The following is a 55,107-nucleotide window of genomic DNA, read 5'->3' as shown; positions in this document are numbered from 1 at the left end:
CCGCAGCATCCCTCGACCCATGGCGTGCTCCGGCTCCGGCTGGTTCTGGACGGCGAGGTCATCCAGCGGGCCGAGCCGGTCATCGGGTACATGCACCGCGGCGCCGAGAAGCTCTTCGAGGCACGCGACTACCGCCAGATCGTCATGCTCGCCAACCGTCACGACTGGCTCTCCGCCTTCTCCAACGAGCTCGGTGTCGTCATGGCCGTCGAGCGCATGCTCGGCATGGAGGTCCCCGAGCGCGCCGTCTGGACGCGGACGCTGCTCGCCGAGCTGAACCGGGTGCTCAACCACCTGATGTTCCTCGGGTCGTACCCCCTCGAACTGGGTGGTATCACCCCGGTCTTCTACGCCTTCCGGGAGCGCGAGGAGCTCCAGGCCGTGATGGAGGAGGTCTCCGGCGGCCGGATGCACTACATGTTCAACCGGGTCGGCGGGCTCAAGGAGGACCTTCCCGCCGGGTGGCTGGGCCGCGCGCGGGCAGCCGTCGCCGACGTGCGGTCCCGCATGGACGTGTACGACAAGCTGGTCGTAGGCAACGAGATCTTCCGGGGCCGTACGCGGGGCGTCGGCGTCCTGACGGCGGAGACGGCGCACGCGTACGGCGTCTCCGGGCCCATCGCCCGCGCCTCCGGTGTGGACTTCGACCTGCGCCGTGACGAGCCGTACCTGGCCTACGGGGAGCTCCAGGACACGCTCGAGGTCGTCACGCGCGAGGAGGGCGACTGCCTCGCCCGTTTCGAGTGCCTCCTCGACCAGACCCACAACTCCCTGGATCTCGCCGACGCCTGTCTCGACCGGCTCGGCGAGCTGCCGCCGGGGCCGATCAACCAGCGGCTGCCCAAGGTGCTCAAGGCCCCGGAGGGTCACACGTACGCCTGGACCGAGAACCCGCTCGGGATCAACGGCTACTACCTGGTCTCCAAGGGCGAGAAGACGCCGTACCGGCTCAAGCTGCGCTCGGCGTCGTTCAACAACATCCAGGCGCTGACCGAGCTGCTGCCGGGCACGCTCGTCGCCGACATGGTGGCGATCCTGGGCTCGCTCTTCTTCGTCGTCGGCGACATCGACAAGTAGTCAGCCGCCGGGCGGCCGGTCGTCCTCGCGCATGACCACGAACTGTCGTGGGTCCTTCTCCGGGAGCCGGCGCTCCACCACGCGCCAGCCCCAGGCCTCGTAGCGGTCGCGCAGCCCGGGCACGTCGAGCGTCATCAGCAGGCGGGGCCGCGGGGCCCGGGCGAGAACGGTGTCGTGCAGGGCGCGGCCGAGGCCCTGGCCCTGGTGGGCGGGGGCGACGACGAGTTCGGCGAGTTCGAACGCCTCCGGCCCGCCGGAGAGCGCGGTGTCGCGCCAGCCGGCGGCGAACCCGGTCAGGGCACCCTCCGGGTCGTACGCGGCGACGCAGCGGAAGCCGCGCTGTCCCGCGGACGCCCGGCCGAGGAGCCGGTCCACCGTCCGCAGCGCCCCGCGCGGGGGTTCGTGCCAGGGCGGGCCGAAGAAGGCCTGGGCGCACAGGGCGATCAACTCGTCCCGCAGCGCCGTCACTTCCTCCGCGGCGAGCGCCCTGATCGTCACGAGCCGACGGCGCCGCGCAGCTCCGCCACGTCGATCTGCTCGGTCTCGTCGTGCGCGGTCAGGTCGATGACGTTGCCGATCGCCCGCTGCTCGGGGGTGCGGCGTGCGACGGCCGCGAGGACCTCCTCGCCCACCACGTCCGCGAGGTCGGCGTCCTGGACGGCCTCGATGGCGGCCGCCTCCTTCTGCGTACCGAAGAAGTCGAAGCCTCCTTCGGGGCGCGTGGCGCGTCGGGCGGCGTAGGGGACGATGGCGCTCGCGGCCGGGACGGCGCGGACCGCGGGCAGCGCGGAGGGCGCGGGAACGACGGCGGTCGACGGTCGAGCGTGCTGCTCGCTCCCGGCGGCCGCCGCGTGCTTCCCCTGCGGCTCCTCCGTCTCACGGGCGCGTTCGGCGAGATCGCGGCTGCGGGCGGCCTCCGCCGTCCGGCGGGCCTCCTGCGCGGCAGCGTTGCGGGACAGGTGGCGCAAGGCGTCGGCGGCCTGGCGGTAGGCGGCCGGGGTCGGCGTGGAGCCGGCGGCCGGCAGCTCCTTGGCCGGCGTGGTGGCCTCGAGGGCGAGCTGCCTGCGGCCTTCGAGGGCGCTGGCCCGCTCGGTCTCGGCGTTGGCGTACCGGCGCAGCAGCGCCGCGTGCTCACCGCGCAGTCCGGCGAGTTCGACCCGCTTGGCGCGCAGCTTGGCGTCGAGCTTGGTCCGCAGCTCGCGGGACTCGTCCAGGTCGGCCTCGAGCTCGGCTATGCGCTCCTCGGTCTTCCACTGGTCCGCAGTACGGGCCCGGGTCAGCTCGGCGACCTGGCGTCCGGCGCTCCGGTCCCAACTGCGCATGATGACGCCACCGGTGACCGCGGCCGCCGCCGCGGCGGCCACGAGCAGCCGCAGGGCCACGGGATCGGCGAGCAGCCAGGCGCCCGCGGCACAGACGGCCGACGCTCCGGCCACCGCGGAGGGCGGCAGAAGCTTGTGCAGGGGAGGTGAATGGCGGTGGCGTCCACGTGGCATGGCCTGAAATTTACCGTGCGTAGGCGCCGTATGGGGTGTCGGCCCGGCAATCTCTTGGCCACTTCTCGTCGCCGTGACCGAGCCCCGGTATCGACCGGGCCGACTCCCCTTACCCGGTGCTTACTTGCTGACCAGGCCCTTCGACTCCAGATAGGCCTTCGCCACGTCCTCGGGCTTCGCCCGCTCGGCGTCCACCTTGCGGTTCAGTTCGGCGAGATCGGCCGTGGTGAGGACCTTTGTGATCTTGTCGAGGGCGGCCGCGATCTCGGGCGATCCGGCGTCCTTGGCATTGACCACCGGCAGCACATTGTCGGCGTTCTGCAGCTTCTTGTCGTCGTCGAGGAAGACCAGTCCGAAGCTCTCGATCGTCGCGTCCGTCGTGGTGGTCAGCACCAGCTGGTCCACGCCGTCCTTGACCGCCTGCTTGGACTGCGGGGTGCCGACGCCCTTGGGGTCGATCCCGGTCACGTCGATCCCGTAGGTCTTCTTCAGACCCGGAGCGCAGAACGGCCGTATCTCGCATTCGTCGCCGGCCGCGATCTTCACCTTCAGCTTGGCGGCGCCGAGATCCGAAAGCGTCTTCAGCTTGTTCTTCTCGGCGAATTCCTTCGACACCGCGAACGCGTTCTGGTCGACGGCCTCGCCGACCGCGAGGACCTTCAGTCCACGAGGCTCCGCGAGCTTCTTCAGCGCCTCCACCGTGGCGGCCGCGTCGCCCGAAGCGACCGGCTTCTCCTCGGGCGCCTTCGGGCCGTTCACCTTCGCGTTGAGGAATTCCGCGATCGTCGCCGCGTATTCCGGTACGACGTCGATCTCGCCCTTCTCCAGGGACGGTTCGTACAGCTCGCGGTTCTTCACCGTGGTGACCGTCGCGGAGTATCCGGCGTCGTTCAGCACCTGCGCGTAGAGCTCCGCGAGCACCTTGGACTCGGTGAAGGCGGCCGCGCCCACGACGAGCGAGCCCTTCGCCGAACCGGACGCGCCGCCGCTGCCGCCCGCCTTGCCCTCCTCCAGGCTGTCGCCGCCGCACGCGACGAGCGAGACGGTCAGCGCCGCCGTACCCAGTACCGCACCCGCGATACGCGAGGTCCTGCTCACGAGATCACTCCTAGTAGCTCTAGTCGTCGTTCCGTCGTCACAAGCGGCTGCGGCGGTTCTCAGGCGCGCCGTCCGAGCAGTCGATCCGCCCCCACGAGCACCAGCTCCACGGCGAGGGCGAGCAGGGCCACGAGCAGCGCGCCCGCGACGACCTGCGGGGTGTCGTACGTGTTGAACCCGGCGGTGATGATCCGGCCCAGGCCCCCCTGGCCGACCATCGCCGCGATGGTCGCCGTGGCGACCACCTGCACGGCGGCCGAGCGCAACCCCGTCATGATCAAGGGCCGGGCGAGCGGCAGTTCGACCCTCAGGAAGACCTGCCCGCCCGACATCCCCATCCCCCGCGCGGCCTCGACCACCGCCCGGTCGACCTCGCGCATCCCCACGTACGCGTTGGTGAGCAGCGGCGGCACCGCGAAGAGCACCAGCGCGATCACCGTGGGGACATAGCCGGCGTTGCGCAGCGGCGACACCATGAAGAGGGCCAGCACCGCGAAGACCGGTATCGCCCGGCCCACGTTGGAGATGTTGACCGCGAGCGCGCCGCCCCGGCCGACGTGACCGAGCCCGAGACCCAGCGGCAGCGCGACGGCACAGGCCAGCAGCAGCGCGACCCCGCTGACGTACGCGTGCTCACCGAGGCGGTGCCACACCCCGCCGTCGCCCGCCCAGTTGGCGCCGGTGGCCAGCCAGCTCCAGGCGTCCGAGATGATCCCCATGTCTCACTCGCCCCCCGGCGCCGTCCGTATGCGGGTCCACGGCGTGAACAGCCTCTGCACGCCGAGGAGCAGCAGATCCGCGACCACCGCGAGCAGGACGCACAGCACCGAGGCGGCGAGCACCTGCGCCTTGAAGAACGTCGGCAGCGCGTCCTCGATGAGGTTGCCCAGACCACCCCGACCGACGATCGAGCCGACCGTCGTGAGCGCGATCGTGGAGACCGTCGCCATCCGTATTCCGGCCATCAACGCGGGCAGCGCCAGCGGCAGCTCGACCTCCCACAGCATCCGCGCCGAGCCGTACCCCATGCCCCGCGCGGCCTCCCGCGCCTCGGCGGGGACCGCGTCCAGGCCGGCCACCATGTTCCGTACGAGAATCGTCAGCGAGTACAGCACGAGACCCGTCACGACCAGCGCCGCCGAGAGCCCGAAGAACGGCAGGAGCAGCGAGAACATCGCCAGCGACGGGATCGTGTAGAGCAGCGTCGTCAGGCCCAGCACCGGTCCGGCGAACCGGGGGCGCGCCCGCACGAGCAGCGCCAGCGGGAAGGCGACCGCGACACCGATGAGCACCGAGGCGGCCGTGATCCCCACATGCTGGAGCAGCGCGTCGGTCAACTCCTCGCTACGGGTGCGCAGATACTCCCCGCAGATCCAGTCGTTCGTCACCAGACAGTTCGCCGCGCTCATGTACCCTCCCCCCGATCACCGCGTTGCCGAACACGTGTCTGGTCGACCCTAACCCCCGGCACCGACAATCGCCGAGGACCGCCACAGTGCGGCAACACGCCCTTCACACGCACCCGTCCCGCACGCGTCAGAATGGTGAACATGATCCGGTTCGAGCATGTGACCAAGCGGTACGCGGACGGCACCACCGCCGTCGACGACCTCTCCTTCGAGGTCGCCGAAGGTGAACTGGTCACGCTCGTCGGCCCGTCCGGCTGCGGCAAGACCACCACGATGAAGATGGTGAACAGGCTCATCGAGCCGACCGAGGGCCGCGTCCTCCTCGACGGCCAGGACATATCCGCGGTCGACCCGGTCCAGCTGCGCCGCCGGATCGGCTACGTCATCCAGCAGGTCGGCCTCTTCCCGCACCGCACGGTCCTGGACAACACCGCGACCGTCCCCCATCTCCTCGGCGCCCCGCGCGCCCGGGCCCGCGCCCGCGCCGCCGAGCTCCTCGACCTGGTCGGCCTCGACCCGAAGGTCTACGGCGGCCGCTACCCCGAGCAGCTCTCCGGCGGACAGCGCCAGCGCGTCGGCGTCGCCCGCGCGCTCGCCGCGGACCCGCCGGTGCTGCTGATGGACGAGCCGTTCGGCGCCGTGGACCCGGTGGTGCGCGAGCACCTCCAGAACGAGTTCCTCCGCCTCCAGTCCCAGGTCCGCAAGACCGTCCTGCTCGTCACCCACGACCTGGAGGAGGCCGTCCGGCTCGGCGACCGTATCGCCGTCTACGGACAGGGCAGGATCGAGCAGTTCGACACCCCGGCCACCGTCCTCGGCGCCCCCGCGACGCCCTACGTCGCCGACTTCGTCGGCGCGGACCGCGGCCTGAAGCGCCTCTCGGTCACCGCGGTGGACACCGCCGCCCTGGAGGACGTCCCGGTCCTGCGCGCCGGCGAGACCGCGCCCGGCACCACGGGCGCCGGTACCGCCGCGTCCGGCTCCCCCGCGCCCGGCTCCCCCTGGTCCGTCGTCCTCGACGCCGACGGCCGCGTCACCGGCTGGGTGTCAGCCGACGATCCCGGCCGCACCCGCCCGGCCCCCGAGCCGGTCCCCCTCGGCGCCTCCCTCCGGGAGGCGCTGGCCGCGCTCCTGCAGAACGACACCGGCTGGCTCCCCGTCACCGACCCCGCCGAAGGCGGCCGGTACGCGGGCGTGCTCACCCCGTCCGCCGTCCACCGCGCCCTGCGCGCGGCCTCCCCGGCGGCCGGCGGGTCCCCGGAGTCGCCCGAGCCGCCGGAGTCCCCCGAGTCCCCCGGGTCCTCCAAGCAGCTCAGTTCGCGCTGAGCCGACCGCTCATCCACACCAGGCCCGGCGGGATCTCCCGGTTCCAGGTGTTGAAGTTGTGCCCGCCGCTCTCCAGCGTGATCGAGGAGACCCGCGCGGGGGCCTTCACCTTCTTGATGAAGTCGAGCGTCCCGCGCAGGTTCCCCTCGCCCTGCTTCGACGTCGTCACCAGGAACGACGACGACGTCCCCTGCGGCAGGTGGTCCAGGCTCCACAGCAGGTCCGCCCGCTTGCGCGCCTTGTCGTCACCGCGGAACAGATCGCCCGTCGTCATGTCCTCGGCCGCCCTGTAGTACGCCGAGAAGCCCGCGCCCGCCGCGAACCGGTCCGGGTGGTGCAGCGCGATCTTCAGCGCGCAGTAGCCGCCCGTCGAGTTCCCCATGAACCCCCAGTTCCGCGCCTTCGTCCCCACCCGGTACGTCTCCGAGACCGCCTTCGGCAGGTCCTCGGCGAAGAAGGTCTCGGTCTGCGGACCGCCCGGCACGTTCACGCACTCCGTGTCCCGCGGCGGCGCCACCGTCGGCCGCAGCATCACCAGGATCATCGGCCGCATCTTCTTCTCCTTGGCCTGCGTGAAGGCCGTCTTCGGGTACTTCAGCCCCTTGAGCAGGTTCTCCGCCGTACCCGGGTAGCCGGTCAGCACCACCGAGGCCGGGAACGTGCTCGACGCGTACTCCTTCTGGAAGTACTCCGGCGGCAGATACACGTACGCCGGCGAGTCGATGCCCGACTTCCGGCCCGTGATCACGACCTTCTGGATCTGGCCCCCGACCGAGGGCCGGGACGCGCCGGGGACGTCCAGCGCCTGCTTCCCGACGACCCTGACGTCCTCAGAGCCGGCCGAGTGGTCGACCACCACGCCCATGTCCTGCTCCTGACCCAGGAGGTCCGCCCACGACCCGTAGAAGAGGAAGGAGTTGTTCGCCGCGAGCCCCACCGAGGCGAACAGCGCCAGCTGCGTGGCGAGCAGCAGTCCGATCCGGCCGAGCACGGCCTTCACCCCGCCCCGGGCCAGCCGTGGCCACAGCCAGACCGTGGCCGCGAACAGCACCACCGCCAGCACGACGGCCAGCGCCAGAACCTTGTTGCTGGTGAGACCCATGAGACGCCCGAGCCCTCTTCCTGAGAATTTCCTGTGGCTGAATGAACCCGCTCCCCCGCACCGCCGTCCTAGAAAGCGCAAAACCTCCGGAACGGCCCGCCCCTGACCACCGCGCGGCCACCGGAGAACGAATCTTTCGCGGAGCCACGGGAAGCACGGGAAGCGATGTCTGTCACGCTAGATGGGGACAAATCAGGATTGGTTCCGGTTCGAGTACGCCGGATTCTGCGCGGACCACGCCCCGATAAGGTCCCCTCACTCGTCGGAACGGCCTGCACCCTCATCGGCCTGATCGACATCGCCGCGGGCGTCTTCCCGCGCTTCCGCGCCAGCCGGATGCACGCACTCGCCGAAGTCCTGCCCGGCACCCTCGGACCGCTCTCCGCGGCCCTCTCCCTCAGCGCCGGCGTCCTGCTCCTGCTCCTCGCACACGGCCTCAAGCGCCACAAGCGCCGCGCCTGGCGCGCCGCCGTCGTCCTGCTGCCGCTCGGCGCCGTCGCCCAGTTCGTCTGGCGCCACTCCGTCGTCGGCGTCCTGCTCTCCCTCGCGCTGCTCGCCCTGCTGCTGCGCCACCGGAACCAGTTCGCCGCCCTGCCCGACCCCCGCAGCCGCTGGAAGGCGCTCGCCAACTTCGTCCTCATGGGCGCCGGATCGATCCTCCTCGGCCTCGTCATCGTCAGCGCCCACCCGCGCCGCGTCATCGGCAGCCCCAGCCTCACCGACCGCCTCGAACACGTCCTGTACGGACTCTTCGGCTTCGAAGGCCCCGTCGGCTACACCGGTGGCGCCGACTGGACCGTCGGCTACTCCCTCGGCGCCCTCGGCATGCTCACCGCCCTCACCACCATCTATTTCGCCTTCCGCCCCGAACACCCCGCCGCCCGGCTCACCGAGGACGACGAGACCCGGCTCCGCGCCCTCCTCGACAAGCACGGCGGCCGCGACTCCCTGGGCCACTTCGCCCTCCGCCGCGACAAGGGCGTCGTCTTCTCCCCCAGCGGCAAGGCCGCCGTCTGCTACCGCGTCGTCTCCGGCGTCATGCTCGCCAGCGGCGACCCCATCGGCGACGTAGAAGCCTGGCCCGGCGCCATCGACCGCTTCATGGACGAGGCCCAGGCCCACTCCTGGACCCCCGCCGTCATGGGCTGCTCCGAGACCGGCGGCGAGGTCTGGACCCGCGAGACCGGACTCGACGCCCTCGAACTCGGCGACGAGGCGGTGGTGGATGTCGCGGATTTCTCCCTCTCCGGGCGCGCCATGCGCAACGTGCGCCAGATGGTGAAGCGCATCGAGCGCAACGGCTACACCACCAAGGTCCGCCGCGTCCGTGACCTCAGCGACGGCGAACTCGCCCGCGTCCGCCGCGCCGCCGCCGACTGGCGCGGCACCGACACCGAACGCGGCTTCTCCATGGCACTGGGCCGCATCGGCGACCCCGGCGACGGAGACGCCGTCATAGCGACCGCTCACAAGATCGACGAGGAGGACTCCCCCTCCGCCTACGGCGACCTGAAGGCGATCATCCACTTCGTCCCGTGGGGCCCCGACGGCATGTCCCTGGAACTGATGCGCCGCGACCGCTCCGCCGACCCCGGCATGAACGAGCTCCTCATCGTCGCCGCCCTCCAGGACTCCCCCCGCCTCGGCATCGAGCGCGTCTCCCTCAACTTCGCCATGTTCCGCGCCGCCCTCGCCCGCGGCGAGAAGATCGGCGCAGGACCCGTCCTCCGGCTCTGGCGCGGACTGCTCGTCTTCCTCTCCCGCTGGTTCCAGATCGAATCCCTGTACAAGTTCAACGCCAAGTTCCGGCCCCGCTGGGAACCCCGCTTCGTCGTCTACCGCAAGAGCCGCGACCTGCCCCGCATCGGCTTCGCCGCCATGCAGGCCGAGGGCTTCGTGAACCTCCAGCTCCCCCGCCCCTTCGCCCGCCGCAGGGCCGCCGCGGAACCCCGCCCCTGCGCCCACATCGTCGCCCCCCAGACCGACCGCGAGGTCAGCGCCGCGTGACCCCGCGCGGCCCCTCCCAGGGGTCCCCACCCGGCCATCCCGACAGGTCCGCGGGGCCCGACCGGCGCCCCGGGCCCTACGCTGGGCGTATGAGTACGTCGATCGGTCGGGGCACGCCCTTGGGCCTGCCGGAGTGGGACCGCTGTGCGGTCATGGGCGTCGTCAACGTGACGCCGGACTCCTTCTCCGACGGTGGCCGCTGGTTCGACACCACGGCCGCCGTCAAGCACGGGCTCCACCTCGTCGCCGAAGGCGCCGACCTCGTCGACGTCGGCGGCGAATCCACCCGCCCCGGCGCCAGCCGCGTCGACGAGGAGGAAGAACTCCGCCGGGTCGTCCCCGTCGTCCGCGGCCTCGCCTCCGAAGGCGTCACCGTCTCCGTCGACACCATGCGCGCCTCCGTCGCCCGAGCCGCCGTCGCGGCGGGCGCCACCCTCGTCAACGACGTCAGCGGCGGCCTCGCCGACCCCGACATGGTCCCCGCCGTCGCCGCCGCCGAGGTCCCCTTCGTCGTCATGCACTGGCGCGGCTTCAGCCAGGACATGAACAGCCTCGCCGTCTACGACGACGTCGTCGGCGAAGTCCTCACCGAACTGCGCCACCGCATGGAGGCCGTCGTCGAGGGCGGCATCGCACCCGAGCGCATCGTCATCGACCCCGGCCTCGGCTTCGCCAAGCTCGCCCCCCACGACCTCGCCCTCGTCGCCCACCTCCCCGAACTGCGCGCCCTCGGCCGCCCCCTGCTCGTCGCCGCCTCGCGCAAGCGCTTCCTCGGACACGTCCTCACCCGCGACGGCGCCACCCCACCCCCCGCCCGCGAACGCGACGCCGCCACCGCCGCCGTCTCCGCCATCGCCGCCCACGACGGCGCCTGGGCCGTCCGGGTCCACGAGGTCAGAGCCACCGCCGACGCCGTCCGAGTCGCCAGAGCCGTCGAAGGAGCCCGGTGACCCACCAGACCGACACCGCAGCGGTCGAGGCCGCCAACACCGCCTTCTACGAGGCCATGGAACGCGGCGACTTCGAGGAGATCTCCACCCTCTGGCTCGACGACGGCGCCACCCCCATCAGCTGCGTCCACCCCGGCTGGCCCGTCCTCTCCGGACGCGGCGAGGTCCTCCGCTCGTACGCGCTGATCATGGCGAACACCGAGTACATCCAGTTCTTCCTCACCGACGTCAAGGTCTCCCTCGCCGGCGACGTGGCCGTCGTCACCTGCACCGAGAACATCCTCAGCGGCGGCCCCGCCGAGGACGGCGCCGAACTCGGCCCCCTCGTCGGCCAGCTCGTCGTCGCCACCAATGTGTTCCGCCGCACATTCGAGGGCTGGAAGATCTGGTCCCACCACGGCTCCCCCGTCCTCACCGAAACGGACGAGGAAGAGGACGAGGAGCCCAGCCCCTGACGGGATCCAGGGACCGATCGGGTGACGCCGGGGATTGGAATCCGGCCCTCTGGGTAGGGGCCGCTCCCAGCACCTGTGGCCGCCGCCCCGAGCCCCCATGGGCAAGCGCTGTCGGTGCTCGCAGGTAGATTCGAATCGGACACCCGGCCGTCCGCACCCGGCTGCGTGGCCACAAGAACTACGACAGCAGGAGTGATTCGCGTGGATCGTGTCGCGCTGCGCGGCCTCAAGGCCCGAGGACACCACGGCGTCTTCCCCAAGGAACGCGAGGAAGGCCAGACCTTCATCGTCGACCTCGTCCTCGGCCTGGACACCCGCCCCGCGGCCGCCGACGACGACCTGACGAAGACCGTCCACTACGGCGTCGTCGCGGAAGAGGTCGTCGACGTCGTCCAGGGCGAGCCCGTGGACCTGATCGAGACCCTCGCCGAACGGATCGCCCAGCAGTGCCTCAAGCACCCCGGCGTCCAGGAGGTCGAGGTCGTCGTCCACAAGCCGGACGCACCGATCACGGTCCCCTTCGACGACGTGACCATCACCATCACCCGGAGCCGAGTATGAAAGCCACGCACAGCGACCCCACCGTGCAGCCCGTACCGGCCTCCGTCGTCGAGACGGTCGACGCCGCCGACGTGACCCTCTCCAACCCCAAGTGGGCCGTCATCGCCCTCGGCGCCAACCTCGGCAACCGCCTGGAGACCCTCCAGGGCGCCGTCGACGCCCTCGAGGACACCCCCGGCCTCCGGGTCAAGGCCGTCTCCCCCGTCTACGAGACGGAGCCCTGGGGCGTCGACCCCGGCAGCCAGCCCTCGTACCTCAACGCGGTCGCCCTCGTGAAGACCACCCTGCCGCCCAGCTCCCTCCTGGAGCGGGCACACGCCGTCGAGGAAGCCTTCCACCGGATCCGCGAGGAGCGCTGGGGCGCCCGCACCATCGACGTCGACATCGTCGCGTACGCCGACGTGGTCTCCGACGACCCCGTCCTCACCCTCCCCCACCCCCGCGCCCACCAGCGCGCCTTCGTCCTCGCCCCCTGGCACGACGTCGACCCCGACGCCCAGCTGCCCGGACACGGCACGGTCGCCGACCTGCTCACCATGGTCGGCCGCACCGGCGTCGTGCCACGCGCCGACCTGGAACTCCGTCTGCCCGAGTAGTCGTTAGGCTCGTGCAAGACCGACCGCGAGACGACACGAAGGACACCCGGTGAAACAACTGCGGCTCAAGGTTCTCGCCGGACTGTTCGTCGTCGCCGGAATCCTGTCCTGGGGCGCCGCGCGCCTCTGGGACGCGGTCGGCACCCTGCCGAGCGTGCCGCTCGCGGCACCCATCGTCCTCGCGTCGATCGCGGTCGTCCTGACCGCGACCGCCCTCTCCATCCGCTCCCGCCTGAAGGCCCAGCGCGAGCGCCGCCCGGGCGCCAAGGGCGTCGAACCGCTCATGGCGGCCCGCGCCGTGGTCTTCGGCCAGGCGAGCGCCCTGGTCGCCGCCCTGGTCGCCGGCATGTACGGCGGCGTGGGCGTCTTCCTCCTCGGCTCCCTGGACATCCCGGCCCGCCGAGACCAGGCGATCTACGCCGGCTTCTCGGTCCTGGCGGGCTTCGGAGTGATCGCGGCGGCCCTCTTCCTGGAACGAGTCTGCAAACTCCCGGAAGACGACAACCACAACGGCAAGGGCACGGCACCGGTGGCGTAGCGTGCCCGGCGGGCCCGTTCCCGGCCTCAGCGGGCACCGGCCCTCCGTGGGGGAGGTCCCCCCTCCGCCTCAGAAGGGCTCTCGGCCTCAGCGGGCCATGATGAGACTCATGGCCTCGTTACGGGTCGCGGGGTCGCGCAGCTGGCCGCGTACGGCCGAGGTGATGGTCTTCGCGCCCGGCTTGCGGATGCCGCGCATCGACATGCACATGTGCTCGCACTCGAAGACGACGATGACGCCGCGCGGCTCCAGGATCTCCATCAGCGAGTCGGCGACCTGCGTGGTGAGGCGCTCCTGGACCTGAGGGCGGCGGGCGTAGACGTCGACCAGGCGGGCCAGCTTCGACAGGCCGGTGATCTTGCCGGAGGTCGACGGGATGTAGCCGACGTGGGCCACGCCCCTGAACGGGACGAGATGGTGCTCACATGTCGAGTACACCTCAATGTCCTTGACCAGCACCATTTCGTCATGGCCGAGGTCGAACGTGGTCGTCAGGACGTCCTCGGGCTGCTGCCGCAGGCCGGCGAATATCTCCTGGTACGCCCGCGCCACACGCCCAGGCGTCTCCCGCAGTCCCTCGCGGTCCGGGTCCTCGCCGACCGCGATGAGGAGCTCTCGTACGGCGTTCTCGGCGCGCTTCTCGTCGAACTCGCCGATCGTGCCCTCGCCGTCCAGTGTCACCGGGTCGGTCATCTGTGCCTCGTTCCGTCTGACTGTCGTGCGCGAAAATGAGCCGCGCCCCCACAGGCTAAAACCTGTGGGGGCGCGGCTTCCATTCCGGGGGGCCGGGGTCAGGGCTCCGGGGTCTCCTCCGGGGCGACCTCGATGGCCTTGGTGGTCTCCACCGTCGCCGTCGTCGCCGACGAGCCGTTCGCCCCGTTCGTCAGTGCCAGCTCCTTGGGGGAGAGCACCGGCGGGCGGGTCGAGGGCGTGCGGCGGGACGAGCCGGTCCAGGCCGGGCGGGCCGGGCGCTTGACGATCGGGGCGAAGATCTCGGCGATCTCCTCCTTGCCCAGCGTCTCCTTCTCGAGGAGCTGCAGGACCAGGTTGTCGAGGACGTCCCGGTTCTCGACGAGGATCTCCCACGCCTCGTTGTGCGCGGTCTCGATGAGCTTCTTGACCTCTTCGTCGACCAGCGCGGCGACCTCTTCCGAGTAGTCGCGCTGGTGCGCCATCTCGCGACCGAGGAACGGTTCGGTGTTGTCGCCGCCGAACTTGATCGCTCCGAGCCGCTCGGTCATGCCGTACTGCGTGACCATCGCGCGAGCGGTGGTCGTGGCCTTCTCGATGTCGTTCGCCGCGCCCGTGGTGGGGTCGTGGAAGACGAGCTCCTCGGCCGCGCGCCCGCCCAGCATGTAGGCCAGCTGGTCGAGCATCTCGTTGCGGGTGGTCGAGTACTTGTCCTCGTCCGGGAGCACCATCGTGTAGCCGAGGGCCCGGCCGCGGGACAGGATCGTGATCTTGTGGACCGGGTCGGAGTTCGGCGAGGCCGCCGCGACCAGGGCGTGGCCGCCCTCGTGGTACGCGGTGATCTTCTTCTCCTTGTCCGACATGATCCGGGTCCGCTTCTGCGGGCCCGCGACCACGCGGTCGATCGCCTCGTCCAGGGAGTGGTTGTCGATCAGCTTCTTGTCCGAGCGGGCGGTGAGGAGCGCCGCCTCGTTGAGGACGTTGGAGAGATCGGCACCCGTGAAGCCCGGCGTGCGTCGGGCCACTGCGCCCAGGTCGACGTCCGGGGCGACCGGCTTGCCCTTCTGATGGACCTTGAGGATCTCCAGCCGGCCCTGCATGTCCGGGCGGTCGACGGCGATCTGCCGGTCGAAGCGGCCGGGGCGCAGGAGCGCCGGGTCGAGGATGTCGGGCCGGTTCGTGGCGGCGATCAGGATGACGCCGCCCTTCACGTCGAAGCCGTCCATCTCGACGAGGAGCTGGTTGAGGGTCTGCTCGCGCTCGTCGTGGCCACCGCCGAGGCCGGCGCCGCGGTGACGGCCGACGGCGTCGATCTCGTCGACGAAGACGATCGCCGGGGCGTTCGCCTTGGCCTGCTCGAAGAGGTCGCGGACCCGGGAGGCACCGACACCGACGAACATCTCGACGAAGTCGGAGCCGGAGATCGAGTAGAACGGCACACCGGCCTCGCCCGCGACGGCGCGTGCGAGGAGGGTCTTGCCGGTTCCGGGCGGGCCGTAGAGCAGCACGCCCTTGGGGATCTTGGCGCCGACCGCCTGGAACTTCGCCGGCTCCTGGAGGAATTCCTTGATCTCGTGGAGTTCCTCGACGGCCTCGTCGGAGCCCGCCACGTCGGCGAAGGTGGTCTTCGGGGTGTCCTTGGTGATCAGCTTGGCCTTGGACTTCCCGAAGTTCATGACTCGGGAGCCGCCGCCCTGCATCTGGTTCATCAGGAACAGGAAGACGACCACGATGAGGACGAAGGGGAGCAGCGAGAGCAGCACCGACAGGAACGGGCTCTGTCGCTCGGGAGAGACGGTGTAGCCCTTGTCGAGGTCGCCGGAGGCGGACTGCTCCTGGAGCGTGGTGGTCAGGTTGGCGCCCTGGTCACCGATGTAGCTGGCCTGGATCTTGGTGCTGCCGCCGTACTTGTCCTTGTCGGCGCCCTTCTTGAGCTCGACCTTGATGACCTGCTCGTCGCCGGTCGTCAGCTTGACCTGGTCGGCCTGCTTGTCATTGATCGCCTGGACGACCCTGCTGGTGTCCACCGTCTTGTAGCCCTCGGACGAGCCGACGACCTGCATCAGCACGACCACGGCGAGGACGGCCAGCACGATCCACATGACCGGCCCACGGAAGTATCGCTTCACGTCCATCCATACGGAGCGAGAACGCTCCGTCCCTCCTGCCCGTAGGTAAATGCTGCTGTGAGAGCTGCTATGAGAAAAAGCTGTTCTTCGGACGGTACCTCAGGCTGGTGGCCCGTGACCGCCTTCCCTTGCTCCAACGGCGGGAGGGCGGTACGGGTTCCCGTGCCTCAGCCGCCGTAGACGTGCGGTGCGAGTGTGCCGACGAAGGGGAGGTTGCGGTACTTCTCGGCGTAGTCGAGGCCGTATCCGACGACGAACTCGTTGGGGATGTCGAAGCCGATCCACTTCACGTCGATCGCGACCTTGGCGGCGTCCGGCTTGCGGAGCAGCGTGCAGACCTCGAGGGAGGCGGGCTCGCGCGAGCCGAGGTTGGACAGCAGCCAGGACAGCGTCAGGCCGGAGTCGATGATGTCCTCGACGATCAGGACGTGCTTGCCCTTGATGTCGGTGTCGAGGTCCTTGAGGATGCGGACGACGCCCGAGGACTGGGTGCCGGCGCCGTACGAGGAGACGGCCATCCAGTCCATGGTGACGGGGGTGGACAGCGCGCGCGCCAGGTCCGCCATCACCATCACGGCGCCCTTGAGGACTCCGACGATGAGCAGGTCCTTGCCCGCGTACTCCGCATCGATCTTCGCGGCCAGCTCGGCCAGCTTCGCGTCGATCTCTTCCTTGGTGATGAGCACCGACTTGAGGTCGGTGCCCATGTCCTTCTCGTTCACCCGGGTCACTTTCGTTGCAGCTTGCGTCAGCCTTGCCGAATGACCAGTCTGCCACCCTGCCGCCGTGCCTCGACGCGGCCGGGCAGATTGATGGCGCCCTGGCCGCGCCATCCGGTGATGAGCCGGTCGACTTCTTCGATGTGGCGGGCGAAGAGGGAGCCGGCGGGTGCGCCTTCGGCGATCATGGCGCGCCGCAGGATGCGGCGGCGTACGGCGGGCGGAAGGCCGAAGAGTTTGGCGCATTCGAGTCGGCCGGCTTCGTCGCGTACGGCGGTTTCGGCGTCGGCGGCCCAGGAGTCGAGGGCGTCGGCGTCGTCGCGGGAGAGCTGGGCCGTTCGGGCGAGGGCTTCGACGACGCCTTTGCCGAGGGCCTTTTCGAGGGCGGGGAGGCCTTCGTGGCGGAGGCGTGAGCGGGTGTAGGCGGGGTCCGCGTTGTGGGGGTCGTCCCAGACGGCGAGTTCTTGGGCGACGCACGCCTTGCGGACGGTCTGCCGGTCGAGCTCGAGGAAGGGGCGGCGGTAGCGGCCGGCGGCGCCGGAGACGGCGGCCATGCCGGACAGGGAGCGGATGCCGGAGCCGCGGGCGAGTCCGAGGAGGACGGTTTCGGCCTGGTCGTCACGGGTGTGGCCGAGGAGGACGGCGGTGGCGCCGTGGCGTTCGGCGGCGGCGTCGAGGGCGGCGTAGCGGGCGTCGCGGGCGGCGGCTTCGGGGCCGCCTTCGCGGCCGACGGTGACGGTGACGGCTTCGACGGGGTCGAGGCCGAGTGCGGACATGCGTCCGGCGACCTCGGCGGCTCGTTGTGTGGAGCCGTCCTGGAGGCCGTGGTCGACCGTGATGCCGCCGGCGCGGACGGCGAGCTTGCGGGCCTCGAAGGCGAGTGCGGAGGCGAGCGCCATGGAGTCGGCGCCGCCGGAGCAGGCCACGAGGACGAGGGGTTGCTCGTCGGGTGCGGTCGGCGCGGCGGGGTCGGTGCCGTGTGCGGGGCCGGGGCCGTGTGCGGGGCCGGGGCCGTGGGCGGCGTCGATCCCGTGTGTGGGCTCGGTGCTGTGTTCGGTGAGGACGTCGTGGAGTACGCGGCGGACCGCCAGGCGTATCGCCGCGACCGCAGGATGGGGACCCATGTCCGGTGCCCTTCGTGAAGGAGTGGGGTGCCTCGGTCGGAGTCTTAACGGTCGGAAGAGGGGGTTCGGTCACTCAGAGTGCGTCGATGGTGACAGAACCTGGCCGTTACCCGAGCATTGCACGCCCCACCCCTGGTCTACGGTCCCTCGGATGGGTGATTGGCGGTGTGTTCTTCCGTCGTACGTCGCACCCGTCTCACGAGTCTGCCTTACGGTGCACCCTCGCGATCCACTCGGCGGGGGCGGCGATCTCGGTCTTGGTGGGGAGCGTGTTGGGGGAGGTCCATACGCGGTTGAAGCCGTCCATGCCGACCTCGTCGACGACGGCCCGTACGAAGCGTTCTCCGTCGCGGTACTGGCGCAGTTTGGCGTCGAGGCCGAGGAGCTTGCGCAGGGCGAGGTCGAGGCGTGAGGCGCCGCGGGCGCGACGCTGCTGGAACTTCTCGCGGATGTCGGCGACGGAGGGGACGACGTCGGGGCCGACGCCGTCCATGACGTAGTCGGCGTGTCCTTCGAGGAGGGACATGACGGCGGTGAGGCGGCCGAGGATCTCGCGCTGTTCGGGGGTCTGGACGAGTTCGACGAGGGAGGGGCTCGGTTCGCCCTCCTCGCCTTCGGGGCGGCCGCCGGCGAGGGCCTGGGCGGCTTCGCGGAGTCGTTCCACGACGGTGGAGGGGTCGACCTCGGTGGCGCCGAGGAACGACTGGATCTCGCCCTGGAGGTGGTCGCGCAGCCAGGGGACGGCGGTGAACTGGGTGCGGTGGGTCTCTTCGTGGAGGCAGACCCAGAGGCGGAAGTCGTGGGGGTCGACGGCGAGTTCGCGTTCGACGTGGACGATGTTGGGCGCGACGAGCAGGAGGCGGCCGCCGCCGTTCTCGCCCGCGGGCAGCTCGCGGGTGGCGGGGGCGAAGGTCTCGTACTGGCCGAGGATGCGGGAGGCGAGGAAGGACAGCAGCATGCCGAGTTCGACGCCGGTGACCTTGCCGCCGACGGCGCCGAGCACGGTGCCGCCGGGGGTGTTGGAGCGCCGTTCCTGCATTTTGTCGAGGAGCGGGGAGAGCAGTTCGCGGAAGCCGGCGACGTTGGCCTTGATCCAGCCGGCGCGGTCCACGACGAGGACGGGGGTGTCCCGCGGTTCGTGGCCTTCGGGGATCATCCGGGTGAAGGCCCTGACGTGTTCTTCGGAGGCCTTGGCGTGCCTGCGGAGTTCCGCGACGACGTCGCGGGCCTCTTCCCGGCTCACTTCCGGCCCCGGTTTCACCAGTCGGGTCGCGGTCGCGACCGCGAGATTCCAGTCGACCATCTCGGCACCACCGATGCTCGTCATGCGTCAACCGTACGTTCTCGTCGCCCGTTCGGTGAGTGTTCGGGCGCCATCAGCGCTGGGGGGCGAGGGCGGCGGAGAGCCGGTCGAGGGCGGGTTGGGCGGTGTACGGGGAGGGGGTGCGGCCGGCGAGGAAGGCGAAGGCGAGGAGTCGGCCGTCGGCGGTGACGACGGTTCCGGCGAGGGTGTTGACGCCCGTCAGGGTGCCGGTCTTGGCGCGGACGAGTCCGGCGCCGGTGGTGGCGGGTTCGGTGTCGAAGCGGCCTGCGAGGGTGCCGCTGAAGCCGCCGACGGGCAGGCCGGTGAGGACGGGGCGCAGGGCGGGGCGGGCGGGGTCGGCCGCTCGGGTGAGGAGGCCGGTGAGCAGGGCGGCGGAGAGCCGGTTGTCGCGGGAGAGGCCGCTGCCGTCGGCGAAGCGGGTGCCGGCGGTGGGCAGGCCGAGGGCGGTGAGTTCGGCGCGGACGGCCTTGCCTGCGCCGGTGAAGCTCGCGGGCTGCTTGCGGGCGAGGGCGGTCTGGCGGGCGAGGGCCTCGGCGAGGTCGTTGTCGCTGTGGGTGAGGGTGCGCTCGACGAGGTCGGAGAGTGGGGCGGACTCGGTGCGGGCCAGGAGGGCGGTCCCGGCGCCCTGTCCGGCCTTGGGGTCGCGGGCGGGCTCCCGGCCCTGCGCGGCCTCCGGGCTCTGGTCCGCCTCCGGGCTCTGGGCCTTCTCGGGGCCTTGGGCCGCCTCGGGGCCTTGGGCCGTCTTGGGGGCGGTGCCCGGGGCGGGGTCGCCCTGGACCTTCGTACCGGCCTTGGTGAGGAGTTCGGCGAAGGCGGTGGCGGTGTCGCGGGCCGGGTCGGCGGCACGGGGAGCGGGCCCGCTGCCGGAACCGTCGAGTCGCCCTTCGTCGAGCATGAGGGCGCTGACGGGGGCGATGTTCTCGTTGGGGCCGATGGGGTGGCGGGCGGGTCCGCGGTAGAGGCTCGTGTCGTAGGCGATCCGTACGCCGGTCGCGCCGCGGCCCTTCAGGGCGCGGGCCGTCGCGGTGGCGAGGGCCTTGAGGCGGGCGCGGTCGAGGGTGGGGTCGCCGCCGCCGACGAGGGTGACGGTGCGGCCGTCGGGGGAGGCGACGACGCTGGTGGGGATGCGGTGGTCGGGGCCCAGGGCGGACAGGGCGGCGACCGAGGTGGCGATCTTGATGGTGGAGGCGGGGGTCATGGGGGTCGTGGCGCCCTCCCCGTACAGCTGCTTGCCGGTGGTGGCGTCGACGACCGAGGCGGTGCGCAGCGGTCCGAGGCCGGGGTCGGCCAGGAGCGGTACGAGGACGGCGGCGAGGTCGTCCCGCAGGGCGGCCGGGGGCGTGTCGAGGGCGCGGAGCACCCCGGCGGCGCTGGGGGCGGGGGCGGGGCGGCGCGGGGGGCCGGCGGGGGGCCGCCGCTCCGCGTGATGTGCGCCACCTGTCGGGGTCGCGGCGGCCGCTCGGGCGCGCTCGGCCTTACGCTGACCGTTGTCCCACGGGCCGGCCGCGGTCACCGCTGCGGCGGAGAGGGCCAGACCGAGTACGGCAGAGCACGCCGTGAGCTGCCAGGTCCTCGGCTCCGGCATTGCTGACCAGCCCCTTTCGCGATCACACACAGGCGTGAGGGACACTTAATCACTGCGCGTTGCCGCAGGCATTCACATGTGTTTGATTCAGGAGGAGCCACCCGTGGAGTTCGACGTCACCATCGAGATCCCGAAGGGGTCGCGGAACAAGTACGAGGTCGACCACGAGACGGGTCGTATCCGCCTGGACCGTCGCCTCTTCACCTCGACCAGCTACCCGGCCGACTACGGCTTCGTCGAGAACACCCTCGGCGAGGACGGCGACCCGCTGGACGCGCTGGTCATCCTTGACGAGCCGACCTTCCCGGGCTGCCTGATCAAGTGCCGCGCCATCGGCATGTTCCGTATGACGGACGAGGCCGGCGGCGACGACAAGCTGCTCTGCGTCCCCGCGTCGGACCCGCGTGTCGAGCACCTGCGCGACATCCACCACGTGTCGGAGTTCGACCGCCTGGAGATCCAGCACTTCTTCGAGGTCTACAAGGACCTGGAGCCCGGCAAGTCGGTCGAGGGCGCCAACTGGGTGGGCCGCGCCGAGGCCGAGGCCGAGATCGAGGCCTCCTACAAGCGCCTGGAGGCGCAGGGCGGCGCCCACTGAGTGGGTCTCTGCTGAAGCTGTGACGGGCGGTGCACCTCGTGCGGGTGCGCCGCCCGTCTCGCGTGCTGTCGTATGCCCGTGCCCATACTGGGCAGACGGCGCGAATGGGAGTGAGGGCGAAGAGAGTGGTCGCGGAGGCGGACGGCCCGGAGGACCGGAAGCCGCAGTCGGACGAGGCGCGCAGCGCCTTCACGCCGCCGGCGGGGGTCGAGCAGCCGGTGGTGCCGGAGGAGGAGCATCCGACCTCCGAGTTCGCCGTTCCCGAGGGACTGGCTCCGGAGCCGCCCGCGGAGCCCGAGGGCTCGGCGTTCGCGCCGCCGTCGACGTACTCCGCGAAGAACGCGCCGCCCGCCTTCACGCCCGCCCATGGCATGCCGCTGGTGCGGCTGCCGGCGGACGCGCCGTGGCAGGACCGGATGCGGACGATGCTGCGGCTGCCGGTCGGAGAGCGGCCGGTGCCGGAGACGGCGCGCAAGGAGGACGAGGCGGGGCCCGCGGTGGGCCGTGTGCTCGACCTGACCCTGCGTATCGGTGAGCTGCTGCTGGCGGGCGGGGAGGGTGCGGAGGACGTCGAGGCGGCGATGTTCGCGATCTGCCGCAGCTACGGCCTGGACCGGTGCGAGCCGACGGTGACGTTCACGCTGCTGTCGATCACGCATCAGCCGTCGCTGGTGGACGACCCGGTCACGGCGAACCGGACCGTACGGCGCCGGGGCACGGACTACACCCGGATGGAGGCGGTCTACCAGCTGCTCGCCGACATCAACACGGAGGCGCACGAGGTCACCCCGGAGGAGGCGTACCGGCGGCTGGCGGAGATCCGGCGCAACCGGCACCCGTACCCCGGATGGGTGTTGTCGTCGGCGGCGGGTGTGCTGGCGGGCGCGGCCTCGGTGCTGCTCGGCGGCGGGTTCACGGTCTTCATGGTGGCGGCGCTGGGTGCGGTGCTCGGCGACCGGCTGGCGTGGCTCTGCGCGGGGCGCGGGCTGCCGGAGTTCTACCAGTTCCTGGTGGCGGCGATGCCGCCGGCCGCGATGGGGGTGCTGCTGACGCTGCTCCACGCGGATCTGCGGCCCTCCGCGGTCATCACGGGTGGCCTGTTCGCGCTGATCCCGGGACGGGCGCTGGTGGCAGCCGTGCAGGACGGTCTGACGGGTTTCTACATCACGGCCTCGGCCCGGCTCCTGGAGGTCGGGTACTTCTTCGTGGCGATCGTGGTGGGTGTGCTGTCGGTGCTGTATCTGGCGGTGCAGTTCGACGCGCAGCTGAACCCGGACGGGGTGCTCAACCCGGTCGAGCGGCCGGTGGTGCAGATCCTGGCGTCGATGGTGCTGTGCGCGACGTTCGCGATCCTGCTGCAGCAGTCGCGGCAGACGGTGCTCTTCGCGACGCTGAACGGCGGGGTGGCGTGGGTGATCTACGCGTCGATCGCGGTGACGGCCGGCGGGTCGGCGGTGATGGCGACGGCGGTGGCGGCGGGACTCGTGGGTCTGTTCGGGCAGCTGGCGGCCCGCTACAACCACACGTCGTCGCTGCCGTACGTGACGGCGGCGATCGGGCCGCTGCTGCCGGGTTCCGCGACGTACTTCGGGGTGCTGGGCATCGCCCAGAACAACCTGGACCAGGGCTTCGCCTCCCTTGCGAAGGCGGCGGCCCTGGCCCTGGCGATCGCGATCGGGGTGAACCTGGGAGGCGAGCTGGCCCGCCTCTTCATGCAGGCTCCGCGCGCGGCGGCGGCCCGCCGCGCGGCGAAGCGTACGAGGGGCTTCTGACCCCGGCCGACGTCGGCGCGGGGCTTCGGGCCCCGGCCGTTATCGGCGCGCGTGGCGGCCGCGGCCGCCCGGGGGGTTCGGGGTGCCGGGGCCGTCGTGGCCGGTCTCGTCCTCCTGGGCCGCCTTGGCCTTCTTGGACTGGGAGCGGGCGCGGAGGTACTCGATCACGATCGGGACCACGGAGATCGCGACGATCAGGATGAGGATCATCTCGATGTGCTCGTGCACGAAGTCGATCTTGCCGAGGGAGGCGCCGAGCAGGGTGACGCCCGCACCCCACAGCACACCGCCGATGATGTTGAAGGTGATGAACGAGCGGTAGTTCATCCGGCTCACACCGGCGATGATCGGCGTGAACGTGCGCACGATCGGCACAAAGCGGGCCAGGATCAGCGACTTGGGGCCGTGCTTCTCGAAGAACTCGTGCGCCTTCTCCACGTTCTCCTGCTTGAAGAGCTTGGAGTCGGGACGCTTGAAGAGGGCGGGGCCGACCTTGCGGCCGAAGAGGTAGCCGACCTGGTCGCCGATGATGGCGGCGGCCACGATGAGTGTGCAGACGAGCCACAGCGGCGTGTCGAGCTTGCCGGTGGTGACCAGCAGGCCGGTGGTGAAGAGCAGCGAGTCGCCGGGCAGGAAGAACCCGATGAGCAGTCCGGACTCGGCGAAGACGATGACGAGGACGCCGATCAGACCGAAGGTCTGAATGAGATAGTCCGGGTCCAGCCAGCTCGGTCCGAGGGCAAGCGTATTCACGGGTTCCGGGCTCCTGCGGTTCGGTGGGGGCGGGGGGACGGCTGCCCCAAAGTATCAACGCATTCTTACGGCTCCGGGTTCCAAGGGCATCCCACCGGACCCCTTCGGGGTGCGGTGGTGCGCGGCCGGGCCGACGCTGGTGGCCAGGAGGTGGATGCGTATGGGCATCGAGGAGTACGGAGGCGGTCAGGGACCGCACCCTGACGTGCTGGTCGTCACCACGAACGACGTTCCCGGCTACGAGGTCCAGCAGATCATCGGCGAGGTCTTCGGGCTGACCGTGCGCTCCCGGCATCTGGGCAGCCAGATCGGCGCCGGCCTGAAGTCGATGATCGGCGGGGAGCTGAAGGGTCTGACGAAGACTCTGGTGGAGACTCGCAACCAGGCGATGGAACGGCTGGTGGAGCAGGCGAAGGCGCGCGGCGCCAACGCCGTGCTGATGTTCCGCTTCGACGTCACGGAGGCGGCGGACGTGGGGACGGAAGTCTGCGCGTACGGCACCGCGGCGGTGATCGCACCTCGCGCCTGACTGGACCGCGACACCCTCAACTCTCGGGATGTTGTGCGGCTTTTGTACCCCTATGGTGGGGCGGTGGCCATCGATAACCCGTCGTCCGCGCCTCCGCCCCCCGCACCCAGGACGCCCGCACAAGCCCTGCTTCCGCAGGTCCTGCCCGCCCTCGTGATCGGGGTCGGCGCGAGTCTGCTGTTCCTCGCCATCGAGTGGCTCTCCGAGGAGCTCCAGCACGTTCTGTGGGACACCCTTCCGGACGCGCTCGGCATCGGAGGCTTCTCCGCCCTCTGGACGATCGTCATGCTCACCGCCACCGGGATCCTGGTCGGACTCGTCGTCTGGAAGGCGCCCGGGCACGCGGGCGGGGACCCGGCGGAGGGCGGACTCGACAGCGCCCCCGTGGCACCGATGGTCGTCCCCGGGCTGCTGATCGCGGGCACCCTCACCTTGGCCGGCGGCGTCAGCCTCGGCCCGGAGAACCCGATCATCGTGGCCAACGGGGCGCTCGCCTACTGGCTCGGCCGCAAGGCGGCACCGTCCGTACCGGGCGCGTTCTGGGTCGCGCTCGCCGCCGCAGCCACCGTCGGCGCCCTCTTCGGTACCCCGGTCGCCGCGGCGCTGATCATCTCCGAGGCCCTTGTCCACCGGCCGGGCGAGGGACAGGGCTCCCTGTGGGACCGGCTCTTCGCCCCCCTGGTCGCCGCCGGGGCCGGGGCGATGACGACGACGCTCCTGGCGCATCCAAGCTTCGACCTGTCCCTGCCGCCGCTGCCCGAGCCGGGTTGGGCCGATCTGCTCGCCTCGATGGTCGTCGCCGGCGCCGCGGCCGTCTTCGGCCTCCTGTGCTGCTACGGCCTCCCCTTCGTCCACCGGGCCTTCCGGCGGCTGAAGCACCCGATGCTGATGCTGCCGGCCGGCGGTCTGATCCTCGGTCTGCTGGGCGTGCTCGGCGGGTCCCTGACGCTGTTCAAGGGCCTTGAGCAGATGAAGGAGCTGACCGCGAACGTCGGCGGCTGGTCCTCGGGCGAGCTGGCCAAGATGGCCGTGGTCAAGCTCGCCGCCCTGCTGGTCGCCGCCTCCTGCGGATTCGTGGGCGGCCGGATCTTCCCCGCGGTCTTCATCGGATGCGCCTTCGGCATGCTCGCCCAGGCCCTCGTCCCCGAGATCCACCCCGCCGTCGCCATCTCCTCCGGCGTGCTCGGTGTGCTGCTGGCGACCACCCGGCAGGGCTGGCTGAGCCTCTTCGTCGCCGCCGTGCTCGCCGCCTCGCCCACGATGCTCCCCCTCCTCTGCCTTGCCTCCCTGCCCGCCTGGCTGATCGTCACGGGCCGCCCCCAGCTCGAACTGGACGAGTCGGGCGCCGCACTGCACTGAGCACCTCTGGAAGGAATCCCATGCCGCTGCACAAGGGTCCCGCCGAACCCGAACCCGACCGGCACCTCGCCCTCAACCCCTTCTACGGTCAGGCCAACCCGGTCGGTGGCATGACCGAAGCGCCGCCGATGCACCGGCTCCCCGACGGACCGGTGCCGCCCACGAGCGCCTATCAGCTGGTCCACGACGAACTGATGCTCGACGGCAACTCCCGGCTCAACCTCGCCACCTTCGTCACGACCTGGATGGAACCCCAGGCGGGCGTCCTCATGGCCGAGTGCCGCGACAAGAACATGATCGACAAGGACGAGTACCCGCGCACCGCCGAACTGGAGCGGCGCTGCGTGGCCATGCTCGCCGACCTCTGGAACGCACCGGACGCCTCGACCGCCGTCGGCTGCTCCACCACCGGCTCCAGCGAGGCGTGCATGCTCGCCGGCATGGCCCTCAAGCGCCGCTGGGCCAAGAAGAACGCCGACCGCTATCCGGGCAGCGCCCGGCCCAACCTCGTGATGGGCATCAACGTCCAGGTCTGCTGGGAGAAGTTCTGCAACTTCTGGGAGGTCGAGGCCCGGCTCGTCCCCATGGAGGGCGACCGCTTCCATCTGGACCCGCAGTCGGCCGCCGAACTCTGCGACGAGAACACCATCGGTGTGGTCGCCGTGCTCGGCTCGACCTTCGACGGCTCCTACGAACCGGTCGCGGACATCTGCGCCGCGCTCGACGCCCTCCAGGAACGGACCGGTCTCGACATCCCCGTCCACGTCGACGGCGCGTCCGGCGCGATGGTCGCCCCCTTCGTGGACGAGGATCTGGTCTGGGACTTCCGGCTGCCGCGGGTCTCCTCGATCAACACCTCCGGTCACAAGTACGGCCTGGTCTACCCGGGCGTCGGCTGGGCCCTGTGGCGCTCCCCTGCCGAGCTCCCGGAGGAACTCGTCTTCCGGGTCAACTACCTCGGCGGCGACATGCCGACCTTCGCCCTCAACTTCTCCCGGCCGGGAGCCCAGGTCGTCGCGCAGTACTACACGTTCCTGCGGCTCGGCCGGGAGGGCTACCGGGCGGTCCAGCAGACCACCCGGGACATCGCCCGCGGGCTCTCCGAACGGATCGAGGCGATGGGCGACTTCCGCCTTCTCACCTACGGCGATCAGCTTCCGGTCTTCGCGTTCACCACCGCCCCCGACGTGAGCCGCTTCGACGTCTTCGACGTCTCGCGCCGACTGCGGGAGAACGGCTGGCTCGTTCCGGCCTACACCTTCCCCGCCAACCGGGAGGACCTGTCCGTACTGCGCGTGGTCTGCCGCAACGGCTTCTCGGCCGACCTCGCGAGGCTGTTCATCGAGGATCTGAACCGGGTCCTGCCCGAACTGCGGCGGCAGTCCGGCCCGTCGATCGACAACAAGGCGGCCGCCACCTCCTTCCACCACTGAGCGGGAGAGCGCCTCAGAACGACTCGCCCGCGCACCCCAGAGCGAACTCCGCCCAGCGCTCGCCGTCGACGGATATGTCATAGAGACAGCTGGTGTTGTGGCGGAGCAGCCCGGCGGGCGTACGACGGGTGAAGGCGGTGCCCTCGCCGGAGGGGCGGAAGCTGCGGCCGCCGTCGACGCTCACGTACTCCCGGTCCTCGGCGCTGATCAGCACCCGGCCGTCGGGGCCCGGCACCGGGATCCCCAGGAGCGTGCGGGGCTCGATCATCGGCCCCGTCGTCCACATCCGCTCCCAGGTGCGGCCGCCGTCCCGGGAGCGGTGCAGCGCCCGCATGGGGTTCTTGACCGGGTCACCGCCCTTCAACTCCCCCGTCTCCGCCGCGTAGACGACGCCCGGGCCGACCGCGACCGCAGTGAACCAGCCGGGCTCGGTGGTCGGGCTCGGCAGTCTGCTCAGCGACCAACTGCGCCCCTGGTCCCGGGAGACAGCGACCGCCGCCCGGCCGGAGAAGGGGTCGGTGCCGGAGACCCACCAGGAGCCGTCGGGCTCCGCCACCTCGGCCGGCCGCGGATGCGCCCCGAGCGGCGGCCCCTGGGTCAGGGCGCGCCGCCGCCCGTCCTCGGGGGAGACCACGACCAGCCGCTCCCGGGCGCAGTTGTCCACCCGGGCGCCGGCGGGCTGGGCGCAGTCGGTGGCGAGGACGGCCCCGGCCGGTATCACCGGGGCCGTACCGCTCGTGCGCGCGTCGACCTCGCGCCAGGTCCGCCCGCCGTCCCGGGTGAACCAGCTCCGCTGCGCCTCCGGCTCCGCGCCGCCCTCCTCGACCAGCGCCCGCCCCGGCCCCAGGACCAGCAGGGTCGACGAGGCACCGGCCGTGCCCCGCGTCTCGGGCAGTGGGGACCTGCGCAGCTCCCAGCTCTTCGCGCCCCGGTCGAGCACGGCCACGTGCTGCCTGCAGAAGCCGTTCTCCGGGGCCGCCTCGTCACCGACGCAGTCGGCCAGCAGGGCGAACCCGCTGCCGTCGGCGGCGAATCCGAGGGAGTGGGACCACCCGGGCAGCTCCCGACCGGACGGAATCCGCGGCGGAGGACCGGCCGGGGCGCCCGCCCCGCCCGCAGGCCCCGAGGCCGAAGAGGCCCCCGCACCCGAAGAGCCCGAAGCGCCCGGCGAGCCCGAAGGCCCCGGCGAGCCCGAAGGTCCCGGGCCCCCCGCGCTCCCCTCCCCCGTGCAAGCCGTCAGCACCAGCGCCACGACGGCGCCGGCCACACCACCCAGCCTGAGCCTGCGCATCGCCCGTCCCCCTGTCCCTCGCCCGGTCCGCGGTGAACCGTCTGCCTTAGGTACACCGCTCGACCGGTTCGGGTTCCCACCACGCGCCGGCTCCCCTACACGCTCAGCCGCCTGAACCTCTACACGCTCAGCCGCCTGAACCTCCGTACCGCCAGCGGGAGGAAGACCGCGAGGAGCAGCAGCGGCCACACCACCGCCGCCATGACGTGCCCCGGCTCGCCGCCCGGGTTGCCGAACAGATCCCGTACCGCCGTCGCCGTCGCCGACATCGGGTTCCACTCCACGACCGTGCCCAGCCACCCCGGCATGGAGTCGGGCGAGGCGAAGGCGTTGGAGAGGAAGCCGACCGGCCAGACCAGGATCTGCACGGCCATCACCAGCTCCGGCCGTCCCGCCACCATCGCCAGGTAGATCCCGATCCAGAGCATCGCGAACCGCAGCAGGAGCAGCAGCCCCACGGCGCCCAGGAAGGCACCGACGCCGCCGTGCGCGCGCCAGCCGATCGCGTACCCGACGCCGGCCATCACCAGCAGTCCGGCCGCGGACTGGAGCATGTCGGCGACCGAACGCCCCACCAGGACCGCCCCGTCGGCCATCGGCATCGAGCGGAAGCGGTCGATCACGCCCTTGTTGAGGTCCTGCGTGACGGCGGTCATCGTGGCTTCGAGCCCGAAGACCATCGTCAGCGTGAGCATGCCCGGCACGAGGTAGTCGACGTACTCGCCCTGGATCTCCCGGCCACCGCCGACGAGATAGCCGAACATCAGCATCATCATGACCGGGAAGGCGAGGCCGACCACCACCACGACCGGCTGCCGCGCCCAGTGGGCCAGTTCCCGCCGGGTCATGGTCCAGCAGTCGCTCATCACATACGCCGCGCTCATGCCGCCACCTCCGCTTCCTGGTCCTTCGTCACGTCGCCGGTCAGGTGGAGGAAGACCTCGTCGAGGGTCGGCCGCCGCAGGGCGATGTCCTCCGCCTCGATCCCGGCCGCCTCCAGGGCCCGTACGGTCTCGGCCAGGGCCGCCATCCGGTCCGTGACGGGCACGCTGATCCGCCGCCGGTCGGCGTCCACCGTCGCCTCGGATCCGCCGGAGGGCAGCAGTCGTGCCGCCTCGCCGAGCCGCCGGGCGTCCCGCAGGACGACGTCGATTCGGTCGCCGCCGACCCTCGCCTTCAGTTCGTCGGCCGTTCCGTCGGCGACGACCCGGCCGTGGTCGACGACCGAGATCCGGTCGGCGAGCTGGTCGGCCTCCTCCAGGTACTGCGTGGTGAGCAGGACGGTCGTCCCTGCGCCCACCAGCGAGCGCACCGACTCCCACACCTCGCCGCGGCCGCGCGGGTCGAGCCCGGTCGTGGGCTCGTCCAGGAAGAGCACCTCCGGCTCGGTGATCAGCGAGGCCGCGAGGTCGAGGCGCCGGCGCATACCGCCGCTGAACTGCTTCACGGGCTTGCGTCCGGTGTCCGCGAGCCCGAACCGCTCCAGGAGTTCGTCGGCCCGCGCGCCGGCCCGCCGGGCCCCCAGGTGGTAGAGCCGCCCGAACATCTCCAGGTTCTGCCGACCGCCCAGCTCCTCGTCGACGGCCGCGTGCTGCCCGAGGAGCCCGATCCTGCGCCTTACGTCGGGCGCCTGGGTCCGGGCGTCGAAGCCCGCCACCCGCACCAGGCCCTCGTCGTGCCGCAGCAGCGTGGCCAGGATCCGTACCGTCGTGGTCTTGCCCGCGCCGTTGGGGCCGAGCAGCCCGTGCACCGTGCCGCGCCCCACGCGCAGGTCCAGGCCGTCGAGAGCCCGCTTGTCGCCGTACCGTTTCCGCGCGCCTTCGACGACGATCGCGTCAGTCATTTCCAGCCTCCAAGCCCAGTAGTCAAACTTGACCACTGAGCCAAAGGTAGACGGACCCGACTCAATTAGTCAAACTTGATTACTCGAATTCCGGATCGGGCCCGCCCGTCGAGAACGGGTTCTCCTCACCCTCGGCGAGGACCCCCGAGAAGGGCTCCCCGCCCTCCCCCGCGAACGAGTACGCGCCCGCCTCGATCCGCTCGATCAGCCCGAGCGTCCACTCCTTGCCGGCGTCGGCGGAGTGGACCCAGAGGTGCATGATCTCGCCGATGTGACCGAGCTGCTGCGGGCCGCCCTCCGGCGTGTAGTACTCCGTGACGGAGGTGCGCCACTCGTCGAGCGCCCGCACCCGCTGCCGCAGCAGCTCCACGACCTCCCCCCGGGGGATGTCCACGATGAACCCGATCCCCGCGGACAGGACGTCCATCTTCTGGTCGTACGTGGTCAGCGCCTCGCGCAGCAGCGCGAAGTACTCCTCGGTGCCCTTCTCCGTCACCTCGTACTCGGTGCGCGGCGGGCCGCCGGCCGTGCTCGGCGCGATCTCGTACGCCCGCAGCAGACCTTGCTTCGCCATCTGCTTGAGCGCGTGGTAGATCGAGCCGGGCTTGGCGTTGGACCACTCGTGCGCGCCCCAGAACTCCAGGTCGTTGCGGACCTGGTAGCCGTGGGCGCGCCCGTGCTGGCGCACCGCGCCGAGGACAAGAAGCCGGATCGCTGACACCCTCGTACCTCCTAGTCAATTTTGACTAGGGTACGCGCCCCTCTTCCTCCGCGATGAGCGTGAAGGAGTCCTTGCCGTCCAGGGACTCCCTGACGATGTCCGCGTGCCCGGCGTGCCGCCCCATCTCCTGGACCAGGTGGAGCAGCATCCAGCGGATCGAGACCCGGCCGTCCTCGGGGAACCACGGCGCGGGCGGCAGCGGGAAGGTGTCGTCCAGGCTCGGCACCGACCGGACGAACTCCTCGGTCTCCTTGGCCACGACCTCCCAGAAGGCCAGCGTCTCGGGAACGCTCTCGCCCTCCACGAGCCGGAAGCCGTCGCCCCAGGTCTCCTGGGAGCGCTGCTTCTCGTTCGTGCGCTGCTGTGCCAGCCGGAGCCAGTTGAGCTCGACCTCCGCGACGTGCTTGATCAGGCCGGAGAGACTGAGCGCGCTGGCGCTCGGGCTGCTCGCCGCCTGCTCCTCGGTGAGACCGAGGGCGGCGCGGCGGATCGCGGCCCGCTGGGCCTCGACGAAGTTGAGGAACGCTCCGCGCTCGTCACCCTGGGCCTCCGCGGGAACAAGAGCAACCATGATGTCCGCCTTCCTGGCGTGAAAGAGGTGGTGGGTGCCGGGGGTCTCCCTCTCCCCGACACCCACCACGCTACGCATCCTTGAGGACAGTTACGGTCCTCAAGGGAGGCCTGACGCGGCCCTGACGCCCCCAGAAACCCGCCCCCTAGAAGGGGAAGCGGCTCCGGCCGTGCTGGATCGAGATCCACTTCTGGGTGGTGAAGGCCTCGATCATCGCGTCACCGTTCAGCCGACCCACGCCCGAGTGCTTCTCGCCGCCGAACGGCACGATCGGCTCGTCGGCCACGGTGCCGTCGTTGATGTGGATCATGCCGGTGTGGATGCGCTTGGCGACCCGTACACCCCGCTCGATGTCCCCCGTGTGGACGGCGCCGCTCAGCCCGTACGGCGTGTCGTTGGCGATCCGTACCGCCTCGTCCTCGCCGTCGAAGGGGATGACGAGGGCCACCGGGCCGAAGATCTCCTGGCTCAGGACGGGCGCGTCCGCCGGGAGGCCGGACAGGACCGACGGGGAGACGACGTTGCCGTCGGCCGAGCCGTGCAGCAGGGCCGTCGCGCCGGCCTCCACCGCCTGCTCGACGACGGCCGAGACCGACTCCGCCTGCTGGGAGTTGATGAGCGGGCCGATGTGGGTGGCGGGGTCCGCCGGGTCGCCGACGCGCAGGGTCTTCACCTTCGCGACGAACTTCTCGGTGAACTCCTCCTCCACCGTGCGGTCCACCAGGATCCGGTTGGCGGCCATGCAGACCTGTCCCTGGTGCACGAAGCGGCTGAAGACGGCCGCGTCCACGGCGTAGTCGACATCGGCGTCCTCGAGGACGATCAGGGCGCTGTTGCCGCCGAGTTCGAGGACGGCGTGCTTGAAGTTCTGCGCGCAGACGGTGGCGACGTGACGGCCGACCTTGTCGGAGCCCGTGAAGGAGATGACCTTCGGGACCGGGTGGGTCAGCAGCGCGTCGCCGATCTCGGCGATGTCGGTGACGACGACGTTCAGCAGACCGGCCGGCAGACCGGCGTCCTCCAGGACCTTCGCGACGAGCGTGCCACCGCAGATCGGCGTGTTCTGGTGCGGCTTGAGGACGACCGCGTTGCCGAGCGCGAGCGCGGGCGCGACCGACTTGAGGGAGAGGAGGAAGGGGAAGTTGAAGGGGGAGATGACACCGACGACGCCGACCGGGAGCCGGTAGACGCGGTTCTCCTTGCCGTCGACGGGCGAGGGCAGGATCCGGCCCTCGGGCCGCAGCGCCAGCTGGATCGCCTCGCGCAGGAACTCCTTGGCGAGGTGCAGCTCGAAGGCCGCCTTCAGGCGCGTGCCGCCGAGCTCGGCGACGATCGTGTCGCTGATCTCCTGCTCGCGGTCCTCGACGATCCGCAGCGCGCGCTCGAAGACGAGCCGGCGGGTGTACGGGTTGGTCTCGGCCCACTCACGCTGGGCGCGCTCGGCGGCGCGGTAGGCGCGGTCGACTTCGTCGGCGGTGGCGACGGTGATCGAGGCGAGCTTCTCCCCCGTGTACGGGTTGAAGTCGATGATGTCCCACGAGCCGCTGCCGGGCTTCCACTCGCCGTCTATGTACTGGTGGGCCAGGTCGGAGAAGTAGGACATGTAACGAGACCCCTTAACCCGCGGTGGCGGACGTGGCGACTGTGACAACAGGACACTCTGATGTCACGTCATCGTACTTACGTCCTACGTGAGTTGAAGCAGTCCTCGGAGAAGATCCCGGCTTTCGGCCGGATCGGGGCTGTCCTCGGCCAGCCGCTCCATCACGCGCGCGTACTGGGCGACCTCCTCGCGCTTGTCGAGGTACAGCGCGCTGGTCAGCTGCTCCAGATAGACGACGTCGGAGAGGTCGGACTCGGGGAAGCTCAGCATGGTGAACGCCCCGCTCTCGCCGGCGTGCCCTCCATAGCTGAAGGGCATGACCTGGAGCGTCACGTGGGGGTGCTCGGAGATCTCGATGAGATGCCTCAACTGGCCCTGCATCACGGCACGGTCGCCGTACGGGCGGCGCAGCGACGCCTCGTCGAGGACGGCGTGGAAGTGCGGGGCACGCTCGGAGACGAGGACCTTCTGGCGCTCCAGGCGCAGCGCGACGCGGCGGTCGATCTCGGCACGCGGGGCGCCGGGCATGCCGCGGGTGACGACGGCGTGTGCGTACGCCTCGGTCTGCAACAGGCCGTGGACGAACTGGACTTCGTAGACCCGAATGAGGGAGGCGGCGCCTTCGAGGCCGATGTACGTCTGGAACCAGCCGGGCAGGACGTCGCCGAAACTGTGCCACCAGCCGGCCACGTTGGCCTCGCGGGCGAGCCCGAGGAGCGAGCCGCGCTCCGCCTCGTCGCTGACGCCGTAGAGCGTGAGCAGGTCCTCGACGTCCCTGGCCTTGAAGCTCACCCTGCCCAACTCCATACGGCTGATCTTGGATTCGGACGCGCGGATCGAGTAGCCGGCCGCCTCGCGGGTGATGCCGCGCGACTCGCGCAGCCGCCTCAGCTGCGAACCCAGCAGGATGCGCCGCACGACACTCCCGCTCGCTCCGCTCGATTCGACTGCGGTCACGGCTCCAGCCTCTCCTTCGCGGTCTCGGGCCCCCGGATTGTGCCACTAAACGCTTCAGCCCGTACACATTCGATTACGGAAAGACGGCAACTTCAGGGCGACTTCATGATCAAGGCGGAACCGGTCACCAGAAGATATGCACAGAATCGGCGCGGGGACGGACAGGTCCGGCGCGTGCACGTGCATCTGCCCTTGCATCCAGTGGTCGCATTCGGAACGATGGACCCCGCGCAACCGCACCACATCCGCGATTCGCCGCGATTCCCGGGAGTGCCTCGCATGGGGACGAATGGATCGACCATGCTCGAGCCGTTACGGCAGGGGCTTCCGCCGATCGATCCCGCCGCCGTCTCCAGCTCGGCCTCCTGCGCCCTGCCACCCGCGTACGAAGCGGTGGGCGGCGCACGGAAGTTCACCCGGGCAACGCTCGCGCAGTGGGACCTCACCGAACGCTTCGACGACGTGGCCCTGGTCGTCTCCGAGCTCGTCACCAACGCCCTGAGGCACGCGCTGCCGTCGGAGGCGGCGCACGACGCGAGGGACTCCCGAGGTCTTCACGAAGACGGCCGGAACACTCCCCCCGTGCGGCTGCATCTGATGCGATGGACGAGCCGGCTCGTGTGCGCGGTGCGCGACCCCAGCCACCGGAGCCCGGAGACGCGCGCGGGGGACGAGGACTTCGCGGCGGAGTCGGGGCGCGGGCTGTTCCTGGTCGACTCCTTCAGCGACAGCTGGGGCTGGCACCCGCTCGCCGGGACGCTCCAGGGCAAGGTCGTCTGGGCGCTGTTCCGGCTCGGACCGGAGTGACGCGCGTAGCCGTACGGAAAGGGCCCCGGCGGGATGCCGGGGCCCTTCCCCTTTTCTCGCTCACGTCCCTGTGCTCACACCAGGTGGTCGAACTCCCCGTCCTTGACGCCCAGCAGCAGCGCCTCTATCTCGGCGGGCGTGTAGACGAGCGCGGGGCCGTCCGGGTGGCGCGAGTTGCGCACGGCAACGTTTCCACCGGGCAATTTGGCGAACTCCACGCAGGATCCCTGGGAGTTGCTGTGCCGGCTCTTCTGCCACACCACATCCCGGAGCTCCGTGGCCGCCATGCCGTTGTACGCGTGATGCGCATGATGCACTGGTAGCTCCCCGAGATACTTGATGCAGGTGTCAACTTCCTCGGATCATAGCTGTGTTCATATGCCAATGCATGAGCAGATGCACGTGCACGAGGGGTGGCGTAGCGACTACGCGACTCAGCGTCTACCGGCCAGTAAGACACGCCCGCTCGCCTCACCCTACGGCGTGCGCTTCCCGGTGGTGTCCTCGGCGAGCGCTTCGGCCAGGTCGTCCAGGGCGGTGAGGAGCAGGGCCGAGCCCCTGCTCGGCAGGAATGCGGGTCGTTTCCGGTGATGTCACATCCGGGAGCCCATGCTCGTCCCATGAGCATGACTGACACCGACAACGTGCTGCTGGCAGGGGCGAGCGGGGTCTTCGGACGCCACGTCGCCGAGGAACTCACCGCGGCCGGACACACCGTGCTCGGCCTCGGCCGCGGGGCGGAGAACGACGTCGTCGCCGACCTCATGGACCGCGACGGGCTGCTCCGGGCGGTGGAGGGGCTGGAGATCGGCACCGTCGTGCACGCGGCGACCGCCCTGCGCGAGCCTCCGATGAGGCACCAGGACATGGACGCGACCGACGCGCTGCGGACCGCGGGGACCGCGCATCTGGTCGAGGCGGCGCGCGCGATGGGCGCGCGGCGGATGATCGCCGAGTCGATGGTGTTCGGGTACGGGTACGGCGACTTCGGGAACCGCGTGGTCACGGAGGACGACACCTTCGGACCGACCGGCCTCGACGCGGCGTCCCAGCGTCATGTGGACGCCATGCGCACCAAGGAGGAGCTGATGCTCGGGACCGAGGGGATCGAGGGCATCGCGCTGCGCTTCGGCGTCTTCTACGGACCCGGCGGCACCGAGGCCGTGGTGGATCTGCTGCGGAGGCGGAAGCTGCCGGCGGTCGCGGACCGGGGCCGGGTGCTGCCCTGGGTCCACCTGCATGACGCGGCGCGCGCGGTCGCGCTGGCGGTCCGGGGCGGGCGGCCGGGAGAGGCGTACAACATCGTGGACGACGGCCCGATGGGCTTCGGCGCCCATGTGCGGGCGGTCGCCAAGGTGTTCGGCACGCCGCGACCGCCGACGGTACCGGCCTGGCTGACGCGGCCGATGCCGTACGCGCACCGGGTGTGCACCACCAACCTGACCGTCTCCAACGCCAAGGCCGGGGCCGAGCTGGGCTGGCGGCCGCGCTACCAGGACTGCGCGTCCGGCCTCGCGGCCCTGACGGAGTGGTGAGCGGCCCGTACGGCCCGGGTGGCCGGGGGCGGCCTGTGAGGCCGGCGACCGGCCCGCCGTCAGTGCGAGTCCCGGATCTCCCTCTGACCCCGCCCGAGCCCCGCCGCGTTCGCGGCCGTCGTGCCGTGGGTCCAGCCCGCCTCGTCCCACATCGCGCGGACCCGGGTCGTCCGGGTCTGCGGGAACATCTCGTCCGCGCGGTTGGTCACCGCGACCTCCCGGGAGGCGAGGGCCGGGAGCAGGGTCGGGGCCTCGGAGGCGACGCGGCGGCTCGTGGTCGCGAGGCGGGCGCCCAGGCGATTCGCGTACGCGAGCAGGAACGACTGCCGGAAGGACTTCGTACGCTTCCGGCCGCCCGCCCGCTGCTCCGCCTCCGCCCGCGTCATCGCCGCCGTCCCCTGGACCAGGAGCGAGGTGTACAGCAGCTCCACCGGGTCCAGGTCCGCCTCGAAGCCGACGACCGTCGAGAAGCCGTACGGCTCGTTCCACACCGCCCGGCAGTGGTTCGCCGTCGCCACCGCGTCCAGCAGGATCGCCTTGGCCTGCTCGTACGGCGGCTCCACCCCGATCCGGATCGCTCCCGGCACGTCCCCCGAGGGTGTACGGGACTCCAGCGCCGCCTCGTCCAGGCTGTGGCGGGCCATCAGCTCCTGGGCCTTGGCGGTCAGCGCCTCCGCCTCCTCCGGGTAGCCCGTGGCCTCCGCCTTCGCGAGCAGGGCCCGTACGCGCGTCAGCATCCGCGGCTCCCCCGCCACGGCGGCCGGGAGCGTGTCCCCGGGAACCGGACCCACCGGCTCCAGGGACGGCAGCCTGACCAGCAGGCGGTACAGCTCCAGGGTCGTCGTCGCCGTGGAGAAGCGGTCCGCGCGGACGGCGGCGGTGTCCAGATCGGCCAGCTGCGCGGCCCACCGGTGCGGCAGACGCTCGTAGCGCCCGGTCTCCGCGGCGATCAGGGCCCCGGCCAGCCGGACGTGCTCCTCCGCCAGCTCCCGCCGTACCAGTCGTACGAGATCCGCAGGCTGCCAGCCGCGCTCCCAGGCCCGCCGTACGAACTCCTCGCCACGGCGCGTCAGTTCCGCGTCCGCCGCCCGGTCGGCCGCGAGCAGGGACGCCGCCGAGTCCAGGGCCGTGTCGTCGTCCGTGTACAGGGCCTCGAAGGCCTTCTCGACGGTGCTCCTCGTCGTACTCACGCCTGCTTCGCGTCCCATTCCTCGCGTGCCCGCCCGATCACCGCGCGGTGGTCGAGCGACCAGTCGATCAGCTGCTTGATCAGGTGCGTCATGCTGTGCCCCGTCTCCGTCAGCGCGTACTCCACCTGTGGCGGCGTCGTCGGATGCACCGTCCGCGTCACCAGGCCGTCCCGCTCCAGGCGGCGCAGCGTGAGCGTCAGCATCCGCTGCGAGATGCCGGTGACCAGCCGCTGCAACTCCCTGAACCGCCGCGGACCCGGCGCCAGTTCGACGACCACGTGCACGGTCCACTTGTCGCCGAGCCGGTCCTGCACATCCCGTACGCCGCACTCCTCCGCGCAGCTCACGATCAGGCCCGTGGCCGCCTCGGTGGTTACCTCGGTGTGCCCCGCTGACATCGATGTGCCTCCTTACGCGGTCCCGCCCGCCTCACCAGAATGATCCTCACCGAACACGATCACGAATTCAGGGGGGAATCATGCTGCTCGTCACCGGTGTCTCCGGCGGTCTCGGCTCGCTCGTCGCGGAGCGTCTGGCCGGGCGCGACGACGTCGTCCTCGGCACTCGCGCCGGACTGTCCGGTACCCGCCTCGTCGACTTCGACGAGCCCGCCACCCTGCCCGGGGCCTTCGCCGGGGTGGACACCCTGCTGCTGATCTCGGCGGGGTACGGCGAGGACGACACCGTGATCGCCCGGCACGAGGCCGCGATCTCCGCCGCCGAGGCGGCCGGGGTCGGCCACATCGTCTACACGAGCCTCTCCGGCGACGGCGACCACCTCACGTACTCCCTCGCGCACCGCTGGACCGAGCGGCGGCTCCAGCGGTCGGGCGTGGCGTGGACGGTCCTGCGCAACGGGCTGTACGCCGAGTTGCTCACCTGGATCGCGACCCCGGACGCCGGCAACCGCATCACGGGCCCCCTCGGCGAGGGCCGGCTCGCCGCCGTGGCCCGCGAGGACCTCGCCGAGATCGCGGTCACCGTCGCCACCGCCCCGGCCGCGCACGCCGGGCGCACGTACGAGCTCGTCGGCGAGCGCCCGCTGGGCGGGGCGGACCTGGCGCGGGCGCTGGGCGCCGAGTACGCCCCCGGCACGCTCGCCGAGGCGCGGGCCGCCCTCGCCGCCTCGGGAGCGGAGTCGTTCCAGGTCCCGATGCTCACCGGGACGTACTCGGCGGTCGCGCACGGCTTCATGGACGGCACGGGGGTGAAGAGCAGTCTGCGGGAGCTGCTGGGGCGGGAGCCGCTGGACGCGCTCGATGTGTTCGTGGCGGCGGTACGCAAGGGGTAGGGCGTACGGCGGGGGTAAGGCGTACGGCGGGGGTAGGGCCAGGGCTACCCCGAAGACGCCCTCCAGCGGTCGTGATCGGCGGTGCCGTCGGCGGTTCGCTTGAGCCATGACCTCAACGCCCTCTCCGTCCTCGGCACCGGCCTCCGACACCGCCGTCCGGCTCACCTCTCTCCGACGCCGGCACCGTGACGTCCGCGCCCTGGACGGCGTCGACCTCGACTTCCGTACCGGCACCTTCACCGCCGTCATGGGCCCCTCGGGCTCCGGCAAGTCCACGCTGCTCCAGTGCGCGGCGGGCCTGGACCGGCCGACGAGCGGGACGGTCGAGGTGGGCGGCGTCGCCCTGGACGGGCTGAGCGAGCGGCGGCTGACGCTGCTCCGACGGGACCGGATCGGGTTCGTCTTCCAGTCCTTCAATCTGCTGCCCTCGCTGACGGCCGCCCAGAACGTGGCGCTGCCGCTGCGGCTGGCCGGGCGGCGGGTGCCCCGGGGCGAGGTGCGCGCGGCGCTGGAGCGCGTGGGGCTCGGCGGGCGGGAGGGGCACCGGCCCGGGGAGCTGTCCGGCGGGCAGCAGCAACGGGTCGCGATCGCCCGGGCGTTGATCACCCGGCCTGCGGTGCTCTTCGCGGACGAGCCGACCGGTGCCCTGGACTCCACCACCAGCCGCGAGGTGCTGTCGATGCTGCGGGAGCTGGTGGACCGCGACGGCCAGACGATCGTCATGGTCACGCACGATCCGCAGGCGGCGGCGCGGGCGGACCGGGTGGTGTTCCTGGTCGACGGGCGGGTGGAGGGCGAGCTGTACGCCCCGACGGCCGAGCGGGTCGCGGCCCGCATGACCGGCCTGGAGACGACGACCGGGACGGAGGCCGTCGCATGCTGACCGTCGCGAACCGCACCGCCGGCCCGGGGGCCGTGCTCCGGACGGAGGCCGTCGCGTGCTGACCGTCGTCCTCTCCGGCCTTCGCGCCCGCTGGGCCGCCTTCCTCGGCAGTTCCGTCGCGCTCGCCCTCGGCGTCGGGCTCCTCACCACCATGGGCCTCGGCCTCGCCTCGACGTTCGACGCCCCGGAGCGCGAGCCGCGGCGGTTCGCGTCGGCTCCGGTCGTCGTGAAGGGGCGGGACGCGGTCACCGTCGACGTACGGCGGGGGCCGGACACGGCCTCCGCCTCACAGAGGCTCGACCGTCCACAGCCTGTGGATATCGAACTGCTTGCCGAGCTGAAGGCGCGCTGGACCGTCACGACCGCGGGCGGCCCCGACGCCGTCGGCGTCCATGGTCCCGCCACCGAGGTCCGTACCCTCGTCGGCGACCGGGCCCAGGTGCTCACGGGGAACGACCGGCTGCGCGCCGACCCCGAGCCCGAGCGGGACGCCGAGGCGCTCGTCGCACTCAACTCCCTCCTCGGCACGGCCGGCGGCGTCACCACCTTCGTCTCCGTCTTCGTCGTGGCGTCCACCTTCGCCTTCGCCGTCGCTCTGCGGCGACGCGAGTTCGGGCTGCTGCGGACGGCTGGCGCGACACCCGGCCAGGTGCGGCGGATGCTGCTCGCGGAGGCCGCGGGCGTCGGGATCCTCTCCGCGGCCGCCGGGTGCGCGCTGGGCGCGTGGGGTGCGCCGTGGCTGGCGCGGGCGCTCGTGGACGGCGGTCTCGCCCCCGAGTGGTTCGGGATCGGCGACGCCACCTGGCCGTACCACCTCGGCTTCTGGACGGGGGTGACCGTCGCCCTCGCGGGGGCCTTCGCCGCCTCGCGGCGGGCCGGGAAGGTCGGCCCGACGGCCGCGCTGCGCGAGGCGGGCGTCGACACGGACGTCCTGCCGCTCGGCCGCGCGCTGCTCGGCACGGGCCTGCTCCTGACCGGCGCCGGACTGCTCGTCTGGACCGCGGTCACGGAACCGTCCGAACTGCTCAAGCGCAAGACGTACACGACCATGCCGATGCTCCTGATCACCGGCGTCGCGCTGCTCGCCCCGGTGCTGGTCCGGCCGGTGGCGCGGGCGCTGCGGCTGCCGGGCGCGACGGGGATGCTCGTACGGGAGAACAGCGCGGCCGCTCTCCGCCGTACCGCCGCCGTCGCCGCGCCGGTCCTGGTGACGGTCGCGCTGGCCGGCTCGCTGCTCGGCTCGGCGGCCTCGGTCACGCGCGCGAAGGCCGCGGAGGCCCGGGAGCAGACCCGCGCGGAGTGGGTGGTGACGGGCGAGGACCTGCGGCCGGTGCCCCGTGCCTCGGCGACCGCGACGACATCCGTCTTCGTACGGGACGGGGCCGAGGCGCTCGTGAAGTACGGGGCCCGGGCGGTCTCCGACCCGGCGGCCTTCGCGGACCTGGCGCGGCTGCCGGTGGTGGCGGGGGACGTGGCAGACCTCGACGACCGGTCGATCGTGGTCAACGAGGAGTGGGAGCGGCGGACGGTCGGCGAGCGGGTCGAGGTCTGGCGCGCGGACGGCAGTGGACCGGTGACGCTGCGGGTGGTGGCGGTGCTGGCCCTCGGGACGGGGGACAACGGCCCGTACGTGACGCCTGCGAACGCGCCCGGCGCCACGGTGGACCGGATCGAGGCGGGGCCCGGCGTGGCGCAGGAGGCCCTCGCGGCGGCGGGCGGGACGGTACGCACGGCGGAGCAGTGGGCCGCCGCCACGCACCCGTCGACCGGCCCGCGGATCCGGATGGGGCTGCTCCTGGTCCTCGGCATCGCGCTCGTCTACACGGTGATCGCGCTCGCCAACACGCTCCTGATGGCGACCTCGGTACGGGGCGCGGAGCTGGCCTCGCTCCGGCTGGCGGGCGCCACACGGGCGCAGATCCTGCGGGTGGTGACGGGCGAGGCGGGGCTGGCCGTGGCGATCGGGGCGGTCCTCGGCCTCACGGTGACGGCGGTCGTCCTGGGGGCGCTGGGGGCGGGGCTCGCGGCGCTGTCGGCGCCGGTCGTGGTGTCCGTGCCGTGGGGCGCCGTGGGCGCGGCGGCGGGGGTGTGCGGCGTGATCGCGATCGCGTCGGCGGCGCTCCCCGCGTGGCGCCTGACGCGCTGAGCGGCGAAGGTGGGTGGACGGGGCGGTGACCAGGGTCGGAGCCGGGTCACCGCCCCGCCCTCGGTCAGCAGCCGGCGAGTCCTGGCCAGGCCTACGGCACCAGCACCAACTTGCCCCGCACGTGCCCGGACTCGCTCACTTCCTGGGCCTTCGCCGCCTCCTTCAGGGGGAGGGTCTCGGCGATGCCGAGACGCAGCCGGCCCTCCGCCACCATGCGGGCGTGGGTGGTCAGCCAGGTGCGGGCGAGGGGCGGGTCTACCGTGACGCCGCTGAAGACGATGCCGTGCTCCTCCGCGTCCGGCGCCGCGATCGTCACGATGCGTTCCTTCGCGCCGCCCGTCAGCTCGATCGAGACCGGAAGGGTGTCGTGGCCCGCCGCGTCGAAGACCGCGTCGACGCCCTGGGGCGCCGCCGCCCTGACGCGGTCGGCGAGGCCGTCGCCGTACGCCACCGGGATCGCGCCCAGGGAACGCAGGTACGCGTGGTTGCGCTCCGAGGCGGTGCCGATCACCGTCACGCCGGCGGCCACCGCGAGCTGGACGGCCACCGAGCCGACCATGCCCGCCGCGCCGTGCAGGAGGAGGGTCTCGCCCTCCTCCAGGCCGAGCAGGTCCAGGACCCGCTGCGCGGTCTCCCCCGCGACCGGGATGCTCGCCGCCTGCGCCCAGGTCAGGCCGGTCGGCTTGGGGACGAAGACCTCGGCCAGGGCGTACTCGGCGTACGCGCCGGTCGTCGTCCAGCCGAACACCTCGTCGCCGACCGCGACCCCCGTGGCGTCCGGGCCCAGCGCGTCGACGGTCCCGGCGAACTCCAGGCCGGGCACGGCAGGGAACGTCGTCGGGTAGAACGCCTCCACCCATCCGTAACGGCGCTTGTAGTCCACGGGGTTGACGCCGACCGCGGCCACCTTCACCCGGACCGCGCCCCCGGCCGGCTCGGGCACCGGGACACCGGTCTCATGGCGCAGCACTTCCGGTCCGCCGAACTTCTCGTACGTGATCGCGTCCATCGCGTCCTCCTCGGGTCGGCCTCCAGCTTCGATCAGGCCCCTCCTCCCCCCGGCCCGCCCAACGGCCAGTCCCACCTGGCCGAAAGGACAGCCCGTGCGGCCGGCCCGCTGACTACGCTGCCTCGCATGGACGCGCACACGCTGAACTCCGCGTACGAGATCATCCGGCAGCCGCTCGGCCAGATCCTGCCCCGGCTCTCGGCCGTCCTCGCACCGCTGATCCCGCACCGGGCCGCCGCCGAACTCGCCACGCACTGCGCCCACTCGCCGTACAAGACGGTCGGGGAGTCCGGTCTCCCGACCGCCGCCGAACTCACCCCGCTGCTGGCCTCCGGCACGCCCGGCAGCCCCTGGCAGGGCCGGACCGCCGTCGGCGGGGAGGAGCACGAGGTCGTCGCCGTCACCAGCGACGCGACCGCGCGCCGGTCCGTGCTCGTCCTCGTACGGGAGGGCGGCGCCGAACCCGTGCCGGACGGCGCCCTGGCCGCCGCGCAGGCGCTGTGGGACCTGGTGACCAGTCACTTCGACCGGTTCGCGGTGGAGGCGATGCCGGGCGCGCTCGCCCGTTCGCGGGCGGCGGCGGACACCCGGGCACGGGTGATCGCGGAGCTGACGACGGCCCACTCGGCCGCGCTCTCCGGGATCCTCGGGGTGCTCCGCAGCCGGGCCCTGGACGACGGGGCCGCCCGGACCACCGCCACCGACCTCGCCGTCAACGCGCTGATCGAGATGCGGGCGGAGTCGAAGCGGGACCGCTCGGTCGCCGAGGAGCCGGCCCGCGAGGCGTTCGACCGGCTGGCGGACGGGCTGAAGACGATGCTGCGGCACAGCCCGGTACGGCTCGACCTCGGCCCCCCGGACAGCTCACGCTCGCTGGCGGCGGACGTGGCTCACGGAGCGCGGGCCGTCGCCCGGGCCCTGCTGCTCGTGATCCTGGAGCAGGACTCGGTGAGCCGGGTCCGCGTCGGCTGGCAGATCACGGAGCACGAGCTGCGGGCGACGCTGCGGGACGACGGGGACGGCGCGCTGGCCGCCTGCGACCTGGGCGCGGGCAGCGTCACCGACCGGCTGGAGGTGCTGGGCGGGCGGCTGGAGATGGACGCCGTCCCCGGCTGGGGCACCACGATCACGGCGACCCTCCCCCTGGCCACCGCCGACGCCCCGATCGCGGCCGTGAACCCGCTCACCGGCCTCGGCGGCCGCGAACTGGAGGTCCTGACCCACCTGGCGCTGGGCCACCGCAACCGCCAGATCGCCCAGGAACTCCACATCAGCGAATCGACGGTGAAGTTCCACGTCGCCAACATCCTGACGAAGCTCGGCGTCGACACCCGAGGTGAGGCCGCGGCCCTCTTCCACAGGGCGGCGTAGCCGGGCGGACCGCCGGCCCGGGCAATGCGTCACCGCGCGGCGCGCGCCCGGCGCTGTCGGCGAGGGCGTTGTCAGTGGGGAGTGTCAGACTCGCACCCGTGAGCGAGAGGTGGGCGGTGGACGCCGAGGCCGAGGGCGACGGGGCGCGGCTCGTCCCCCTCGGCCCCGACGCGCTGCCCTCCGGACCCGTCCTCCACGAGCCGGACCTCGTCGAGGCCGTCCGGTCCCGGCCGGACGTCGCCCGCTGGGTGTGGCGGTCCACCGCGGCGGTCCATCCGCGGCTCCTCGCCGCCGGGGTGCGCGTCGAGCGGTGCTACGACATCGAGGTCGCCGAGGGGCTCCTCCTCGGCCACGAGGGGCGGCTCGGGGAGCCCCGGTCCGCGGCCGCCGCCCTCGCGCGGCTGCGGAACGCTCCCGTACCGCCCGATCCGCCCCAGCGGGCCGCCGAGCCCGGCTCGCAGGACTCCCTCTTCGAGGCGAGACCCAGCGCAACCGCCGTCTCCTTCGAGGACCTCCTCGCCGTCTACGCGGAGCAGCAGCGCCGCCACGAGCGGACCGAGCACCCGGGCCGGATGCGGCTGCTCACCGCCGCCGAGTCCGCGGGCATGCTCGTCGCCGTCGAGATGAACCGGGCCGGGCTGCCCTGGCGCGCCGACGTGCACCGGGAGCTGCTGCACGAGCTGCTGGGCGAGCGGTACGCGGGCGGCGGGGAGCCCCGGCGTCTCGCCGAGCTCGCCGACGAGGTCTCCGCCGCCTTCGGCCGCCGCGTCCGCCCCGATCTGCCCGCCGACGTGGTCAAGGCGTTCGCCCAGGCCGGGATCCGGGTGCGGTCCACGCGCCGCTGGGAGCTGGAGGAGATCGACCACCCGGCGGTGGCCCCGCTCGTGGCGTACAAGAAGCTGTACCGGATCTGGACCGCCCACGGCTGGTCCTGGCTCCAGGACTGGGTGCGCGACGGCCGCTTCCGCCCCGAGTACCTGCCCGGCGGCACGGTCAGCGGCCGCTGGACGACCAACGGCGGCGGCGCCCTCCAGATCCCCAAGGTCATCCGGCGGGCCGTGGTGGCCGACGACGGCTGGCGGCTCGTCGTGGCCGACGCCGACCAGATGGAGCCCCGGGTCCTGGCCGCGATCTCCCGCGACGCCGGTCTGATGGAGGTCGCCGGGCACCCCGACGACCTGTACACCCGGCTGTCGGACCGGGCGTTCTCCGGCGACCGCGACCACGCGAAGATCGCCCTGCTGGGCGCGATCTACGGGCAGACCAGCGGCGACGGCCTGAAGAACCTGGCCGCGCTGCGCCGCCGCTTCCCCCGCGCCGTGGCCTACGTGGACGACGCGGCGAAGGCCGGCGAGGAGGGCCGGCTCGTCCGGACCTGGCTCGGCAGGACCAGCCCACGGGCGGTCGGCGCGGGCGAGGCCGAGGAGGCGGGCATCCCCCAGGAGGGCGGGGACGAACCGGCCACCGGGGAAGGTGAGTTCACACCCGGGTACGCCTCCGGCAACGCGCGGGCACGCGGCCGGTTCACCCGTAACTTCGTCGTCCAGGGCAGCGCCGCCGACTGGGCGCTGCTGATGCTCGCCGCACTGCGCCGCGCACTCGCGGGGATGCGGGCCGAGCTGGTCTTCTTCCAGCACGACGAGGTGATCGTGCACTGCCCGGCGGAGGAGGCGGAGGCGGTCACCGAGGCGATCCGCGCGGCCGGGGACGAGGCGGGACGGATCGCCTTCGGCGCGACGCCGGTGCGTTTTCCGTTCACGACGGCCACGGTGGAGCGGTACGCGGACGCCAAGTGACGGGCGCGGGGGCGCGGGCGGGCATACGGGCCGGGCCCCCGCCGAGGTCCGGCCCGTATGCCCCCTGGTGTCGCCGCGGGGCGCTACCTCAGGAGAACGTCAGCCACTTGTCGTCGAGGGCGATCGCCTTGAGCTGGTCCGTCGTCAGCGCGGGCTTCGCGCGCGTCGCGTCCTGGTGCTGCGCGCCCGTGTTGAACGCGGAGACCACGACCCGGAAGCCGGAAGGCAGGATCGTGTCGGCCGTCCACCAGACGACACCGGCGCCGCCCTTCTCACCCGGCTGCTCGGTCACCTTCACCAGTCGCCCGTCGGGCAGCTTCGTGGCGCCGGCGAAGAGCTCTCCCGCGACATCGCTCATGTCCCTCTGCACATTGATCTGGACGAGGCTCTTGCCCTTGCCGTCGTTCACGACCACGTACGCGAACTCGCCCTCGCCGCCCTGGGAAGTCACCGTCAGCCCCTTGGGGAGCAGCGAGCGCAGGGTCGCCTGCACGGCCTCGCCGTCCACCTCCGGCGGCGCGGTGTCCACGCCCGGCAGGTCGGGCTTCTTCCGGGGCACGGCCAGCTGCTTGAACAGCGGCCTCCATCCCTCGGCGGTGACCAGGGCCTTCAGCTGAGCGGGACTGAAGGGCGGGTTCGGGCGGCTGATGGCCGAGTCCTTCTCGGTCGGGGCGTTGTACTCGCTCGCGTCGACCAGGAATCCGTCCCGGGTGAGCAGCACCGCCCGCCAGTTCTTGGTCTCCACCCGCTTGTCCGGGTACTCGTACCCCTGGAGGACCATCAGCCGGTCGCCGTTCGGCAGCTTCTCGCTGGTGCATCCGTCGTGCGGGACGAAGGTCTCGTCCGGGCACTCCACCTGCCCCGCGCCCGCTTCCTCGGTCTCGTCGGCCCGGGAGAGGCTGACGGAGACGGCCGCCTCGCCCTCGCCGTCCCGGTAGATGCCCGAGACGTACTCGCCCGGGGCGTCCTCGCCGGGAATGGTCCAGGTTCCGGCGGGGGTGTTCGCCTTGAGGACGGCCGCCAGGTCCTTGACCTTGAGCGTGGGCGCGGGCCCCTTGCTGGGCGGCGGGGGGGTCGTCTCCTTCGGCGCGGCGACCGAGGATTCCTCGCCCCCCTTGGCCCCCTGGTCCCCCCCGAGCAGGTTTCCGCCGTAGATCCCGCCGACGCCCACCACGGCGAAGGCCAGCACACCGCCGGTCACCGTGGCCGCGCGGCGGCGCAGCAGCCGGCGCCGGCCGCGGGCCAGGCCGCCGGCCACCAGCTCGCGTCCGTCCTCCGTGGCGAATCCGTCGCCCGTGCGGCGCAGGGCCTCACCGAGCTCCGCCGCGAAACCGTCGTGTCCCTCGTTCAGAGGCATGCCGAATCACCGTCTCCGGTCCATGAGTGAAAGAAGAAGTGGGGAAGAGTGCGCAGCGCCGGGTCAGCGGGACGCGAACTCGACGATGCTGCCGCCGAGCCGCTCCCTGAGCTTGGCGAGCGCCCTCGTCGAGCGGGTGCGGACCGCCGCGGAGCTCACATGGAGCGCCTCGGCGGTCTCCTCGACGCTGCGGTCCTCCCAGTACCGCAGCACCACCACCGCCCGGTCCTTGGGCGCGAGGGCCGCGAGCGCGTCGAGCAGGGCCATCCGGAGCGCCGGATCGTCACCGTTCTCCGGAGCCCGGTCCGGCAGCTCGCCGACGGGGCGCTCGGTCGCGGAGCGTCGCCGCCGGTGGCTGAGGAACGTGCGGACCAGGACGGTCTGCGCGTACCCGGCCGGGTTGCCGATCCGCTGGACGCGGCCCCACAGGCTGTACATCCGGCCCAGCGTCTCCTGGACGAGGTCCTCGGCGAGATGGGTGTCACCGCTGGTGAGCAGGCATGCCGACCGGAACAGATGGCCGGTCCTGGCAGTGGCGAACTCCAGGAACTCGTCCGCGCGGGACTGTCTCATGTCCCTCCCCTCCGTCGCGGTCGCCCTACACCCCAATGACGCGACGGGCCCGGGGAAATGTTTCACACGAGGTTCGTACGGGGTTCCACGCGTTCGATCGCCATGAAATGCCCCAGATTGCTCAGATTGCCCAGAATTGGGTAACTCTGGAGTATGAACGCATTTCTGGTGGATTCCGCAGGGGTCACGACGGCGGCCGGCGTCTGGCAGTCCGGGATGGCCCAGGTTGTCGGCGGCCTGGTCGTGGTCGCCGTACTGATCGGCGCGTTCGCGCTGGGGATGAGGCTCAGGGACAAGGAGTCCCCGACGCCCAAGCCGGAGGAGCAGCCGCACCGGCCGGAGGGCGGGCTTCCCGGAGAGACATCCGAGTACCGCAAGCCGACGGAGATGCCCCAGACCGACGGCGAGCACCGGCTCATGCCGTACGAGCTGAAGAGTGGCACCGAGACCTCGTCCGAGCCGCCGAGCGAGGAGAAGCGCAAGTGGGGCGGGATCTCCAGCGGCGGCTTCGGCAGCGGCGGAACGGGGCACGGCGACTGAACGGTGGTCGATCACGCGGTGAGTGCGGTGGACGCGGTGAGTCACGAGCAGGCGGTGGCGTACCGGCTGCTGGGCTCGTCCGACGAGGCTGACGACGCGGTGCGGGAGGCGCGGCGGCTGGGTGACGTCACCGCCGACGCCACCGCCGACGCCACCGCGGCCGTCGCGCGGATCTGCCTGAACCGGCTGCGGTCGCGCGCCGCGCGGCGCGAGGACCCCTGGGATCCGTGGTCCACCGGTGAGCCCGGCCGGCCGCCGCACCGGTCGGAGGAGGCGGCGTCGGAGGAGGCGGCCCTGGAGACGCTGGCGCCCGCGGAACGTGTGGCGTTCGTGCTGCACGACATGTTCGCGGTACCCGTCGACGAGATCGCCCCGGTCCTGGAGCGCACGCCGGCGGCCACACGGCAGCTGGTGAGCCGGGCGAGGACGCGCGTACGCGGTACGGAGGAGATGCCGGAGCCCGACCTCGCGCGCCAGCGGGAGGTGGTGGCCGCGCTGCTCGCCGCCGTACACGACGACGACCCGGTCGGCCTGCGCGCGCTGCTCGACCCCGACGTCCTGCTGCGGGCGGACGCCGAGGCGCTGCGGTCCGGCGCGGCGACCGTCCACGGCCCCCCGGCGGTGGCGGTCCACCTCGCCGAACGGGCCCGCTCGGCCCGCTTGGCCCTGGTGGACGGCGCGGCGGGCCTGGTGACCGCCCCGGACGCCGGCCCGACCGCGGCGATCGCCTTCACGGTCATCGAGGGCCGCGTCACGGCGGCCGACATCCTGATGGACCGGAACCACCTCGACAGCCTGGACGTGCAGATCCTGCCCGAGTGACCGGTGGCGTACGGGAGGGGTGACCGCGGCCCCGACGGGTGCGGTCACCCCTCCCGTACGCGCGGAAGCGGCGCCGGACGGACCGTGGCCGGATCGGCCTCCGCCGGGAGCGCGCGGCGGGTGCGGACGGGCGAGAGGAAGACGGGGAGGAAGGCGCAGGTGAGCAGGGCGCCGCCCACCCACAAGGTGGCGTGGAGGCCGACGAGTTCGCCCAGGAGACCCGAGACGGCGGCGCCGATCGCGATGGCGCCCGTGAGCAGGAAGCGGAAGGTCGCGTTCATGCGGCCGAGCAGCGCGTCCGGGGTCATCCGCTGCCGCAGGCTCACGCCGAGGACGTTGTCCATCCCGGTCTTGAACATGACGCACAGCCACCCCGCGCCCGCGATCCAGAGCCAGGGCCCGTGCCCGACGAGCGGGACGAGGAGGCCGGCGGGGGCGAGGACGAACCCGGCGAGGCCGAGCGTACGGCCGAAGCCAAGACGGGCCGCCACCGCGCGGGCGCAGCGGGCCCCGAGCAGCAGGCCGACGCCGCCGGCCGCCCAGTAGAGGCCGAGGACACCGGCGGAGAGCCCGAGTTCGCGGACGAAGAGGACCGGCATCATCGTGTTGAGGATCTGTGAGCCGAGGTTGGTGAGCGAGGCGGACAGGGCGAGCGCCCGCAGCTCCTTGTTCCCGAGGACGTGCCGTACGCCCGTGGCGATCTGCGTACGCAGCGGCTCCCGCACCCGGTCGGCCGGCGCGGCGGGCGCCGCCGCCTCCTCGAGCCACAGGAGCCGTACGGCGGAGGCCAGATGGCTCACCGCCGTGACCGCCACCGCGAGCGGCGCGGTGAGCAGCTGGACCAGGCCGCCGCCCGCGCCGCGTCCGGCCACGTTGGTGACGGCCATCAGGCTGACCATGGCCGCGTTCGCGGGCACCAGTCCGTCGCGGCCCACGAACCGGGGCAGGATGCTCTGGCCCGTGACGTCGTAGAAGACGGTCGCGCAGCCGCTGAGCAGCACGACGGCGTACAGCTGAGCGAGGGTCAGGACGTCCCACCACCAGGCGACGGGCACGGAGACGAGGAGCAGCCCCCGGGTCGCGTCCGCCACGATCAGCATCCGGCGCTGCGGCAGCCGGTCGACCCACGCTCCCGCGGGCAGGCCGATGAGGAGGAAGGCGAGGGTGGAGAGCGTCGCGAGCGCCCCGACCTCGCCGGGGCTCGCGTCCAGCGCCTCGACGGCGATCAGCGGGACGGCGACATATCCGACGTTGGTGCCGAGTTGGCTGAGGACGGCCGCGGAGAAGAGCGTGCGGAAGTCGGGGACGCGCCAGGGTGAGTCGGATCGCATGCCCTCGAACCTGCCGCACCCCGACGCGTCAGCACAATCAAATTGTTCTCGCGCGACGCTTAAGCGACCCTAAATCGAGGGGGGAGCCGCCGGGCGGCCCGCGCGGTCGGCGATATGTGCGGGCGCTTCGATGCCGGCGGGCAGGACCGGGTCGGCGACCGGGGCACCGAAGGTGGTGACGACCGGCAGGACCCCGGCCCAGAGCCCCAGTTCGGCGTCGGGGCTCTCCCCGTCGTCCGGCGGGCCGGCAGCGATCTTGACCGACGCCTCGGTGAGGTCGAGGGCGAGCAGCGAGGTCGCCGCCAGCTCCTTCCGGCTGGGCTGCCGGACGTACTCCCACTGCCCCGGGGCGCACTGCTCGGTCAGCGCCCGGAGCCCGACGAGCTTCTCCTCGGGGTCGGTCACCTCCCGGGGAACGCCGTAGACCATCGCGCACCGGTAGTTGACGCCGTGCTCGAAGACGGACCGGGCGAGCACAAGCCCGTCGACGTGCGTCACGGTGACGCAGACCGTCGCCTCGGGCGCCTGGACGAGGCTGCGGCTGGCGACGGAGCCGTGCAGGTAGAGCCGGTCGCCCTCGGTTCCGTACGCGGTGGGCACGACCATCGGGGTGCCGTCGACGACGACGCCGAGGTGACAGAGGAAACCGGCGGCGAGCACGGCGTCCAGATCGGCGCGCCGATGACTCCCCTTGTGCCGCATCCGCCGCAGCCGCGTGCGCTCGGTGGGGACGAACTCGTCCGGTGCGGGTACCTGTTCGACGGTGGTGCTCATGCGTGTCCTCTTCGTCCGGATCGCGTGCATCGTGCGCGGGGATGCTCGCGGGGTGTTCCACGGGCGGCCCTTCGAGACGCATCAGGGCATGAAAAAGCCCCAGGTCACGGCGAGTGAGTCCTGGGGCTGATCCGAGCCGCCTTCGGGATTCGAACCCGAGACCTACGCATTACGAGTGCGTTGCTCTGGCCAACTGAGCTAAGGCGGCATGCCGTGCGTTCCCATGGTGGGTGCAGCAGCGACGCCAAGTCTACACAGTTTCCCGGGGTGCTCCCGACCACCCTTCGCGTGGTCCACGACACCCCTCACGTGCAGCGCTTGCCGTCCTTCGGGACCGTGCCCTCCAGGAGGTAGGTGTTGATCGCCGAGTCGATGCAGTCGCTGCCGCGGCCGTACGCCGTGTGGCCGTCGCCCTCGTACGTCAGGAGCGTGCCGGAGGCGAGCTGGTCCGCGAGGGACTGGGCCCACTTGTACGGGGTCGCCGGGTCGCGGGTGGTGCCGACGACGACGATCGGCGCGGCGCCGTCGGCGGTGATGCGGTGGGGCCGGCCGGTCGGGGGCACGGGCCAGTAGGCGCAGTTCAGGGCGGCCCAGGCGAGGCCCTTGCCGAAGACGGGGGACGCCTTCTCGAAGGCCGGGACCGCCTTCTCGACGTCCGCGGGACCGGAGAAGGCCGCCGGGAGGTCGAGGCAGTTCACGGCGGCGTTGGCGTACATCAGGTTCGCGTACGTGCCGTCCGGCTCACGCTCGTAGTAGCTGTCGGCCAGGGCCAGCAGGCTCGCGCCCTCCCCGCCCATCGCACTCGTCAGCGCCTCGCGCAGCTGCGGCCAGGCCCCCTCGTCGTACATCGCCGCGATCACCCCGGTCGTGGCCAGGGATTCGCCGAGCTCCCGGCTCTCGCCGGTCGGCACCGGGTTGGTGTCGAGGGCGCGGAAGAAACCCTTCAGGTTGCCCGAGGCCCCGTCGACGGAGTCCGTGCCGAGCGGGCACTCCGGCCGCCGGACGCAGTCCGCCGCGAAGGCCCGGAAGGCGGTCTCGAAGCCGGCTGTCTGGTCGCGGTTGAGGTCGATCGCGGGCAGCGACGGGTCCATCGCCCCGTCCAGGACCAGGCGTCCCACGCGGCCGGGGAACAGTTCGGCGTAGGTGGCGCCGAGGAACGTGCCGTACGACGCTCCGACATAGGTGAGCTTCTGGTCGCCGAGCACCGCCCGCAGGATGTCCATGTCCCGGGCCGTCTCGACCGTGGAGACATGCGGCAGGACCGCGCCCGCGCGCTTCCCGCAGCCCGCCGCGAAGCCCTGGAACGAGGTGGTCAGGGCCGTGGTCTCGGCGGCCTCGTCCGGGGTCTGGTCGACCTGCGTGTACGTGTCCATCTGCGGCCCCGTCAGACACTCGACGGGCTCGCTGCGGGCCACCCCACGGGGGTCGACGGCGACCATGTCGTACCGCGCGCGGACGGGGGCGGGGTAGCCGATGCCCGCGTACCCCTGGAGGTAGCCGACGGCGGAGCCGCCGGGTCCGCCGGGGTTGACCAGGAGCGAGCCGAGCCGCTTGCCGGGGCCGCTCGCCGCGATCCGGGAGACGGCCAGCTTGACCTCGCCGGCCGTCGGCTTCGCGTAGTCGAGCGGCGCGCGGAGCGTCGCGCACTGGAACTTCGGCACACCGCAGTCGCGCCAGGCGAGCTTCTGCCCGTAGAAGCTCGCGAGAGCCGGATCCGGCGTGGTGGGCGCGGCCGGCGGCGCGGCCGCCGACGGACCCGAAGGCGCGGCGGCGTCGCTTCCGCCCGTGCAGCCGGAGAGGATCAGCCCGGCGGCCGCGAGGGCCGTGGCGGACGTACGGAGCAAACGCCTGGAGTCCATTCCCGGAGGGTATCCGTACGAGTACGGACCGTGTCCAATCAGTCGCGCAGAGCCATGGTCATCGCCTCCACCGCCAGCAGCGGCGCGACGTTCCTGTCCAGCGCCTCGCGGCAGGCGAGCACGGCCTCGATCCGGCGCAGGGTCCGCTCGGGTGCGGTGTCCTGGGCGATCCGCTCCACCGCGTCCCGTACGTCCTCGTTGGCGATCGGTGTCCGCGTGCGGAGCTGAAGGGTGAGCACGTCGCGGTAGAAGCCGGTGAGGTCGGTGAGCGCCAGGTCCAGGCTGTCGCGCTGCGTACGGGTCTTGCGCCGCTTCTGCCGCTCCTCCAGCTCCTTCATCGCGCCCGCCGTGCCGCGCGGCATCCGGCTGCCCTGGCCGCCTCCGAGGGCTGCCTTCAGCTCCTCGGTCTCCTTGACGTCGATCTCCTCGGCGACCTGCTTGGCGTCCTCGCCTGCCGCGTCGATCAGCTCCTGCGCCGCCTTGAGACAGCCGCCGATGTCCGCGACGCGCTGCGGCAGCTTGAGGACGACGGCCCGGCGGGCCCGGGCGCGCTCGTCGGTGGCCAGACGGCGGGCGCGGTCGATGTGGCCCTGGGTGGCGCGGGCGGCGGCCGCGGCGATCTGGGGGTCGATGCCGTCGCGCCGTACGAGCACGTCGGCGACCGCGTCCACGGGGGGCGTGCGCAGGGTCAGGTGGCGGCAACGGGAGCGGATGGTGGGCAGCACGTCCTCCAGGGAGGGCGCGCACAGCAGCCAGACCGTGCGCGGCGCGGGCTCCTCGACGGCCTTCAGGAGCACGTTGCCCGCGCCCTCGGTGAGCCGGTCGGCGTCCTCCAGGACGATCACCTGCCAGCGGCCGTTGGCCGGCGAGAGCTGGGCACGGCGGACGAGGTCGCGGGTCTCCTTCACACCGATGGAGAGCAGGTCCGTGCGGACGACCTCCACGTCGGCGTGGGTCCCGACGAGGGCGGTGTGGCAGCCGTCGCAGAACCCGCACCCCGGCGCGCCGCCCAGCGCGCGGTCCGGGCTCACGCACTGCAGCGCGGCGGCGAAGGCGCGGGCCGCGGTCGCCCTCCCGGAGCCCGGAGGGCCGGTGAAGAGCCAGGCATGGGTCATCTTGGAGCCCTCGGGCTCGGGCTCCCGGGCGGCATGGGCGGTCACGAGCGTGTCGGCGTCCCGCGCCGCGGCGGCCAGCTGCTCCTCGACCCGCGCCTGCCCGACCAGGTCGTCCCATACGGCCATGTGCCCTCCTCAGGTACGCCCTCCATTGTGGGGCACCCCTCTGACACCCCCGGACGACCGGGGACAGCCAAACGCCGGACGGGGGCGCGGCCGAGCCGCGCCCCCGTCCGTACCGCCTCGTCAGCGGCGTCGGCGGCGGCCGTCGTCCTCGTCGTCGTGGGGGCCGAGCAGCTCGTCCGCCAGGGTCGGGAGGTCGTCGAGCGGGGTCTCCTCCGCCCAGTCGGAGCGGCGGCGCGGACGGCCCTGCTCGTCGACCTGGGGCAGCTCGCGCGTCTGCTCGTTGGATCCGGCGGACTGCGCGTCGCGGAAGATGCCCGGCGGAACCCGGTCGACCGGGTCCGTGTCCCCGACGGGAGGCAGCACGGCCGTCTCGTCGGCGGGCCGTACGGGACGCAGAACCGTCGTCTCGTCGGCCGGCCGCACCGGCGGCAGCACCGACGTCTCGTCCGCGTCGCGGACCTGCGGCAGGACCGAGGTCTCGGCCTCGGGACGGGCGGCGTCCGGGTCCACGATCGGGGTCGGGACGGTGATCTCGTTCGGCGAGACCTTGGGCACCGCCTGCGTCACGTCGTCGGGCGTCACCACGGGGGTCTCGACGGTCACCTCGTTGGCCGACGCCTGGGCCGCGCGGGCGGCCTCCGCCGCCTTGGCGGCAGCGGCTTCGGCAGCCTTCCGGGTCTCGGCGGCCTTCCGGGCCTCGGCGGCCCGCTCGGCCTCCGCGGCCCGCTGCGCCTCGGCGGCCTTCCGCGCCTCCTCCGCACGGGCGGCCTCCGCGGCCTTCCGCGCCTCCTCCGCACGGGCAGCCTCCGCGGCGGCCTTCTCCGCGGCCTCCGCCGCTGCCTTGCGCGCGGCCTCCTCCGCGGCCTTCGCCGCCGCGGCCTCGGCCAGACGCCGGGCCTCCTCCGCACGCAGCAGGGCCTCCTCGGCCTTGCGCTGCTTCTCGAGGCGGCGCTCCTCCGCCTCCGC

53 protein-coding genes and 1 tRNA gene (2 of these 54 cut by a window edge) are annotated in these 55,107 nt (G+C 72.1%); 22 read left to right on the top strand and 32 right to left on the bottom strand.

Annotated features, from left to right (window positions below; translation table 11 throughout):
- On the top strand, window positions 1–1,077 hold the 3' portion of the coding sequence (locus ACZ3OF_RS29580; RefSeq protein WP_361676905.1) for an NADH-quinone oxidoreductase subunit D. Its footprint begins 66 nt before the window's first position; the window shows 1,077 of its 1,143 coding nt (coding positions 67–1,143); the start codon falls outside the window, past its left edge; its stop codon occupies window positions 1,075–1,077.
- Here the strand turns inward: ACZ3OF_RS29580 and ACZ3OF_RS29575 are convergent, their stop codons facing one another.
- The 5 genes from ACZ3OF_RS29575 to ACZ3OF_RS29555 form a co-directional block, all read right to left on the bottom strand.
- Window positions 1,078–1,575, bottom strand: a complete 498-nt coding sequence (locus tag ACZ3OF_RS29575; protein ID WP_467307794.1) for a GNAT family N-acetyltransferase — start codon at window positions 1,573–1,575, stop codon at window positions 1,078–1,080. It abuts the gene before it with no gap.
- A complete protein-coding gene (locus ACZ3OF_RS29570; protein WP_361676911.1) occupies window positions 1,572–2,573 on the bottom strand; it encodes a hypothetical protein in 1,002 nt (333 codons plus the stop codon). Before ACZ3OF_RS29570 ends, ACZ3OF_RS29575 begins: the two co-directional genes overlap by 4 nt.
- 120 nt (window positions 2,574–2,693) lie before the next feature.
- Window positions 2,694–3,671 (bottom strand): ABC transporter substrate-binding protein, encoded by a 978-nt coding sequence (locus tag ACZ3OF_RS29565; RefSeq protein WP_361676914.1) that lies wholly within the window; start codon window positions 3,669–3,671, stop codon window positions 2,694–2,696.
- Window positions 3,672–3,730: 59 nt separating this feature from the next.
- The gene (locus tag ACZ3OF_RS29560; protein ID WP_361676917.1) at window positions 3,731–4,390 is read right to left on the bottom strand and encodes an ABC transporter permease; all 660 of its coding nucleotides are present in this window, start codon (window positions 4,388–4,390) and stop codon (window positions 3,731–3,733) included.
- A 3-nt stretch (window positions 4,391–4,393) separates the two neighbouring features.
- A complete protein-coding gene (locus ACZ3OF_RS29555) occupies window positions 4,394–5,080 on the bottom strand; it encodes an ABC transporter permease (RefSeq protein ID WP_361676920.1) in 687 nt (228 codons plus the stop codon).
- A 141-nt stretch (window positions 5,081–5,221) separates the two neighbouring features.
- Between ACZ3OF_RS29555 and ACZ3OF_RS29550 the strand changes: the two genes are divergently transcribed.
- On the top strand, window positions 5,222–6,406 hold the full coding sequence (locus ACZ3OF_RS29550; protein WP_467307791.1) for an ABC transporter ATP-binding protein: 1,185 nt from the start codon (window positions 5,222–5,224) through the stop codon (window positions 6,404–6,406).
- On the opposite strand, the gene ACZ3OF_RS29545 is transcribed toward ACZ3OF_RS29550, so the two are convergent.
- On the bottom strand, window positions 6,393–7,508 hold the full coding sequence (locus ACZ3OF_RS29545; RefSeq protein ID WP_361676926.1) for an alpha/beta hydrolase: 1,116 nt from the start codon (window positions 7,506–7,508) through the stop codon (window positions 6,393–6,395). The two genes, ACZ3OF_RS29550 and ACZ3OF_RS29545, sit on opposite strands and share 14 nt — an antisense overlap.
- A 165-nt stretch (window positions 7,509–7,673) precedes the next feature.
- On the opposite strand from ACZ3OF_RS29545, the gene ACZ3OF_RS29540 reads away from it, so the two are divergent.
- From ACZ3OF_RS29540 to ACZ3OF_RS29515, 6 genes are all read left to right on the top strand, one after another.
- Complete coding sequence (locus ACZ3OF_RS29540) at window positions 7,674–9,515, top strand: phosphatidylglycerol lysyltransferase domain-containing protein (RefSeq protein ID WP_361676929.1); 1,842 nt, start codon at window positions 7,674–7,676, stop codon at window positions 9,513–9,515.
- A gap of 89 nt (window positions 9,516–9,604) precedes the next feature.
- A complete protein-coding gene (gene folP / locus ACZ3OF_RS29535) occupies window positions 9,605–10,465 on the top strand; it encodes a dihydropteroate synthase (RefSeq protein WP_361676931.1) in 861 nt (286 codons plus the stop codon).
- Complete coding sequence (locus ACZ3OF_RS29530) at window positions 10,462–10,920, top strand: nuclear transport factor 2 family protein (RefSeq protein ID WP_361676934.1); 459 nt, start codon at window positions 10,462–10,464, stop codon at window positions 10,918–10,920. Before folP ends, ACZ3OF_RS29530 begins: the two co-directional genes overlap by 4 nt.
- A 201-nt stretch (window positions 10,921–11,121) precedes the next feature.
- Window positions 11,122–11,481 carry a dihydroneopterin aldolase gene (gene folB, locus ACZ3OF_RS29525; protein WP_361676937.1) on the top strand — a complete coding sequence of 120 codons (360 nt, stop codon included), beginning with the start codon at window positions 11,122–11,124 and terminating at the stop codon, window positions 11,479–11,481.
- Complete coding sequence (gene folK, locus ACZ3OF_RS29520; RefSeq protein ID WP_361676940.1) at window positions 11,478–12,077, top strand: 2-amino-4-hydroxy-6-hydroxymethyldihydropteridine diphosphokinase; 600 nt, start codon at window positions 11,478–11,480, stop codon at window positions 12,075–12,077. Before folB ends, folK begins: the two co-directional genes overlap by 4 nt.
- 49 nt (window positions 12,078–12,126) lie before the next feature.
- Window positions 12,127–12,615 carry a DUF3180 domain-containing protein gene (locus ACZ3OF_RS29515; RefSeq protein WP_361676943.1) on the top strand — a complete coding sequence of 163 codons (489 nt, stop codon included), beginning with the start codon at window positions 12,127–12,129 and terminating at the stop codon, window positions 12,613–12,615.
- 87 nt (window positions 12,616–12,702) lie between these two features.
- Here the strand turns inward: ACZ3OF_RS29515 and folE are convergent, their stop codons facing one another.
- The 6 genes from folE to dacB form a co-directional block, all read right to left on the bottom strand.
- On the bottom strand, window positions 12,703–13,308 hold the full coding sequence (gene folE, locus ACZ3OF_RS29510; protein ID WP_361676946.1) for a GTP cyclohydrolase I FolE: 606 nt from the start codon (window positions 13,306–13,308) through the stop codon (window positions 12,703–12,705).
- A 98-nt stretch (window positions 13,309–13,406) separates the two neighbouring features.
- Window positions 13,407–15,440: an ATP-dependent zinc metalloprotease FtsH gene (gene ftsH / locus ACZ3OF_RS29505; RefSeq protein WP_361676949.1), complete on the bottom strand. Its 2,034-nt coding sequence runs from the start codon at window positions 15,438–15,440 to the stop codon at window positions 13,407–13,409.
- 161 nt (window positions 15,441–15,601) lie between these two features.
- Window positions 15,602–16,141: a hypoxanthine phosphoribosyltransferase gene (hpt, locus tag ACZ3OF_RS29500; RefSeq protein ID WP_132917781.1), complete on the bottom strand. Its 540-nt coding sequence runs from the start codon at window positions 16,139–16,141 to the stop codon at window positions 15,602–15,604.
- A 41-nt stretch (window positions 16,142–16,182) separates the two neighbouring features.
- Window positions 16,183–17,277, bottom strand: coding sequence for a tRNA lysidine(34) synthetase TilS (gene tilS, locus ACZ3OF_RS29495; protein WP_467307785.1), 1,095 nt, complete (start codon window positions 17,275–17,277; stop codon window positions 16,183–16,185).
- 196 nt (window positions 17,278–17,473) lie between these two features.
- On the bottom strand, window positions 17,474–18,604 hold the full coding sequence (locus ACZ3OF_RS29490; protein WP_361676955.1) for a zinc-dependent metalloprotease: 1,131 nt from the start codon (window positions 18,602–18,604) through the stop codon (window positions 17,474–17,476).
- A gap of 49 nt (window positions 18,605–18,653) precedes the next feature.
- Window positions 18,654–20,186: a D-alanyl-D-alanine carboxypeptidase/D-alanyl-D-alanine endopeptidase gene (dacB, locus tag ACZ3OF_RS29485; protein WP_361676958.1), complete on the bottom strand. Its 1,533-nt coding sequence runs from the start codon at window positions 20,184–20,186 to the stop codon at window positions 18,654–18,656.
- 103 nt (window positions 20,187–20,289) lie between these two features.
- Between dacB and ACZ3OF_RS29480 the strand changes: the two genes are divergently transcribed.
- Both ACZ3OF_RS29480 and ACZ3OF_RS29475 read left to right on the top strand, forming a co-directional pair.
- Window positions 20,290–20,784 carry an inorganic diphosphatase gene (locus ACZ3OF_RS29480; RefSeq protein WP_019888410.1) on the top strand — a complete coding sequence of 165 codons (495 nt, stop codon included), beginning with the start codon at window positions 20,290–20,292 and terminating at the stop codon, window positions 20,782–20,784.
- A gap of 125 nt (window positions 20,785–20,909) precedes the next feature.
- A complete protein-coding gene (locus tag ACZ3OF_RS29475) occupies window positions 20,910–22,556 on the top strand; it encodes a threonine/serine exporter family protein (RefSeq protein WP_361677201.1) in 1,647 nt (548 codons plus the stop codon).
- A 39-nt stretch (window positions 22,557–22,595) separates the two neighbouring features.
- Here the strand turns inward: ACZ3OF_RS29475 and ACZ3OF_RS29470 are convergent, their stop codons facing one another.
- Window positions 22,596–23,309, bottom strand: a complete 714-nt coding sequence (locus ACZ3OF_RS29470) for a DedA family protein (RefSeq protein ID WP_361676961.1) — start codon at window positions 23,307–23,309, stop codon at window positions 22,596–22,598.
- Between the two features lie 160 nt (window positions 23,310–23,469).
- On the opposite strand from ACZ3OF_RS29470, the gene ACZ3OF_RS29465 reads away from it, so the two are divergent.
- The 3 genes from ACZ3OF_RS29465 (at window position 23,470) to ACZ3OF_RS29455 (ending at window position 26,630) form a co-directional block, all read left to right on the top strand.
- Window positions 23,470–23,838, top strand: coding sequence for a YbjQ family protein (locus ACZ3OF_RS29465; RefSeq protein WP_361676964.1), 369 nt, complete (start codon window positions 23,470–23,472; stop codon window positions 23,836–23,838).
- Between the two features lie 63 nt (window positions 23,839–23,901).
- Window positions 23,902–25,197 carry an ion channel protein gene (locus ACZ3OF_RS29460; protein ID WP_467307782.1) on the top strand — a complete coding sequence of 432 codons (1,296 nt, stop codon included), beginning with the start codon at window positions 23,902–23,904 and terminating at the stop codon, window positions 25,195–25,197.
- Window positions 25,198–25,217: 20 nt separating this feature from the next.
- On the top strand, window positions 25,218–26,630 hold the full coding sequence (locus ACZ3OF_RS29455; RefSeq protein ID WP_361676967.1) for a glutamate decarboxylase: 1,413 nt from the start codon (window positions 25,218–25,220) through the stop codon (window positions 26,628–26,630).
- Window positions 26,631–26,643: 13 nt separating this feature from the next.
- Here the strand turns inward: ACZ3OF_RS29455 and ACZ3OF_RS29450 are convergent, their stop codons facing one another.
- The 7 genes from ACZ3OF_RS29450 to ACZ3OF_RS29420 form a co-directional block, all read right to left on the bottom strand.
- Window positions 26,644–27,921: a WD40/YVTN/BNR-like repeat-containing protein gene (locus ACZ3OF_RS29450; protein WP_467307781.1), complete on the bottom strand. Its 1,278-nt coding sequence runs from the start codon at window positions 27,919–27,921 to the stop codon at window positions 26,644–26,646.
- A gap of 119 nt (window positions 27,922–28,040) precedes the next feature.
- The gene (locus tag ACZ3OF_RS29445; RefSeq protein WP_361676973.1) at window positions 28,041–28,805 is read right to left on the bottom strand and encodes an ABC transporter permease; all 765 of its coding nucleotides are present in this window, start codon (window positions 28,803–28,805) and stop codon (window positions 28,041–28,043) included.
- Window positions 28,802–29,764 (bottom strand): ATP-binding cassette domain-containing protein, encoded by a 963-nt coding sequence (locus ACZ3OF_RS29440; protein ID WP_361676976.1) that lies wholly within the window; start codon window positions 29,762–29,764, stop codon window positions 28,802–28,804. The genes ACZ3OF_RS29445 and ACZ3OF_RS29440 overlap by 4 nt, the downstream gene beginning before the upstream one ends.
- 79 nt (window positions 29,765–29,843) lie before the next feature.
- Window positions 29,844–30,485 carry a PadR family transcriptional regulator gene (locus ACZ3OF_RS29435; protein WP_467307778.1) on the bottom strand — a complete coding sequence of 214 codons (642 nt, stop codon included), beginning with the start codon at window positions 30,483–30,485 and terminating at the stop codon, window positions 29,844–29,846.
- A 25-nt stretch (window positions 30,486–30,510) separates the two neighbouring features.
- On the bottom strand, window positions 30,511–31,056 hold the full coding sequence (locus ACZ3OF_RS29430; protein WP_361676982.1) for a DinB family protein: 546 nt from the start codon (window positions 31,054–31,056) through the stop codon (window positions 30,511–30,513).
- Window positions 31,057–31,201: 145 nt separating this feature from the next.
- Entirely contained in the window at window positions 31,202–32,659 is a 1,458-nt protein-coding gene (locus ACZ3OF_RS29425; RefSeq protein ID WP_361676985.1) for an aldehyde dehydrogenase family protein, read from the bottom strand.
- An 84-nt stretch (window positions 32,660–32,743) separates the two neighbouring features.
- Window positions 32,744–33,616 carry a helix-turn-helix domain-containing protein gene (locus ACZ3OF_RS29420; protein ID WP_361676988.1) on the bottom strand — a complete coding sequence of 291 codons (873 nt, stop codon included), beginning with the start codon at window positions 33,614–33,616 and terminating at the stop codon, window positions 32,744–32,746.
- A 279-nt stretch (window positions 33,617–33,895) separates the two neighbouring features.
- Between ACZ3OF_RS29420 and ACZ3OF_RS29415 the strand changes: the two genes are divergently transcribed.
- On the top strand, window positions 33,896–34,423 hold the full coding sequence (locus ACZ3OF_RS29415) for an ATP-binding protein (protein ID WP_361676991.1): 528 nt from the start codon (window positions 33,896–33,898) through the stop codon (window positions 34,421–34,423).
- Window positions 34,424–34,497: 74 nt separating this feature from the next.
- On the opposite strand, the gene ACZ3OF_RS29410 is transcribed toward ACZ3OF_RS29415, so the two are convergent.
- Window positions 34,498–34,710: a DUF397 domain-containing protein gene (locus ACZ3OF_RS29410; protein WP_361442459.1), complete on the bottom strand. Its 213-nt coding sequence runs from the start codon at window positions 34,708–34,710 to the stop codon at window positions 34,498–34,500.
- A 333-nt stretch (window positions 34,711–35,043) separates the two neighbouring features.
- Between ACZ3OF_RS29410 and ACZ3OF_RS29405 the strand changes: the two genes are divergently transcribed.
- Window positions 35,044–35,958: an NAD-dependent epimerase/dehydratase family protein gene (locus tag ACZ3OF_RS29405; RefSeq protein ID WP_361676994.1), complete on the top strand. Its 915-nt coding sequence runs from the start codon at window positions 35,044–35,046 to the stop codon at window positions 35,956–35,958.
- 59 nt (window positions 35,959–36,017) lie between these two features.
- Here the strand turns inward: ACZ3OF_RS29405 and ACZ3OF_RS29400 are convergent, their stop codons facing one another.
- Together ACZ3OF_RS29400 and ACZ3OF_RS29395 are read right to left on the bottom strand one after the other, a co-directional pair.
- Window positions 36,018–37,166, bottom strand: coding sequence for a DUF2786 domain-containing protein (locus tag ACZ3OF_RS29400; protein ID WP_467307775.1), 1,149 nt, complete (start codon window positions 37,164–37,166; stop codon window positions 36,018–36,020).
- A complete protein-coding gene (locus ACZ3OF_RS29395) occupies window positions 37,145–37,546 on the bottom strand; it encodes a winged helix-turn-helix transcriptional regulator (RefSeq protein ID WP_361677000.1) in 402 nt (133 codons plus the stop codon). Before ACZ3OF_RS29395 ends, ACZ3OF_RS29400 begins: the two co-directional genes overlap by 22 nt.
- A gap of 80 nt (window positions 37,547–37,626) precedes the next feature.
- Here ACZ3OF_RS29395 and ACZ3OF_RS29390 point away from each other — a divergent pair, with 80 nt between their 5' ends.
- From ACZ3OF_RS29390 to ACZ3OF_RS29380, 3 genes are all read left to right on the top strand, one after another.
- Complete coding sequence (locus ACZ3OF_RS29390; protein WP_361677003.1) at window positions 37,627–38,439, top strand: NAD(P)H-binding protein; 813 nt, start codon at window positions 37,627–37,629, stop codon at window positions 38,437–38,439.
- 106 nt (window positions 38,440–38,545) lie between these two features.
- On the top strand, window positions 38,546–39,322 hold the full coding sequence (locus ACZ3OF_RS29385; RefSeq protein ID WP_467307772.1) for an ABC transporter ATP-binding protein: 777 nt from the start codon (window positions 38,546–38,548) through the stop codon (window positions 39,320–39,322).
- A 55-nt stretch (window positions 39,323–39,377) separates the two neighbouring features.
- Window positions 39,378–41,468 carry an FtsX-like permease family protein gene (locus ACZ3OF_RS29380; RefSeq protein WP_467307770.1) on the top strand — a complete coding sequence of 697 codons (2,091 nt, stop codon included), beginning with the start codon at window positions 39,378–39,380 and terminating at the stop codon, window positions 41,466–41,468.
- A gap of 91 nt (window positions 41,469–41,559) precedes the next feature.
- Here ACZ3OF_RS29380 and ACZ3OF_RS29375 read toward each other — a convergent pair whose 3' ends face one another.
- A complete protein-coding gene (locus tag ACZ3OF_RS29375) occupies window positions 41,560–42,477 on the bottom strand; it encodes an NADP-dependent oxidoreductase (protein ID WP_361677012.1) in 918 nt (305 codons plus the stop codon).
- 126 nt (window positions 42,478–42,603) lie between these two features.
- Between ACZ3OF_RS29375 and ACZ3OF_RS29370 the strand changes: the two genes are divergently transcribed.
- Together ACZ3OF_RS29370 and ACZ3OF_RS29365 are read left to right on the top strand one after the other, a co-directional pair.
- Window positions 42,604–43,848, top strand: coding sequence for a LuxR C-terminal-related transcriptional regulator (locus ACZ3OF_RS29370; RefSeq protein ID WP_361677014.1), 1,245 nt, complete (start codon window positions 42,604–42,606; stop codon window positions 43,846–43,848).
- A 98-nt stretch (window positions 43,849–43,946) separates the two neighbouring features.
- Window positions 43,947–45,644, top strand: coding sequence for a bifunctional 3'-5' exonuclease/DNA polymerase (locus ACZ3OF_RS29365; protein WP_361677017.1), 1,698 nt, complete (start codon window positions 43,947–43,949; stop codon window positions 45,642–45,644).
- A gap of 88 nt (window positions 45,645–45,732) precedes the next feature.
- Here the strand turns inward: ACZ3OF_RS29365 and ACZ3OF_RS29360 are convergent, their stop codons facing one another.
- Both ACZ3OF_RS29360 and ACZ3OF_RS29355 read right to left on the bottom strand, forming a co-directional pair.
- Window positions 45,733–47,001 carry a hypothetical protein gene (locus ACZ3OF_RS29360; RefSeq protein ID WP_361677020.1) on the bottom strand — a complete coding sequence of 423 codons (1,269 nt, stop codon included), beginning with the start codon at window positions 46,999–47,001 and terminating at the stop codon, window positions 45,733–45,735.
- 63 nt (window positions 47,002–47,064) lie between these two features.
- Window positions 47,065–47,574 (bottom strand): SigE family RNA polymerase sigma factor, encoded by a 510-nt coding sequence (locus tag ACZ3OF_RS29355; protein ID WP_361677023.1) that lies wholly within the window; start codon window positions 47,572–47,574, stop codon window positions 47,065–47,067.
- A 153-nt stretch (window positions 47,575–47,727) separates the two neighbouring features.
- Here ACZ3OF_RS29355 and ACZ3OF_RS29350 point away from each other — a divergent pair, with 153 nt between their 5' ends.
- Both ACZ3OF_RS29350 and ACZ3OF_RS29345 read left to right on the top strand, forming a co-directional pair.
- The gene (locus tag ACZ3OF_RS29350) at window positions 47,728–48,114 is read left to right on the top strand and encodes a DUF6479 family protein (protein ID WP_361677025.1); all 387 of its coding nucleotides are present in this window, start codon (window positions 47,728–47,730) and stop codon (window positions 48,112–48,114) included.
- Window positions 48,115–48,150: 36 nt separating this feature from the next.
- Window positions 48,151–48,936, top strand: a complete 786-nt coding sequence (locus ACZ3OF_RS29345) for a sigma factor-like helix-turn-helix DNA-binding protein (protein ID WP_361677028.1) — start codon at window positions 48,151–48,153, stop codon at window positions 48,934–48,936.
- A 44-nt stretch (window positions 48,937–48,980) separates the two neighbouring features.
- Here the strand turns inward: ACZ3OF_RS29345 and ACZ3OF_RS29340 are convergent, their stop codons facing one another.
- The 6 genes from ACZ3OF_RS29340 to tmk all read right to left on the bottom strand — a co-directional run.
- Window positions 48,981–50,267: an MFS transporter gene (locus tag ACZ3OF_RS29340; protein WP_467307764.1), complete on the bottom strand. Its 1,287-nt coding sequence runs from the start codon at window positions 50,265–50,267 to the stop codon at window positions 48,981–48,983.
- Window positions 50,268–50,336: 69 nt separating this feature from the next.
- On the bottom strand, window positions 50,337–51,041 hold the full coding sequence (locus ACZ3OF_RS29335; RefSeq protein WP_361677033.1) for a pyridoxamine 5'-phosphate oxidase family protein: 705 nt from the start codon (window positions 51,039–51,041) through the stop codon (window positions 50,337–50,339).
- A gap of 134 nt (window positions 51,042–51,175) precedes the next feature.
- A tRNA-Thr gene (locus tag ACZ3OF_RS29330) sits at window positions 51,176–51,249 on the bottom strand.
- A gap of 97 nt (window positions 51,250–51,346) precedes the next feature.
- Entirely contained in the window at window positions 51,347–52,900 is a 1,554-nt protein-coding gene (locus ACZ3OF_RS29325; protein ID WP_361677037.1) for an alpha/beta hydrolase, read from the bottom strand.
- Between the two features lie 38 nt (window positions 52,901–52,938).
- The gene (locus ACZ3OF_RS29320) at window positions 52,939–54,141 is read right to left on the bottom strand and encodes a DNA polymerase III subunit delta' (RefSeq protein WP_361604758.1); all 1,203 of its coding nucleotides are present in this window, start codon (window positions 54,139–54,141) and stop codon (window positions 52,939–52,941) included.
- A 120-nt stretch (window positions 54,142–54,261) separates the two neighbouring features.
- Window positions 54,262–55,107: the 3' portion of a dTMP kinase gene (tmk, locus tag ACZ3OF_RS29315; RefSeq protein WP_467307759.1), read on the bottom strand. The gene runs 2,454 nt beyond the window's last position; 846 of the gene's 3,300 nt are visible here — the last part of the coding sequence; the start codon falls outside the window, past its right edge — the gene reads right to left on this strand; the stop codon is at window positions 54,262–54,264.

The organism is Streptomyces sp. NPDC022552 (assembly GCF_055561875.1).
This window is presented reverse-complemented; position numbering and strand designations above follow the sequence as displayed.

What these genes read in the sequence shown, in the direction of transcription:
- ACZ3OF_RS29385 (WP_467307772.1), top strand. Translation starts at nt 38,546, where the DNA reads ATGACCTCAACGCCCTCTCCGTCCTCGGCACCGGCCTCCGACACCGCC.
- ACZ3OF_RS29405 (WP_361676994.1), top strand. Translation starts at nt 35,044, where the DNA reads ATGAGCATGACTGACACCGACAACGTGCTGCTGGCAGGGGCGAGCGGG.
- ftsH (WP_361676949.1), bottom strand. Translation starts at nt 15,440, where the DNA reads ATGGACGTGAAGCGATACTTCCGTGGGCCGGTCATGTGGATCGTGCTG.
- ACZ3OF_RS29400 (WP_467307775.1), bottom strand. Translation starts at nt 37,166, where the DNA reads ATGGGACGCGAAGCAGGCGTGAGTACGACGAGGAGCACCGTCGAGAAG.
- ACZ3OF_RS29340 (WP_467307764.1), bottom strand. Translation starts at nt 50,267, where the DNA reads ATGCGATCCGACTCACCCTGGCGCGTCCCCGACTTCCGCACGCTCTTC.
- ACZ3OF_RS29560 (WP_361676917.1), bottom strand. Translation starts at nt 4,390, where the DNA reads ATGGGGATCATCTCGGACGCCTGGAGCTGGCTGGCCACCGGCGCCAAC.
- hpt (WP_132917781.1), bottom strand. Translation starts at nt 16,141, where the DNA reads ATGGGCACCGACCTCAAGTCGGTGCTCATCACCAAGGAAGAGATCGAC.
- ACZ3OF_RS29415 (WP_361676991.1), top strand. Translation starts at nt 33,896, where the DNA reads ATGGGGACGAATGGATCGACCATGCTCGAGCCGTTACGGCAGGGGCTT.
- ACZ3OF_RS29490 (WP_361676955.1), bottom strand. Translation starts at nt 18,604, where the DNA reads ATGACGAGCATCGGTGGTGCCGAGATGGTCGACTGGAATCTCGCGGTC.
- ACZ3OF_RS29455 (WP_361676967.1), top strand. Translation starts at nt 25,218, where the DNA reads ATGCCGCTGCACAAGGGTCCCGCCGAACCCGAACCCGACCGGCACCTC.
- folP (WP_361676931.1), top strand. Translation starts at nt 9,605, where the DNA reads ATGAGTACGTCGATCGGTCGGGGCACGCCCTTGGGCCTGCCGGAGTGG.
- ACZ3OF_RS29325 (WP_361677037.1), bottom strand. Translation starts at nt 52,900, where the DNA reads ATGGACTCCAGGCGTTTGCTCCGTACGTCCGCCACGGCCCTCGCGGCC.
- ACZ3OF_RS29450 (WP_467307781.1), bottom strand. Translation starts at nt 27,921, where the DNA reads ATGCGCAGGCTCAGGCTGGGTGGTGTGGCCGGCGCCGTCGTGGCGCTG.
- ACZ3OF_RS29410 (WP_361442459.1), bottom strand. Translation starts at nt 34,710, where the DNA reads ATGGCGGCCACGGAGCTCCGGGATGTGGTGTGGCAGAAGAGCCGGCAC.
- ACZ3OF_RS29555 (WP_361676920.1), bottom strand. Translation starts at nt 5,080, where the DNA reads ATGAGCGCGGCGAACTGTCTGGTGACGAACGACTGGATCTGCGGGGAG.
- ACZ3OF_RS29390 (WP_361677003.1), top strand. Translation starts at nt 37,627, where the DNA reads ATGCTGCTCGTCACCGGTGTCTCCGGCGGTCTCGGCTCGCTCGTCGCG.
- ACZ3OF_RS29545 (WP_361676926.1), bottom strand. Translation starts at nt 7,508, where the DNA reads ATGGGTCTCACCAGCAACAAGGTTCTGGCGCTGGCCGTCGTGCTGGCG.
- ACZ3OF_RS29550 (WP_467307791.1), top strand. Translation starts at nt 5,222, where the DNA reads ATGATCCGGTTCGAGCATGTGACCAAGCGGTACGCGGACGGCACCACC.
- ACZ3OF_RS29370 (WP_361677014.1), top strand. Translation starts at nt 42,604, where the DNA reads ATGGACGCGCACACGCTGAACTCCGCGTACGAGATCATCCGGCAGCCG.
- ACZ3OF_RS29425 (WP_361676985.1), bottom strand. Translation starts at nt 32,659, where the DNA reads ATGTCCTACTTCTCCGACCTGGCCCACCAGTACATAGACGGCGAGTGG.
- ACZ3OF_RS29570 (WP_361676911.1), bottom strand. Translation starts at nt 2,573, where the DNA reads ATGCCACGTGGACGCCACCGCCATTCACCTCCCCTGCACAAGCTTCTG.
- ACZ3OF_RS29395 (WP_361677000.1), bottom strand. Translation starts at nt 37,546, where the DNA reads ATGTCAGCGGGGCACACCGAGGTAACCACCGAGGCGGCCACGGGCCTG.
- ACZ3OF_RS29445 (WP_361676973.1), bottom strand. Translation starts at nt 28,805, where the DNA reads ATGAGCGCGGCGTATGTGATGAGCGACTGCTGGACCATGACCCGGCGG.
- ACZ3OF_RS29465 (WP_361676964.1), top strand. Translation starts at nt 23,470, where the DNA reads ATGGGCATCGAGGAGTACGGAGGCGGTCAGGGACCGCACCCTGACGTG.
- ACZ3OF_RS29355 (WP_361677023.1), bottom strand. Translation starts at nt 47,574, where the DNA reads ATGAGACAGTCCCGCGCGGACGAGTTCCTGGAGTTCGCCACTGCCAGG.
- ACZ3OF_RS29335 (WP_361677033.1), bottom strand. Translation starts at nt 51,041, where the DNA reads ATGAGCACCACCGTCGAACAGGTACCCGCACCGGACGAGTTCGTCCCC.
- ACZ3OF_RS29320 (WP_361604758.1), bottom strand. Translation starts at nt 54,141, where the DNA reads ATGGCCGTATGGGACGACCTGGTCGGGCAGGCGCGGGTCGAGGAGCAG.
- dacB (WP_361676958.1), bottom strand. Translation starts at nt 20,186, where the DNA reads ATGCCGGAGCCGAGGACCTGGCAGCTCACGGCGTGCTCTGCCGTACTC.
- folE (WP_361676946.1), bottom strand. Translation starts at nt 13,308, where the DNA reads ATGACCGACCCGGTGACACTGGACGGCGAGGGCACGATCGGCGAGTTC.
- ACZ3OF_RS29540 (WP_361676929.1), top strand. Translation starts at nt 7,674, where the DNA reads ATGTCTGTCACGCTAGATGGGGACAAATCAGGATTGGTTCCGGTTCGA.
- tilS (WP_467307785.1), bottom strand. Translation starts at nt 17,277, where the DNA reads ATGGGTCCCCATCCTGCGGTCGCGGCGATACGCCTGGCGGTCCGCCGC.
- ACZ3OF_RS29430 (WP_361676982.1), bottom strand. Translation starts at nt 31,056, where the DNA reads ATGGTTGCTCTTGTTCCCGCGGAGGCCCAGGGTGACGAGCGCGGAGCG.
- ACZ3OF_RS29440 (WP_361676976.1), bottom strand. Translation starts at nt 29,764, where the DNA reads ATGACTGACGCGATCGTCGTCGAAGGCGCGCGGAAACGGTACGGCGAC.
- ACZ3OF_RS29375 (WP_361677012.1), bottom strand. Translation starts at nt 42,477, where the DNA reads ATGGACGCGATCACGTACGAGAAGTTCGGCGGACCGGAAGTGCTGCGC.
- folK (WP_361676940.1), top strand. Translation starts at nt 11,478, where the DNA reads ATGAAAGCCACGCACAGCGACCCCACCGTGCAGCCCGTACCGGCCTCC.
- ACZ3OF_RS29350 (WP_361677025.1), top strand. Translation starts at nt 47,728, where the DNA reads ATGAACGCATTTCTGGTGGATTCCGCAGGGGTCACGACGGCGGCCGGC.
- ACZ3OF_RS29360 (WP_361677020.1), bottom strand. Translation starts at nt 47,001, where the DNA reads ATGCCTCTGAACGAGGGACACGACGGTTTCGCGGCGGAGCTCGGTGAG.